Origin of the sequence: Pseudarthrobacter sp. AL07, assembly GCF_029960665.1 — a bacterium.
Classification (GTDB): Bacteria; Actinomycetota; Actinomycetes; order Actinomycetales; family Micrococcaceae; genus Arthrobacter.
The window spans coordinates 112,399-168,022 of the sequence record NZ_JASBRB010000006.1; the positions used below are offsets into that span (position 1 = coordinate 112,399).

The window sequence follows — 55,624 nt, forward strand, 5'->3', positions numbered from 1 at the left end:
CTTCCAGGTCTTCGACACCGTGGCCGTCACCACCGCCGGCGGCCCCATCAACGCCTCCCGCGTCATCCAGATGTACATCTACCAAAAGGCCTTCACCGAGTCGGACTTCGGGTACGCCTCCGCACTCTCTGTCATTCTCTTCGTCATCCTCGCCCTGGTCGCCTTCGTTCAGATGAAGTTCCTCAAGGGCAATGAATCGGATCTGGACTAAGGACCCCGCCATGACCACTTCGACTCCGTCCCGCCGCGACCCTGCCGCCCCCGCCCGCACCGCCATCATTATCAAGCCCCGCAAGCCGTTCAACTGGCGACGCGCCGGGGCCTGGACTCTGGTGACCATCGCACTGATCGTCACCATTGCCCCGTTCCTGTGGATGCTCCGCACCGCCCTCTCCAGTAACCATTCCCTCGCCGCGAACGCCGGCAACCTCCTGCCGGCCGACTTCAGCTGGGGCGCCTTCAAGCGCGTCCTGGGCCTGCAAACCCCCGAAGAAGCCATCGCCGAAGGCGGCTCCGGTGCGGCCATCAACTTCTGGTGGTACCTGCGCAGCTCCATCATCGTCTCCACCCTGGTCACCGCCGGACAGGTGTTCTTCAGCTCCATGGCCGCCTACGCCTTTTCCCGGCTGCGCTGGCCCGGCCGGGAAAAAGTCTTCGCACTGTTCCTGGCCACCATGATGGTCCCGCCGATCTTCACCGCGCTGCCCAATTTCCTGATGATCAAGAACCTCGGACTCCTGAACACCTACGCCGGCATCATCCTGCCGTTCCTGTTCATGACCCCGTTCGCGATCTTCTTCCTGCGCCAGTTCTTCATGAGCATGTCCCGGGAAGTGGAGGAAGCCGCCATGCTCGACGGCGCCAGCAAGTTCCGCATCTTCTTCAAGATCGTGTTGCCCAACGCCGGCGCCCCCATGGCCACTCTGGCGCTGCTGACCTTCATCGGCACCTGGAACGAATACTTCTGGCCACTGCTCGTAGGCCAGGACGAGTCCGTCCGGGTCCTCACCGTCGGCCTGGGCGTCTTCAAATCCCAGTCCCCCCAAGGCGCCCCCGACTGGTCCGGCCTGATGGCCGCAACCCTCATCGCCGCCCTGCCCGTCCTGATCCTCTTCATCGCCTTCGGCAAGAAAGTAGTGAACTCCATCGGCTTCTCCGGCATCAAATAACCCCTGACTTCATTCCTCCCCCGTAACACACTCGAAAGGTCCACCATGAAGAAAACCCTTGGCATCGCCGCTGCTGCTGCTGCCATCGCCCTGTCCCTGTCCGCCTGCGGCGCACCCGCCACGACCTCCACCGAGGCCAAAGGCGAGATCAACTACTGGCTCTGGGACGCCAACCAGCTCCCTGCCTACCAGCAGTGCGCCGACGACTTCACCAAGGCCAACCCGGACATCAAGGTCAAGGTCACCCAGCGCGGCTGGGACGATTACTGGACCACCCTGACCAACGGCTTCGTCGCCGGCACCGCCCCTGATGTTTTCACCGACCACCTGGCCAAATACCCCGAGTTTGCCGCCAAGAAGCAGCTCCTGGCCCTCGACGACGCCGTCAAGAACGACAACCTCGACCTGGACATCTACAACAAGGGCCTGACCGATCTGTGGGTCACCGAAGACGGCAAACGCTACGGTCTGCCCAAGGACTGGGACACCGTCGCGATGTTCTACAACAAGAAGCTCGTCGCTGATGCCGGCTACACGGAAGAGCAGCTCAAGGGCCTCGACTGGAACCCGCAGGACGGCGGCAGCTACGAAAAGGCCATCGCGCACCTGACCGTGGACAAGAACGGTGTCCGCGGCGACGAGGCCGGCTTCGATAAGAACAACGTCGCGGTCTATGGATTGGGCCTGGAAAACTCAGGCGCCGGCACCGGACAGACCCAGTGGAGCTTCCTCAGCGCCACCATGGGCTGGACCCACACCGACAAGAACCCGTGGGGCAAGGACTTCAACTACAACGACCCCAAGTTCCAGGAAACCATTGCCTGGTGGACCGGGCTTGTGGACAAGGGCTACATGCCCAAGCTCGAAACCACCGTGGGTGCCAGCGTGACTGATAACTTCGGGGCAGGCAAGGCCGCCATCAACACCAACGGCTCCTGGATGATCGGGCAGTACACCAGCTACAAGGGAGTGGAAACAGGCATCGCCCCCACACCCAAGGGACCGGACGGCAAGCGCGCGTCCATGTTCAACGGCCTGGCCGACTCCATCTGGGCCGGAACCAAGAGCCCGGCAGCCTCGATCAAATGGGTCGAATACCTCGCCTCGGCAAAATGCCAGGACGTCGTGGCGGCTAAAGCAGTCGTTTTTCCCGCCATCACTTCCTCCTCCGAGCTCGCCGCCAAGGCGTTCGCGGCCAAGGGTATTGACGTCACCGCCTTCACCACCCATGTCACGGACGACACCACGTTCCTCCTCCCGATCGCGGACAAAGCGGCCAAGGTCGAGGGCATCATGAAGCCGGCCATGGACGCAGTCCTCTCCGGCAAGAAGCCGGTCAGCTCCCTCAGCGACGCCAACGAACAGGTCAACGCCCTCTTCAAGTAGGCCAGAAGCTTGACCGGCTGTGCGCCGCGGGCATTGCGTTCCGCGGCGCACAGCCTGGTTTTTTTATCACTCCCACCCTTAGAAGGACAGTATTTATGGACCCCCTGCATCTCCGTTCCGCCGGCACCAGTCTGGTGATGAGCTTCGACAACGGGGAGGCCGAGGTCATCCATTGGGGCGCGGATCTTGGCAGCACCCTGCCGGACCTCGCCATCCTCGGCGAACCGATCCCGCACTCTGCCATCGACGCCAACGTGCCCGCCGGCCTCCTGCCGCAGGCATCGTCCAGCTGGCGCGGCCGTCCCGCCCTCCGCGGCCACCGCATCGCCGACGGCGTCTCCGGCCTTGACTTCTCATCCCGCCTCCGCGTCGTGAGCGCCGGTGCCGAGGGGACTTCCGCGGTGATCGTCCAGACTGATTCCGACGCCGGCCTCACCGTCTCGTCCGCATTGACACTGCACGACGGCGGCCTGCTGGAGCTGCGCCACACCCTCACCAACGACGGCGCCACGCCCTACCAGCTCGACGAACTGGCCACCGTCCTCCCGGTGGCGCCCGACGCCGTCGAACTCCTTGACCTGACCGGGCGCTGGTGCCGGGAACGCCACCCGCAGCGCCGCCCCATCCAGCAGGGCACCTGGGTCCGCACCGGCCGGCACGGCCGCACCGGACACGACTCCTCACTCCTCTTCGCCGCCGGCACCGCCGGATTCGGCAACCGCCACGGGAAAGTCTGGGCCACACACCTGGCCTGGAGCGGCAACCACGAACAGTTCGCCGACAGCATTGGCGACGGCCGCACCATGATCGGCGGCTCCGAACTTCTGGGCCCGGCCGAGGTCATCCTCGCACCCGGCGCCAGCTACACCACACCGGCGCTCTTCGCCGCGTACTCGGACCACGGCCTGGACGGCATCAGCGAAGCGTTCTACAGCTGGTTCCGGTCCCGCCCCCACCACGTGCTCCCCGCAGCCGCCACCGGCCTGCCCGCCGGCAAGCCGCGCCCCGTGGTGCTCAATGTCTGGGAAGCGGTCTACTTCAATCACAACCTGTCCACCCTGATCGAACTGGCCGACTCCGCCGCCGAACTCGGCGTGGAACGCTTTGTCCTCGATGACGGCTGGTTCCGCGGCCGCCGCGACGACCACGCCGGCCTGGGCGACTGGTACGTCGACGAAACCCTCTGGCCCGACGGCCTCACACCCCTGATCGACGCCGTAACCTCGCGCGGGATGGAATTCGGGCTCTGGGTGGAACCCGAAATGGTCAACCTGGACTCCGACATTGTCCGCGCACACCCCGAATGGATTGTTGGTCCGTCCGTCCAGAGCTACAAGGACGGCGGCCGGCTGCCGCTTGAATGGCGGAACCAGCATGTGATCGACCTCGTGAACCCTGACGCGTGGCAGTACATCTATGACCGCGTGGATGCACTGCTGCGGGAGAACAACATCAGCTACCTCAAGTGGGACCAGAACCGGGACCTGCTGGAGCACGGCCACGCAGGCCGCTCCTCGGTCCACGAACAGACCCTGGCCACCTACCGGCTCTTTGACAAACTCCGCAAGGCCCACCCCGGCGTCGAGATTGAGAGCTGCTCCTCCGGCGGCGCCCGGGTGGACCTGGGCATCCTGGAACGCACCGACCGCATCTGGGCCTCGGACTGCAACGACGCGCTTGAACGCCAGACCATCCAGCGCTGGACCGGGCTGGTGGTCCCGCCCGAGCTGGTAGGCGGACACATCGGACCCACCGCCTCGCACACCACGGCGCGCACGCACGACCTGTCCTTCCGCGCCATCACCGCCCTGTTCGGCCACTTCGGCATGGAATGGGATGTCCGCAGCGTCCAGGGCGCCGAGCGCCAGGAACTCAAACGCTTCATCGCCCTCTACAAGGAACACCGCGCCCTGATCCACTCAGGGCGCATGGTCCGCGCTGACCTCGCTGATGACTCGCTCATGCTCCACGGCGTGGTGGCCGACAGCGGTGCAGACCTGGGTAAAGGTTCGACGGCGGCACTGTTCGCCCTGGTCAGCACACGCACCGCCTTCGCGGAACAACCCGGACGGATCGCCATCCCCGGGCTGGACCCGGACCGGGACTACCAGGCAGAAGCCATCTTCCCGGCCCCGGCCGATGCTGACTACGCCCACACCTTCACCCAGGTCCAGCCCCCGGCCTGGCTAGCAGACGGCGCAGTGGCCAGCGGCCAATTCCTCGCCCAAGTGGGCCTGCCCATGCCCATCCTCAACCCGGAACACGCCCTCGTCCTGAGGTTCACGGCACTCTAGAGTCCCCTTGCGACGGATTCTGCACCATCATTCACCTGCCGCTGTCCATGGCCCCCGGAAATCCGGCGACGTGGGCGGGCCCGCGCCGAATGATGGTGCAGAATCCGACGGGTAGATTGGAGCCATGACTGACGTTTCCTCCCCTGACTCCGCCTCCGCTGCCGGACGCGGCACCATCCTCGTGATCAACGGCCCCAACCTCAACCTGCTGGGCACCCGTGAGCCGGAGAAGTACGGTACCTCCACCCTCGCGGACGTGGAGCAACTGGCAGCCAGCACGGCGCAGGCCCACGGTTTCACGGTGGAATGCGTCCAGTCCAACCATGAGGGTGTGCTTCTGGACGTCATCCACGCAGCCCGTGGCACCGCCGTCGGGATTGTGCTTAACGCAGGCGCCTTCACCCACACGTCCATGGCCCTGCGCGACGCCGTAGCGGCAGTGCAGCTGCCCGCAGTCGAGGTCCACATCACCAACGTGCACCAGCGTGAAGAATTCAGGCACCACTCGTTCCTGTCCCCGGTCTGCGCCGCGGTGATCGTGGGCGCCGGGGTATTCGGCTACAAGCTGGCCATCGACTACCTCGCCGAAACGCTGTAACCGGGCGCCGGCTGGCTCAGGCCGCCATGGCTATTTCTGGATGCACTGCCCGGAGGAGACGGGTGCGCTGAGGCTTGCGGCCTGGGACGCGACCGGGAACAGGTCATCCATGGTGATGGCGAATCCCATTTCGGTGCCCGAGGTTGCCTTGGCGAAAATGACGCCGGCCACCAGTCCCTCCATGGTCAGCAGCGGCCCGCCCGAGTTACCGGGCTGGACATCGCCGGCCAGCCGGTAGATCGCCGAAGGGGCAGGGTTTTCGCCGTAGATATCAGGGACCCGAACTGACGTAATGTCCTGAACCGTGGCGGGTTTGGACTGGAACGGACCGCCGTGCGGATACCCCGCGAAGGCGGCCGGGCTGCCGTTCGGAAGGTCGGACGTCAATGTGAGCGGCTCCGAAGGCAATCCCTCCACGGCCAGGACGGCGAGGTCGTGCCGGGTGTCGAAGTACACCACCCGCCCGGGCATCGCGCCGCCGTCGGGAATTTCAACCACCGGCTGCGACACGCCCGCCACAACATGGGCGTTGGTCACAACCCGGCCCGGGGATACCACAAAACCGGTGCCGGTCTGGTTCTGGCCGCATTGGTAGGCGGTACCGGCAATTTTCAGGACTGACCGCGCGGCCAGGTTCAGCGCCGGCGTATCGGTACTGGCATTGGGCACCGCTACTGGCTGCCCGTGGTCCAGGCCTTCCAGCAGCGTGGGAATTCCGTTGCCGATCACCGTGGACCTCAGCTGCGCCATGGTGGTCTTCAACGGAACAGGCGTCAGCCCATCGATGTACCGGATGACTTTGGACTCGGCCAGTTGCTGCGACACTAACGGAACGCCCAGGGCGCTGACGCTGAAGGCGAGCATGGACATCACCAGCGCCGAAACCACGACGTTGACGGCCCCGCCCACCAGCCGGTCCACCGCGCGCAGCGGCTTGATCCGCACGGCGCCGCGGATTGTGCGCCCGATCATGGTCCCGAGGCCGTGGCCCAGGGCCATGAGTACGACGGCGGCGGCCACGATGGCGGTCAGTCTCCAGCCGGAGTCATCCACGAAGCCGCTGACCAGCGGAACGGCAAAGAATGCGGCCACAGCGCCCGCGGCGAAGCCTGCGATACCGCCGAGCGTGACCAGGAAGCCGTTGCGCAGGCCATAGATCAGGTAAGACAGCAGGGCCAGGATCAGCGCCAGGTCCAGAACGGTCAAACCAAACACTGACGCTCCTCTAATACGGTTGAACCCCAATTCTAGTGGCGCAAGCTGACATTGTTCTGCGGGCGCCAGTCGCCCGCCCCTGCGGGCCGGGTTCGCCCCACGTTCGGTCGTAAACATCACACCCCCGGCGGGGCCGGACACCGGATCGTGCCCGCATTAGTCACTGTCAGCGGCGTTTCCGCTGCCAAGTACGTCACAGAAGCTTGAAAATTCTGAAACAATGGCAAAAGCGCCACAGCCGACACTTTTTATTCAGGAGATTTCATGGACATCGAGGTACTGCGCCGAGCACCCCTATTTGCCACGCTCGACGACGAAGCATTCCGCCTGCTGACCGACGAGCTGACCGAGGTGGACCTCTCCCGCGGTGCCTCGGTATTCCGCGAGGGCGACCAGGGCGACCAGCTCTACTTCATCGTCTCCGGCAAGGTGAAGCTGGGCCGCACGTCCCCCGATGGCAGGGAGTCCCTGCTCGCCATCCTGGGCCCGGGTGAATTGTTCGGCGAAATGGCCCTCTTTGACCCCAGCCCGCGCACGGCCACGGCCACGGCAGTCTCCGAAACCCGCCTCGCGGGCCTGAAGAACGAAAGCCTCAACACCCTGCTGCGGACGCGCCCCGAGGTTTCGGCGCAGCTGCTGCAGGCTCTGGCCCGCCGCCTGCGCCGCACCAACGATTCGCTCTCGGACCTGGTGTTCTCCGACGTCCCCGGCCGCGTGGCCAAGGCCCTGCTGGATCTGGCCGATCGCTTCGGCCGCCCCGCAACGGACGGCGTCCTGGTAGCCCACGAGCTCACGCAGGAAGAACTGGCCCAGCTGGTAGGCGCCTCCCGCGAGACTGTCAACAAGGCTCTGGCGGAGTTCGTCCAGCGCGGCTGGCTCCGCCTCGAAGCCCGCGCCGTAGTGATCCTGGACATGCAGCGCCTGCGCCAGCGCTCCCGCTAAATGTTCAAAAGCTCCGCATGCAGAAGGCCGGCCCGAAGAATCGGAGCCGGCCTTCTGCGTTGGTGCCCAAAGCGGATCGGAAATGGGGATCCGGCAGCGTGCGCCAGAGCGACGAAGGAGCAGCACGCAGAGGATTTCCGTTTTCGGTCCGCGGAGCTAGCGCTCGCGCTGGGGGTCTCCGGCTACGGTTTTGGCGGCCTCGACTTCGAGCATCAGGGTGCCCTCTTCGTCGACGAGCCGCGCCTGATACACGTGGGGTTTGCGCTTGTAGCTGAGGTAGGCGATGCAGCCGTTCGCAGCGGCCATCTTCTCGAGCATGATCTCCGAGCCCGGCACCAGGAGCTGGCCAAGCCTGAGACCCACAGTGTTCTCCTGGCCTACTTCATCGCCCAGTGCGTTGGTGCTGCGCGCGGCGATGGCCTGTGTGGCGCACACCCAGCGGCCCCAGACGCCTTTGCCCTGCAGCAAGCTGGGCTGCTGGTTCATGGGGACAGTGGCGGCGAAATAGCGGGTGTCGAAGCGGCGGTGCGCGAAGTCGGGGCTGCGCCAGTTGACGAGCGGCTTCAGGAGGTCGGTCCGCAGCGAGAGTCCCCGCTTGGCGAGCACCTCCGTGAAGGTCTTCTCCTGGTCGGCGACCGCCACGCGTTCACGCATCCAGTCGTGGGTTGAGGTGCCTTCAACCGTGGTGGACATGTCCGGCCCGGCGAGCAGCACGCCGGTTTCCTCAAACAGTTCTCGGATGGCGCCCACCACGTGGCGGCGCGCCAGCCCGACGTCGTTCGTCCCCATCTGCTCGGCCCAATGCTGGGGTGAGGGGCCCAGCCAGCCGACGGCGTCGTCGTCGGACGCCTCCAGGGAACCTCCGGGGAAGGCAAGTACGCCCAACGGCGAGGAGCCGGGCCGATAACCCAACCACGTCTCCAGGCCGGTGGGCGAGTCAAGCAGCAGCACCACGGAGGATGCGTAGCGGGCGGCACGCGGGGTCCGCTCGCCGTGTTCGAGCCAGCTTTGGGCAGCCCCTTCAAGATCCGGAGGAAGGGCAAACAAGCGTCGGGCGAGGTGCGGCAATTGAGTAAACCGGGTCCTTAGCTGAATTCAGCGATCAGTTCGACCTCTACGGGAGAGTCGAGCGGAAGGACCGACACGCCGACGGCGGAGCGGGCGTGCCTGCCTGCGTCACCGAAGACCTGGCCGAGGAGTTCGGACGCACCGTTGATGACGCCGGGCTGTCCGGTGAAGGCCGGATCAGAGGACACGAAGCCCACCACCTTGACGATGCGGGTGATGCGGTCCAGATCGCCGATGACGCTCTTAATGGCCGCCAGCGCGTTGATGGCGCAAACAGCGGCGTAGGCCTTGGCGTCCTCCGGGGACACGGTGGGCTCGTCGGAGTGGCCTTCCGTGCCGGTGGAAACTTTGCCGGTTGCCTCGAGTTTGCCATTGATAAACGGCAGCTGACCGGAGGTGTAAACATGGCTGCCGGTGATGACGGCCGGGACGTAGGCGGCTACGGGCGCGGCCACCTCGGGGAGGGTCAGTCCCAGCTCGGCGAGGCGCTGCTCGACGGCGGAAACCGGCGCTGATTCAGACGCGTTTTCCGGCGTGGATACAGGGCCGGACGTGGTCTCTGCGGGGGTGCTCATGGCTACTGCTTCTCCCTCTTCAGGTAGGCAACCAGGCCGTTGCCGTCAGGTCCGGTGATTACCTGGACGAGCTCCCAGCCGTCCTCTCCCCACTGATCCAGGATCTGCTTGGTGGCGTGAATAATGAGCGGAATCGTGGCGTACTCCCATTTGGTCATGAGAGAAAGACTAGTCGTTGCCGGTAAAGTGGAAAACATGGTGACTCGCAAGAACCCCATTTTCGACACGGCCACTACCCTCGGAAAGATCTTTGGCTTCCTTGGTGTGAGCGCAATTTGTGGTGTCCTGGTGGCGGGCCTGCTTGTCCCGGCCGCCGCTGTTTCTGGCAGCGCGGCAAGCGGCTCCATCGAGTTCTTCGACACCCTCCCGGCAGAGCTGCAGGTGGACCCGCCCAGCCAGTCCACCCGGATCCTCGCCTCGGACGGCAGCCTGATCGCGAACCTGTATGAGGAAAACCGGACCAAGGTTGCCCTCGACCAGATCTCGCCGTTCATGAAAAAAGCCATCATCGCTGTCGAAGACAGCCGGTTCTACGAGCATGGCGGTGTGGACACCACCGGCATCCTCCGCGCCATGGTCAGCACAGCCCGTGGCAACAAACAGGGTGCCTCCACCATCACCCAGCAATACGTGAACAACGTGCTCAACGCCAACCTCGCCGCCGAGGGAAACACCGCGGACATCAAGCTCAACGGTGTCAACAAGGGCGTCGGAGATAAGCTTCGCGAAATGAAGCTCGCGATCGCCCTGGAGAAGGAATTCTCCAAGGAGCAGATCCTCGAGGGTTACCTCAACATTGTCTTCTTCAACCGCGACGCCTACGGCATCGAGGCCGCGTCCAAATTCTTCTTCAGCACCACGGCCAAGGATCTGACCCTCCCGCAGGCAGCACTCCTTGCAGGCCTCGTAAACAGCCCGTCGGCCTTCGACCCGATCACCAACCCGGAGAACGCCAAGGAGCGTCGCGACCTGGTGCTCGGCCTGATGCTGAACCAGGGGGAGATCACCCAGGCCGATCACGACGCCGCCGTGGCCACCCCGGTTGAGCCGAAGGTCACGCCGTCGCGCCAAGGCTGCGCCTACGCCACCACGGCACCCTATTTCTGCGACTATGTGCTTCACCTGCTGCTGAACAACCCGGCCTACGGTGCGACCCCCGAGGAGCGCGTCAATAGCATCTTCCGTGGCGGCCTGACCATCACCACCACGCTGGACGTCAACGCCCAGAACGTTGCCCAGGCCGAGTCTGATGCAGCCGCCGGCGCCAACCCGGACAACTGGGGCGCGTCCATAGTCTCTGTACAGCCCAACACCGGCAAGATCCTGAACATGGCGCAGAACACCTCATTCCTGCCAACGGAGGGCAAGTTCAACCAGACGCAGAACTTCAACGTGGACAAACGGGACAAGGACGGCAACGACCTCAACGGTCTGGGCGGATTCCAGCCCGGCTCCACCATGAAGCCCTTCACGTTCGCCGAATGGCTGAACGAGGGCAAGTCCATGAACACCAACGTCAACGCCGCCACCCGCACGTACCCGCAGAACTTCCCCTGGAAGAACACCTGCCCGGAACCCACAGTGGGCTGGTACGACGCCAGGATTCCCGGCAGCTTCGACCTGCAGAACTCCGACGACGGCTACTACCGGAACATGACCGTCCTGTACGGCCTGCAGAACTCGATCAACACGGCCACCTTCGCCTCCGCGGCGCAGGTTGACCTCTGCGGCATCCAGAAGATCGTGGATGCGGTCGGAATCCACGGTGGCCTGCCGGTGGGTGACAACTTCAATCCGCCGGTCAAGATGACCACTTTGGCCAACCTGATCGGCTCAACGCAGACGGCCCCGCTGACGATGGCCTCCGCGTTTGCCACATTCGCCAACGACGGCAAGTACTGCGAGCCCATCGCCATCACCTCTGTCTCGGACCAGACCGGCGCGCAGCTACCGGCCCAGGCCACGAGCTGCCGCGATGCCGTCAAACCGGAGGTCGCCCGGGGCGTGGCATATGCCATGCAGAAGGTTCTCGATGAGGGTTCAGGATCGCTCATCAAGCCGCGGCTCTCCACCAAAACCAACTTCCCGGTGGCTGCCAAGACCGGCACCAACGACACCAACGGCTCCACCTGGGTGGTCGGTTACACCACTGGTGTGGCCACCGCAGCGTGGTTCGGTGACCCGCTGGGTGACCAGCTCCGGCCCGGCCGGAACCTGACGGTCAACGGAGAGTTCTACAAGGCGATCGACGGTTACATGATCGCCGGTCCCATGTTCTCCAAGTACATGGCCCAGGTCGCTCCGGCGTACGGCACCAATGCGTTCACGGCGCCGCCCACCAACATGGTGAACGGAACGCCTGTTCGGACCACTCCGTCACCTCAGGCCACCGTGCCCGCCACGGCCCCGGCCACGCAGCCGTCCGCCCCGCCGACACCGAACCCCGCACCGGGCAACAGCGACAAGAGCAAGGGCTAGCCACGCATGGCAGTCAGCCCAACATTGGCCAGCCGCGTCCGGAATATCGGACGCGGCTTTGCCGTCACCGCCGGCGCGGGCACCGCAGCAGGTCTCGCTGCCTTCGGATACGGGCTGTGGGAGAAAAACCAGTTTGTCCTGCGCGAGGAGACGCTACCCATCCTGCCCGCAGGCCACGAGCCCTTCCGCGTCCTGCACCTGAGCGACATCCACTTCGTCCCGGGCCAGGACACCAAGGCACGCTGGCTGGAGTCGCTGGCGTCGCTGGAGCCGGACCTGGTGGTCAACACCGGGGACAACCTCAGCCACGTCAAAGCCGTGGAACCGCTGCTCAAGGCTTTGCGCCCGCTCCTGGAATTTCCCGGTGTTTTCGTCCCCGGCTCCAATGACTACTACGGCCCGAGCTTCAAAAACCCCGCCTCCTACCTGCTGGGCCCATCCAAAGCCAAGCCCAAAGCCATCGAACTGGACTGGCCGCGGCTGCGGTCCGGCTTCGGCATGGGCGGCTGGGTGGATCTCACCAACAGGCACCAATCGGTGGTGTTGAAGCGGATCCGGTTCGATTTTTCCGGCGTGGACGATCCGCACCTGGGCCGGGAACGCTACGCGGGCTGGCCCCGCGGCACCCGGGACCAGGACCAGAACTCTCACCTCCGGGTTGCGGTCATCCATGCCCCCTACCAGCGGGTCCTGGACCATTTCACGCAGGACGGCGCTGACCTGCTGCTGGCGGGGCACACCCATGGCGGGCAGCTCTGCGTTCCCGGCTACGGCGCCCTGATAGCCAACTGTGACCTCCCCACGTGGCGGGCCAAGGGACTCAACAACTGGGAAAGCAACGGACGCGCGACGCCGGTCAACGTCTCCGGCGGCATCGGCACCTCCCGGTTCGCTCCCATCCGCATCGCCTGCAAACCCGAGGCTGTCCTGCTGACGCTGACCTCCTCCGGATAACCCCGTTGCTCTATCACTTCGAGTCGCTAACGGGCTCGAATGGCAACCGGAAGTGATAGAGCAGCCGGGGAGAGGACGTGTGAACCTGCTCACGCCATGGCATAGAGTAGTTGCTAAGGGAAACTACATTCGATTTAGAGCTTGAGAAGCGGGCATGGCCAAGCAGACCTCATTTTTCAGATCCATCAGCCGCCTTTATCCTCACGTGAGGCCGATCATCCCCCGGCTTGTGATGGGCCTCCTCTGCGCACTCCTGGCCAGCCTCGTCGCATTGACCATCCCGCAGGTGCTGCGGGTCCTCGTAAATGAGTCCCTCCAACCCGGCGGCGCGCCGGACGCCGTCTGGACTGCCGCCGTCGTCATCCTTGTCCTGGGCATCGCGGAAGCGGGACTCGTGGCCCTCCGCCGGCAGTTTGTGATTAACCCCGCCACCACTGTTGAAACCCGGATGCGGGTCTCGCTCTACGGGCACCTGCAGGACCTGACCGTGTCCTTCCACGACCGCTGGGGCTCCGGCCAACTGCTGTCACGCGCCATGACGGACCTGAACTTCCTGCGCCGCTGGATGGCGTTCGGTGCCATCATGCTGGTGGTCACCACGCTCACGGTGGTCATCGGCATTGTGGTCATGTTCTCAATGAGCTGGCAGCTGGCCCTGATCTTCCTGGCCGCGGCGGTGCCAATCATGGCCTACGGTTTCCGGTTCCGGACCCGCTTCAGCAAGGTGGCACGCCGGAGCCAGGACCAAGCCGGCGACCTCGCCACCACGGTGGAGGAATCCGTCCACGGCATCCGCGTCCTGAAGGCCTTCGGCCGCAGCCGCGAAGCCCTGGAGAACTTCAACGAACAAGCCGAGGAACTCCGCCAGACCGAGATCGTGAAGGCGAAGCACCAGGCGACGTTCACCATGGTAGTCACCCTCCTGCCGGAACTCGCGCTCGGCGCCGGGCTGGTGGTGGGCGTGATGCTCTGCGCCAGTGGCCAGCTAAGCATCGGCGCGCTGGTGGCGTTCTTCGCCACCGCCGCCGTCATCGCGACGCCCGTGGAATTCTCCGGCATGCTGCTGGCCATGGCACTCACCGCCAAATCCGCCGTCGACCGCCACTTCGAGGTCATGGATTCGGTCAACACCATCACCAGTCCCCCGGAGCCGCGCACCCCCTCGCTGCTGTTGGGCGCACTCAGCTTCAACAACGCCACGTTCGCGTTCGAGGACGCACCGGACAAACCCATCCTCACGAACATCAACCTGGACGTCCGGCCGGGCGAAACCATGGCACTGGTGGGCATCACGGGCAGCGGCAAGAGCGCTCTGATCCAGCTGGTCCCGCGCCTCTACGACGTCACCGATGGCTCCATCACCATTGACCGCGTGGACCTGCGCGAGTTCGACGTCGATGACCTCCGGCGCGTGGTGGGCGTCGCGTTCGAGGACACCACGCTGTTCTCCGGTTCCGTCCGCGACAACGTGCTCCTCGGGGCACCGGACCGCAGCGAGGAGGCCCTGGACGAAGCCCTGGATGTAGCACAGGCGCACTTCGCGTACTCGCTGCCGGAGGGCGTAGACACCCTCATCGGCGAGGAGGGTCTGAGCCTTTCCGGCGGGCAGCGGCAGCGGATTGCCCTGGCGCGGGCCATCGCGGCGCGGCCCCGGGTCCTGGTGCTGGACGACCCGCTGTCCGCCCTGGACGTGCACACCGAGGAGCTTGTGGAAACCCGGCTCCGCGCGGTCCTGAAGGACACCACCACGCTGATCGTCGCGCACCGCCCGTCCACCGTGGCGCTGGCGGACCGGGTGGCGCTGCTCAAGGACGGCCGGATTGCCGCCGTCGGAACCCACACCGAACTGCTGGCGCACAACCCCCATTACCGCTACGTCATCGCCAGCCTGGACCAGGAACCCCGGGACCTGGACTCGGAGCTGTCCGAGCTTGAGGACGAGTCAAAGGACAGCATCCGATGAGCAACGCAACCTTCGGCACCGCCAACGAGGACAACACGCACCTCAGCAACGCGGACAGCAAAACAGTACGACGGCGGTCGCTCGCCCTTTTGGCCGCACTGATCCGGCCGGTGCGGCTCAGGTTCTGGCTGACCATCGCCACCGTGGTCCTGTCCCAGGCCGCCCGCGTGGCCGGACCGGCCCTGATCGCTTTCGGCATCGACCACGCGCTCCCGGCACTGCAGGCAGGCAAGAACCTCCCGCTGGTGTTCACCGGCGTCGCCTACCTGCTCGCGGCTATCGCGACGGCGGGACTCACCGCCCTCTACATCACCTCCACCGCGCGGCTCAGCCAGGCCATGCTGCTGGACCTGCGGGTCAGGGTCTTCCGGCACACCCAGCGCCTGAGCCTGGAGTTCCACGAAAAGTACACGTCCGGCCGGATCATCGCCCGGCAGACCTCGGACCTGGAGGCACTGCGGGAACTCCTCGATTCCGGTGTCAGCTCCCTCGCCTCGGGCCTGCTGTTTATGGTCTTCACGGCGGTCACGGTATTTGCCCTGGACTGGCGCAGTGGGCTGATCGTGCTGGCCGCGGCCGTCCCCATGTACTTCCTGTCTCGCTGGTACCAGAAGCACTCCCAGATCGTGTTCCGTGAGTCCCGGGTAGTTTCCGCCCGGCTGATTGTGCACTTTGTGGAAACCATGACCGGGATCCGGGCGGTGAAGGCCTTCCGCAAGGAGACCGAGAACGCCCGGAAGTACGGCCAGTTGTCCGAGGACTACCGGCTGGTTACCGTGCGCTCCATCAACCTCAACGGCATATTCCAGCCCGGCCTGGTACTGATCGGCAACGTCTGCGTGGCCGTGGTGCTGTTGTTCGGCGGGTTCCGCGTCATTGGCGGGGACCTCGCCGTGGGCGTGCTGCTGGCGTTGATGCTTTCCACCAAGCGCTTTTTCCAGCCGGTGGACCAGATGGCCATGTTCTACAACTCGTTCCAGAGTGCCCAGGCGGCCCTGGAGAAGGTCTCCGGCCTGCTGGAAGAGGTTCCCACGGTCCGGCCGCCCAAGAACCCCGTGGCGCTCCGCGATGCCCGGGGCACCATCGACTTCAAGGGTGTGGAGTTCGGCTACGGCGACGGCCCGGTCATCATTCCCACCATGGACCTGCACATCCCCGCCGGCCAGACCGTGGCCCTGGTGGGGCAGACCGGTGCTGGAAAATCCACGCTGGCCAAGCTGATCGCCCGCTTCTACGACGTCTCCTCCGGTTCCCTGACGCTGGACGGCGTGGACCTGCGCAACCTGACCACCACGGACCTGCGCCGGAACATCGTGATGGTCACCCAGGAGGCGTTCCTGTTCAGCGGGTCCGTGGCGGACAACATTGCCCTGGGCCGGCCGGAGGCAACCCGGGCGGAAATCGAGGACGCTGCCCGGGCCGTGGGCGCCCATGACTTCATTACCGATCTCCCCGAAGGCTATGACACGGATGTCAACAAGCGCGGCGGCCGGGTGTCCTCCGGGCAGCGGCAGCTGATCAGCTTCGCCCGGGCGTTCCTGGCCCGGCCGGCGGTGCTGATCCTTGACGAGGCCACCTCGTCCTTGGACATCCCCTCCGAGCGGCTCGTCCAGAGCGGCCTGGCTCGCCTTCTGCGGGCAACGTCCGACGCCGGCACTGCGTTGGGTGCGCCCGGTTCGTCTAGTGCGGTCCCCGCAGCTGAGGGCTCTGCGGTTGCTGGATCCGCTGCTGCCGGCGGTGGCCGGACAGCACTGATCATCGCGCACCGCCTCTCCACCGTTGAAACAGCCGACCGCGTCCTGGTGGTCCACGACGGCCGCGTGGTCGAGGATGGGACGCCTGCAGACCTCATCGGCGGCGGCGGACGCTTCGCAGACCTCCACGGCGCTTGGAAGGACTCCCTGGTCTGACCCGCGCGGTCGGGCTTTTCCAGCGTCCTTTTCCAGCGTCGGGATCTCCCAGCGGCCGCCGATTTCGCATCCTGGCCTGGCGTCGGCTATCCTTGTAAAGTTGCTTTTGCAGCGGATCGGGATGTGGCGCAGCTTGGTAGCGCGCGTCGTTCGGGACGACGAGGTCGCAGGTTCAAATCCTGTCATCCCGACCAATTGAAAGAGGGTCTCCCCAAAGGGAGGCCCTCTTTTGCATCTCCCGGCTGTCACGTACCGGACAGCGAACGGTCAAGCGTCAGGACAAAGAAATAGCCCCGAGGCATGATGACCATGCCCCGGGGCATGATGACCATGCCCCGGGGCCGCGCCTCCTAAAAGGATTCCTTACATCGGGTCGGGCCAATTGCCCACGTACGTGATGTAGGTCGTGCCGGTCTTGTCCTTAACGGGCTTGGACATGGGATCGGGCCAGTTGCCAACGGCGACGGATACGCCGGTGGTGTCGGCGATGGAACCTGCCGACAGGACAGCCGGGGCCGCCGCAGAAAATGCCAAGGCCGCAGCGAGTACGCCAGCGGCCGCAATCTTCTTCAACATATAAGTTCCTCAATACGAGTCGGATTCGTTACAAAGTCAGCACTGTCCTTGTTGACATACATTGTAAAATGTTTTCCACAGGGACTGTCAAGCATTGCGTACAAAGTCTGTCCAGAATTAGGAGGAAACCCGTGGGCAACGGATTCGGGGAGAAGCTCCGAGCGGAGCGTCTCGAACGTGGGCTGACACAGGCTGAACTGGGCAAGGACCTCTATTCCCCCAGTTATATCTCCCTCCTCGAAACCGGCCGCCGTGAGCCGACGGCCGAAGTGATCGAAGAACTCGCCCGCAGGCTGGAGCTTGCGCCCAAGGCGCTGGAAGCCTGGAGCCAGCCCGTCACCGTCAGCGACGCCGAGTACGTCCTGGCCGGCCTCTACGCGCGCCAGGCCTGGGACCTCAGGGACTACCCGCTGGCGGCCACCCACGCAGCCAACGCAGCCCAGATAGCCCTGGAGGGCAGGAATACCAGCGCGTGGTGGAATATGACCTATATGCAGGCCGAGTGCCTGATTAAACAGGGCAATTGGCAGGAATGCCAAAAGATCATGCAGCACCTCCTGGAGCACCCGATGGCCACCGAGTCTGCCGGTCTGGCCGTTCGTGCCCGCCAGATGCTCGCCGCTATCTGCCAGGGACAGGGCCAGCTGAGTACCGCCGTGGAGCATGCACTGGCGGCCGTCCAACTTTGTGGCCAACTGCCCAACGGTTCCACCCTGATCATCGGCGCCTACCGTGCGCTGATCGGTGCACTGGCAGAGAGCGGCCGTCTGGACGAGGCCTGGAAGTACTGCCAGGCCATGAATGACGAGATGGACGAGCACTCAATGTCCCAGCTCGCTGGTGAGGTTGCCTGGGTGATCGGCAACGTGGCGTTTATGCGGCACGATTATCCGGAGGGCATCAAGTACCACGAGCGCGCGGCCCGGATGCTCTCGCCCGCCAATGACATCGATCTCTGGGCCCGTTTCAACAAGGCTTCTGCCGCCGTCCGGCTGTCCTCCGGAATCGTTGAACCGGAAACACTTTCCAGCATCGAACGCGCCGAGCTGGCCCTGTCCATTGTGGGCGGCAACAAGAGCGACCAGCTCGAAGTTGCGTTTATCCGCGCCCGATGGCTGTATCTCACCGGCGACATCGTAGCTGCCATCAACAAGCTCCGGGAGATCCACGCGGAATCCGGCGAGCTGGCCAAGCACACGGCGGGGGAAGTTTCACTCCTGCTGGGCAAGTCGCTGAAAGCTGCCGGCGAGTCCGACGAAGCCCTGGTCTACCTCGAAGAAGCGCAGAAGGCCTTCAGTGCCGCGGGAGCCTCGGACCGAGTCCAGCAGTCACTGGATGCGGTCCTCGAAATCAGGCTCGCCCAGCAGAGAGCCGCAGCAGCAGCGAAAGCAGTCAAAGCAAGCTAGGACGGGGCCCGGCGCGAAGCCGGGCCCGGTAAAAGTGTTCTAGGAGAACGTCCTGCCCGTGATCTTTTCGTAGGCCTCGACGTAGCGGCTGCGAGTGCGGGCAACAACGTCTGCCGGCAGGGCGGGCGGTGCCACGTCGGAGTTCTTGTCCCAGCCTGATTCGGCCGACGTCAGCCAGTCGCGCACATACTGCTTGTCGTAAGAGGGCTGCGCCTTCCCCGGCTCGTACGTGGCCGCATCCCAGAAACGCGAGGAATCCGGTGTCAGGACCTCGTCGCCCAAGGTGATGGTCCCCGACACGGCGTCGTAGCCGAACTCCACCTTGGTATCGGCCAGGATGATGCCACGTTCGCGGGCGATCTTCTCGGCGCCGGTGTAGATCTTCAGCGTCAGCTCGCTGAGGCGTGCGGCGATGTCGTCCCCCACCATGGCCACAACATCGTTGTACGAGATGTTCTCGTCATGCTCGCCCACCTCGGCCTTCGCGGACGGCGTGAAAATGGCCTGTTCCAGCCGGGATCCGTCCACCAGGCCCGGCGGCAGCGGAATCTCGCAGACCGTCCCTTTGGCCTTGTACTCCAGCAGTCCGGTGCCGGTGAGGTAGCCTCGGGCGATGCATTCCACCGGGAACATGTCCAGCTTCCGGCAGATCATCGCGCGGCCTTCCACGGCCGCCGGGACGCCGTCTTCCGCCGTGGATGCCAGCACGTGGTGGACCACGTCAAGCTGGTCGAACCACCACAGGCTCAACTGCGTGAGGATGCGGCCCTTGTCCGGGATTTCGCTGGCCAGCACGTGGTCGTAGGCGCTGATGCGGTCGCTTGCCACCACCAGGACACAATCCTGGCCCACCTGCTGGCGGATGGCTTCGTCCGCCGGTTCGTAGAGGTCACGGACCTTGCCGGAGTAAACATGCGTCCAGCCCGGCAGGTCCAGGGTTTCGGTGCTGAAGCCGCGCGGCTTCTGTGGTTCCTGGGCGGAATTCTCAGTCATGCTTATACCTTCGCCTTCGTGACGGGGAGCGCTCCGGTGGCGTTGGACGCAACCTTTATCTCGCCGCGTGCAGCCTTGCGGCCGATGTCCGTCCGGAACTGGGAGCCTTCCAGCTGAACCAGCTCCACGCCGTCGTACGCCCGTTCCCGGGCCTCCACCAAGTCGCTGCCGAGGGCAACGACGGCGAGCACCCGGCCGCCGGCCGAGATCACCTTGCCGTCGTCGTCGAGCGCAGTGCCCGCGTGGATCACGTGCACACCGTCGAGCTCATCGACCTTCTTGAGTCCGCGGATACGGTCACCGGTGCGCGGGGAGTCCGGGTAGTTTTCGGACGCGACGACGACGGCGACGGCCGTTTCCTTGGACCAGCGCAGCTCCTCTGCCTTGTCCAGTTCGCCCTTGGCGGCTGACAGCAGCAGCGCACCGAGGGGGGTTTTGAGCCGGGCCAGCACTGCCTGCGTCTCGGGGTCGCCGAAGCGGACGTTGAATTCAATGACACGGGTGCCGCGCGTGGTCAGCGCGAGGCCAACAAACAGCACACCCACGAACGGCGTGCCGCGGTTCGCCATCTCATTGACCGTGGGCTGGGCCACCCTGTCGATGACCTCCTGGACCAGTCCGGCGGGGGCCCATTCCAGCGGGGTGTATGCGCCCATGCCGCCGGTATTGGGGCCTTCATCGTTGTCGAAGATGCGCTTGAAGTCCTGGGCCGGGGACAGGGCGACTGTGTTGCGGCCGTCGCACAGGACAAAGACAGAGACCTCGGGGCCGTCAAGAAATTCCTCGATCACCACGGTGCCGGCGGCGTCGAAACAGGTCTGCGCATGGGCCAAGGCTTCGTCGCGATTGTTGGTCACCACGACGCCCTTGCCGGCTGCGAGACCGTCGTCCTTGACCACGTAGGGTGCGCCGAAGGTATCCAGGGCCGAGGCCGCTTCCCCGGCGTTGGTAGCCACCAACGCCATGGCTGTGGGCACCCCGGCTTCGGCCATGACCTCCTTGGCGAATGCCTTGGAGGCTTCCAGCTGGGCCGCGGCCTTGCTGGGGCCAAAGACCGGAATGCCGGCGTCGCGGACGGCGTCGGATACCCCAGCCGCCAGGGGTGCCTCGGGGCCCACCACCACGAGGTCCACGCCGAGCTTGGTGGCAAGCGCCGCGACGGCGTCGGGATCATTCCCGTCAATATTGTGGGTGGGGACCAGCTTGCTGATGCCGGCGTTGCCGGGAGCTGCATGGACCTCGGAAACGTTGGGGTCAGCGAGCAGGGAGCGGACAATGGCGTGTTCGCGGCCTCCAGGGCCAATGACGAGTACCTTCACAGTCTCCAAGGGTACTTTGTGCACCCTGCCCTTTCCTAAGGGGGTGTTCCTAAGCTGTGGGCCCGCCCGGCAATCCGCGAGGCCCGGCGCAACGAATGAAAGGCATGAAGAAACTTGTGAAGTGGCTCAAGGGTCCCGCCGCCATGGCCGCGCTGGCAGGCGTTGCGGCTGCCGCCGTCGTACTTTCCGTTGCGGAACTGATCGGAGCGTTCTTTACGGCCCGGGCAACCCCGGTGATCGCGCTGGGGTCCACTTTCATCGACTTCACACCACCATGGATGAAGGATTTTGCCATTGCCACGTTCGGCACGAACGACAAGGCCGCGCTTTTCGTGGGGATGGGCCTGACCATATTCCTGTTGGCCTGCGTGCTGGGTGTTGTGGCCTACCGCAAATGGGCGCTGGGCGTTGCCGGTGTACTGCTGTTGGGCGCGGTGATCGTGGCCAGTGTGGTCACGCGGGCCAGCGTGAAGCCGCTGGACGCCATCCCCACCGTGCTGGGCACGGTAGCCGGGCTGATAGTGTTGCGGTTGCTGATCGCCCCCCTCTGGCGCCTGAAGTCCTGGCCTGAGGCACCTGCCGACACGGGCGCCGAGGAGCCTGACCGTCCTGCCACCAGCCGCCGCCGTTTCTTCGCCGCAGCAGGGATCACCGTGGTCGGCGCCGGCATCGCGGCCACAGGCGGACGCCTGCTCAGTGCCGCCCGCAGCAACATCTCCAAAGCCCGCGAGGCCCTGCAGCTGCCCACCCCGGCAAAGGCCGCCGCGGCTGTGCCCGCCGGAGTCCAGTCCCCCGCTGCCGGCGTGACACCCTGGGTCACACCCAACGGGGACTTCTACCGGATCGACACCGCCCTCAGTGTCCCCGAAATCAACGCTGATGACTGGGAGCTGCGCGTGCATGGGCTGGTGGAACAAGAGGTCCGCCTCACGTTCCAGGACCTGCTCGACGCCGACCTTATCGAATCGCACGTGACACTCACCTGCGTTTCCAACCCGGTGGGTGGAAACCTCGCCGGGAACGCACGCTGGCTCGGCCTTCCCATCCGCGAGGTCCTCAAACGGGCCCGGCCCAAGGACGGCGCGGACATGGTGCTGTCGACCTCGATCGATGGCTTCAGCGCCTCCACGCCGCTGGAAGTTCTGCAGGATGACCGCGACGCCATGCTGGCGATCGGCATGAACGGCGAGCCCCTGCCGCTGGAGCACGGCTACCCGGTGCGCATGGTGGTCCCCGGGCTGTACGGCTTCGTCTCCGCCACGAAGTGGGTGGTGGACCTGGAAGTGACGCGGTTCGCGGACAGCAAGGCCTACTGGACCCAGCGCGGCTGGGCCGAGCGCGGCCCCATCAAGACCATGGCCCGGGTGGAAGTCCCGAAGTCCTTCGCCAAGGTGCCAGCCGGCCGCGTGGCGATTGGCGGCACGGCCTGGGCGCAGACCCGCGGCATCACCAAGGTGGAAGTACAGATCGACAATGCCCCCTGGGCCGAGGCCGTCCTGTCCACCGAAGCATCCCTCATCACGTGGCGCCAGTGGTCCTTCGACTGGGAGGCCACACCCGGACCGCACTACATCAAGGTCCGCGCCACCGACGGAACGGGCGAGGTCCAGACCGATCAGCGCGCCGATCCGGTACCCGACGGCGCCTCCGGCTGGCAGTCGGTCATGGTCACCGTGGAATAGCCCGGCATTCAACGAATCCGCCCCTAGACTGACAATATGCCGCACAACCCGCATGCCACGTTCACCGTGGACTCCGCCGTCGAACTCGCTGTTGTTGAACGAAGTGGTTTTGTGGAGTCCCGGCACATTGGCTCCGCCGTCGTACTGTCCGCCGACGGGTCTGTTGTCACCGAACTCGGCGACATCAGCACCCCCATGTACGCACGGTCCGCACTCAAACCGCTGCAGGCCCTGGCGTCCATGCAGTCCGGCGTTCCCCTGCGCGGCGCGCAGGTGGCGCTGGCCTGCGGCAGCCACACGGGCTCCCTGGACCATATGGATGTAGTGGAGGGCATGCTCAAGGCCGCCGGCGTCCGGGAGGACCAACTCCAGTGCCCCGCCGCCTGGCCGCAGGACGAGACGGCCCGCAACTGGCTGATCCGTTCCGAAAAGGGCAAGTCCAAGCTCGCCTTCAACTGCTCCGGAAAGCACGCCGCCTTCCTGTGGGCCTGCACGGAAAACGGCTGGGACACCCACAGCTACCTCGAGCCGAACCATCCCCTGCAGCAACGGGTCCGCAGCGTGATCGAGGAATACAGCGGCGAGCGCATCGCCCATCTGGGCATTGACGGGTGCGGCGCCCCTGTTGCCGCTATTTCGCTGACCGGGCTGGCCCGCGCATTCTCGATGCTGGCCAAGGCGCCTGGCGACAAGCACTCCAACGCCCGGGCCGCCACCATCGCCACGTCCATGCTCGACTACCCGTGGGCCGTCCAGGGCCGCGGCCAGGCCAACACCATCGTGATGGACGAACTCGGCATCATTGCCAAGATCGGCGCAGAGGGCGTCCTGGCCATGGCCACACCCCAGGGCGTGTCCGTGGCCATCAAGATGCTGGACGGGAATCTGCGCGCCACCTCGCTGGTGGGCCTGACACTTCTTGCCGCGGTTGGCGCCGTGGACGTCCCCGGAGTCTCCAGCGTTCTCGAAAAAGTGGTTGCCCCGGTGATGGGCGGCAGCCACGAGGTGGGCAAGATCCGGCTGGGTCCGGCCGTGTCAGCTCTTCTGGACTGACATGGCCGTAGCACGCCGTCGGATCGGCATTGAAGAAGGTACTGCGGCACTGGCCGCGTGGCAGGAAGCCGCCGCATCGCCGTCGGACGTTCCGCTCCCCCGCAACCTCACCGCCACGGCGGTGCGGTACACGCTGGAGGAGGTGACCGCGCGGGCGCCGGGGAATTCGGTGGAGGTGCGGGTGCCGCCGTTCGGAGTCACCCAGTGCGTCGAGGGGCCGAGGCACACCCGCGGAACCCCGCCCAACGTGATCGAGTGCGACGCCGCCACTTGGCTGGGCATGGTGACCGGCCGGTTGAGCTGGGCGGACGCTGTCGCGGCCAGCAGGGTGTCCGCCTCCGGTCTGCGCGCGGACCTCTCAGCGCTGCTACCCCTTTAACCCTCGAGTCTATCTGACCAAAAACTCGGCGGGCGGGTTAGTCAGCCCGACAGCGTCAGCAGCCTGCCAATGGCGCTTGCCTGCAGGTTGTCCAGGATGTCGCGGGGCCCGGCGTAGACCTCGGCCGCACCTGCCGCCCGCAACTCGGCGGCGCTGGTCCCCCCGCAGGTGACGCCGATGGCGGGGATACCCAACGCTGCGGCGGCTTGCATGTCCCAGACCGCGTCACCCACGTAGACAGCGTCGGCCGCGGCCACACCAACAGCTTGCAGCGCTGCCACAAGGATGTCGGGCGCCGGCTTGCTTGCCTTCGCATCGTCGGCACTGGTGGCAGCATGGATGAACGAGTCCGCACCGAGGGCTTTGCGGTTGGCCGCCAGATCCTGTGTGCGGGCCGATGATGCCAGGGCGAGGGCGAGTCCCCCGGCGTGACACTGGGCCAGCAACCCCTTGGCGCCGTCCAATGGACGCAGCGACGGCCAGCTCTGCGCGAACACTGCCGCATGGCTGGCCAGGATGTCCTCATCTGCCTCCCGGTCCCGGCCAGCAGGAAGGAGGGTGTCCACCAGTCGCGCTCCGCCCATCCCGACACAGCGGTGGATGGCAGCCATGGGGACATCATGCTGGTGCTGGCGGAAGGCCTGCCACCATGCAAGCGTGTGGATATACGCTGAGTCCACCAAGGTCCCGTCCACGTCAAAAAGGACACCCCGCTCTCTGCCGCGGACCAGGGCATGGCTCTGGGTGATCATCACCCAGCCACAGCGCGAGCGGACCCGGACAGCTTCCTGCCGCGGGCAGCGCTATCCTTCGACGTTGACGCAGCGCCAGTCCGGACCCGGATGACTGCTCCGGCACCGTTGCCGCTGCGGTCCCTGATCAGGCCTGTGCCGGCAATCTCGCGGGCCATTCCAATGCCGGCCACCGCGGCTTTCTTGGTGGGAAAGGTCACGGAGATTGCCATGAGGTTCCCGGAACCGTCCAGCATCCGTACCCTGTAGCCGCCGTCGGGCGCATCCACCAGCTCAAAATGTCCGGCCATTACAACCACCCCTCGTTCAGTCGCGGCGCTGTGCCTTTTGGGAGCGCTCCGCGAGTCTAGTAAGTATACTTACCTTCCTTCCGGAGGTGAAGACCGGGCCGGCCCTCAGGCCGTTATTGCCCTACCCTTTCGGTCTCCGGGGGAATAGGTGTGTCACTTCGGCGAACTGTATCCTGATGAAGCTCAAGAGCGCTTGTCACAAGCGCGAAGTGGCTGAAAGCCTGAGGCGTATTGCCCAACTGCCGCCCCGCCCTGACGCCCCACTCCTCACTGAGCAGACCCACATCGTTGCGCAGTTCCAGCAACCGTTCGAAAAGTTCGGTGGACTCCTCGGTGCGCCCAGCGCCCAGCAGGGCCTCCACCATCCAGAAGGAGCAGGCCACGAACACCCCTTCGTCCCCCGGGAGGCCGTCGTCGCTGTCGGCGGGACGGTAACGCAACACAAAACCGTCTTCGGTCAGCTCCCGCTGGATGGCGTCAATTGTCCCCAGCACGCGGGGATCATCCGGCGCCAGGAAGCCCACCCGGGGGATCAGCAGGAGGCTGGCGTCAAGTTCAGGCCTCCCGTACGACTGCACGAAAGTGTTGCGGGCAGGGTCGAAGCCGTTGTCCATGACGTCCCGGTGGATGTCGCCGCGCAGTGCCTCCCAGCGTTCCACGGGGCCGGGCAGACCGAAATCACGGACGCCCTTGACCATCCGGTCCGCGGCCACCCAGGCCATCACCTTCGAATGCGTGAAATGGCGCCGCGGCCCGCGCATCTCCCAGAGTCCGTTGTCCGGCTGGTCCCAGATGGTCTCCAGATGCTGCATCAGGGCGACCTGAACGTCCCAGGATTCATCCGTGTGTTTGAGCAGGGAGGTCCTGGTCAGCGCAAGGCAATCGAGCACCTCCCCCCAGACGTCCAGCTGAAGCTGCTCCGCGGCGCCGTTCCCGGTCCGTACCGGTTTCGAATTCTCGTACCCGGCAAGCCACGGCAGTTCCATCTCCGGAAGCCTGCGTTCGCCGTGGATGCCGTACATGATCTGCAGGTCGGCCGGATCGCCTGCCACAGCGCGGAGCAGCCAATCGCGCCAGGCGGCGGCCTCGGCGGTGTAGCCGGCGGCCAGCAGGGCCTGCAGTGTCATAGCGGCGTCCCGCAGCCAGCAATAGCGGTAATCCCAGTTGCGGGGACCGCCGAGCTGTTCCGGCAGGGACGTGGTGACGGCGGCCACGATGCCTCCGGTGGGGGCGTAAGTCAGCGCTTTCAGTGTCACCAGCGAACGGACCACGGCATCCCGGTACTTGCCCTGCACTGTGCATTGGGACGCCCAGCCGCGCCAGAAGGCGAGCGTGGTGCCCAGCACCACCTCGGCATCCACAGTGTGCGGGCGGGAAAGGTGGCTGGGCGCCCACGTCAGGACAAATGGAACTCGCTCCCCCGCCTCGACCGTAAAGTCGCTGACGGAGTGCATATTCTCGCCGTGAAGGGGCGCGTTGGTGACAAAGTAGACGGAGTCGGGCCCGGCGACAGCATGCAGGCCGTGCTTGTCGCGGCGCACCCAGGGAATGATATGCCCGTAATCGAACCTCAGCGCCAGTTCGCCATGCATTCTCACGCTTCCGCTTACGCCCTCCACGATCCGCACGATGTCCGCCACCGAGTCACGCGGCGGCATGAAGTCTATGACCCGGACAGTCCCCTCCGGGGTGTCCCATTCGGTTTCCAGGATCAAGGTCCCCTCCCGGTAACTTCTCCTGGTGCACGTGCCGCCACTAGCAGGTGCGAGCAGCCAGCGACCGGCCTCCGGGGTGTCCAGAAGGGCGTTGAAACATGCCGGCGAGTCGAAGCGCGGCAGGCACAGCCAGTCGATGGAGCCCTCGGTGCTGACCAGGGCGCCGGTGTGGAGGTCGCCAACAACTGCATAGTCTTCGATGCGCGCCATTCCCATACACTGCCACACGGATTGCTGACAGGGCTGGGTGGGCACTCCGCGTTCCTGATTAAGGGATGACGTCACGCACGACGGCGGGACCTCCGGACGTGCCGGCGCGCGGTTGCGCTGTGGCAGAGTGGAGGCATGGACAGGGCTCCTCAGAATTCACCGCAGAACACTCCGCATCCCGCACCACAGTCCGGTACCCGGACTCTCCGCCTGGCACACCGGATTTCCGACGTCGTCAACGGCGTCCGCATCCAGCTGGCCAAGCGCTGGAATTTCACGTCACAGACCATTGCGTACCAGGGTTACGGTTCAACCGGCTGGGTACGCGTGCTTGGCCGCGTCCTGTTGACCAAGAATCCTGCCCCGGGCAGCTGGGCCGAGCACGCAGCCCGCAACGGCAATCAAAACGTCCGCGGCTGGCGGGCCTTCACCAGCGTTCCGATGCAGTTCGTCGAGGTCGAAATCACCATCGACGGCGTCACCACCCGGGTCCGGGCAGACCGGGGCGGGCTCATCGACACCGTGGTGGACGTGGAGCTCCCGCCCGGCTGGCACACCGCCGTCCTGCGGGCTGACGGGACCGAGCCCGTGGAAACGCTGATCCAGGTGATCGACGCGGATGCGAAGTTCGGCATCGTGTCCGACATCGACGACACCGTGATGGTCACCGCCCTGCCGAGGCCGTTCCTGGCCCTGTGGAACACGTTTGTCCTCAGCGAACGGGCCCGGATGGCGACTCCGGGGATGGCGGTCCTGCTGGAACGGCTCACCATTGAACACCCGGACGCGCCGGTCATCTATCTGTCCACGGGTCCGTGGAACGCCGCCCCCACACTGGCGAGGTTCCTGAGCCGGAACATGTATCCCGCGGGGGCCCTCCTCCTCACCGACTGGGGCCTGACCCAGGACCGCTGGTTCCGCAGCGGGCGGGAGCACAAGCACCGCAACCTGGAGCGCCTCGCCAAGGAATTCCCGGACATGCGGTGGCTCCTGATCGGCGACAACGGCCAGCACGACGAGCAGATCTATTCAGGCTTCGCGCAGGAAAACGCCGACAGGGTGGCCGCCATCGCCATCCGGCAGCTCTCCGTCAGCGAGTCCGTCTTCGCCGGCGGGCACTCCGAGGACGGCGACCACACCACCTCTGTGGTGCCTTGGATCTATTCGCCCGACGGCGCCGGGATGGCCAAACAGCTCAAGCTCCTGGACCTCCTCTAGATTCCGGGGGTCCGCAACACTTTCAGGCGGATAGGCGACACGAATGAGCGACACCGACGGCGATGCACGGCGACGGGAACTTGGCGACAATCCGGGCCCGGTTGAAGAGGAGGTTGAGGAATCCTTCGACCGCACGGTTGAGGAAGGCGCGCAGCGGCTGAACCGCAACTTTCGGGACGTGCTCATCACCGGCTTGTTCGGCGGGTTTGAAATAGGCGTTGGCATCATGGCCTATCTTGGCGTTCTCTATGAGACCGGGAACCACCTTCTTGCGGGACTGGCGTTCAGTGCAGGGCTCATCGCCCTCCTGCTGGCCAAGAGCGAACTGTTCACTGAAGGCTTCCTGGTGCCCATTGCCGCAGTCGTCGCACGGGAGGCAAGCTACGTGCAGCTCGGGAAGCTCTGGGGCGGCACACTCATTGCCAACCTGGTGGGCGGTTGGCTTTTCATGGCATTGATCATGACAGCGTTCCCGCAGTGGAACGGGACCATCACGAAGGAAGCCACCTACTTTCTCGACGCCGGGTTTAGCTGGAAAACCGTGTGTCTTGCCGTGTTGGCGGGGAGCACCATCACGTTGATGACCCGCATGCAGCACGGGACGGACAGCGTCACCGGCAAGATCGCGGCCGCCGTCGTTGGCGCTTTCCTGCTCTACGGTCTGCAGCTCTTCCACTCGATCCTGGACTCGCTGCTGATCTTCGGTGCCATCCACGCGGGCGCCGACATCGACTACCTTCAATGGCTCGGCTGGTTTTCCTATGTCGTGGTCTTTAACATGCTTGGCGGGATCCTGCTGGTGACCGCGCTACGGCTGGTGAGCGCCCGTAAGCTACTGAAGGAACGGCGCGATGGCTCCCCCGAAGACCCGGAAGACGCGCACCACGCCGGCTAGGTTTTAGGGGTGGCACCCGAGGTGGTCACGCCGTCGTCGGGCGCTTCCGTTGCGTCAGGTTCCATGGCCTGCGCGACGGCGGCACCCGCCGCCGCGGCAAGGTTCCGCTCCTCGATGAGCTCCTGAAGCCAGAAGTAGGACGCCTTCGGCGTGCGCTCCAGGGTCTCAAAATCAACATGCAGCAGGCCGAACGGCTGTTTGTAGCCTGCCGACCATTCAAAATTGTCCATGAGTGACCACACGTAGTAGCCGCGGAGGTCTATGCCCTCCGCTTCGCCGCCGGGAGCCGTGGCCTTCAGCGCTGACTCGATGTGGTCCGACAGGTATTTCAGCCGCCGCTCGTCCGGAATGAAGGTGGTGTTGGTGGACTTGTCGCGGACGATGATGTCCTCGAAACTGGCGCCGCCCTCGGTGATGATCACCGGCGGAAGATGCGGGTACCGTTCCGCCATTTCCTTCAGTGCCACCCCCATATACTCGGGCTTCACCGGCCAGCCGTAAGCGGTGATGTCTGCTTCGGGCCAGGCCTCCACGTGGAATGGCGTGGAGCCGTTGCCGGCTGAACTCAGGTCGCTGCCCATGGCCTCCGCCATGGTGGCCGGCACCGCCCCGTCGCCGGGACCGACGGCTACCTTGGTGGGCATGTAGTAGTTGAGTCCGTAGAAATCCAGCGGCTGCGAGATAATCTCCATGTCCTCGTCCGGATGGTCGAAGGAGCCGAAGAACTTCGCGGCGCGGATGATATCCGGATATTGGCCCGTGAGGACTGGGTCCGCGTACAGCCGGTTCTGTGCAATGTCCATCAGGCCAGCGCTGATCCGGTCCAGGGGGTTGATGGAGTTCGGGACCATGGGCGAGTACACGTTGGTCATCCCGATCTCGCCCGGGACCCCCGCCGACCGCAATGCCTGCAGCGCGAGCCCATGGCCCAGAAGCTGGTGGTGCACGGTGGGCAACGCCTTGAGCATAAGGGCTTCGCCCGGCGAGTGCAGGCCCATGGTGTAGCCGTTGGTGCTGACTGTGGCGGGCTCGTTGATGGTGACCCATCGGGCAACACGGTCACCGTACGCAGCAGCGGCAATCGCGGCGAACTCCCCGAGTCGATGGGCGGTATTGCGATTCATCCAGCCGCCGGCGTCGTCCAATGCCAGCGGAGTGTCCCAGTGATAGAGGGTGACCATGGGCGAAATACCGTTGGCCAGGAGCTCGTCCAGGAGCCTGTCGTAAAAGTCCAGCCCGGCAGGATTCACCGGGCCGCTGCCGTTGGGCTGGATCCGCGGCCAGGACAGCGAGAACCGGTACGAGTCGACGCCCAGCTGCTTCATGAGGGCAACATCGCCGGGCATGCGGTGATAGTGGTCGCAGGCCACAGCCGGGCTGTGGTCGTCCACGATGGTGCCTTCCTTGGCCGAAAACACGTCCCAGCCCGCCGGGCCCCTCCCATCCTCGGTGAGCGCGCCCTCGATCTGGAAGGCTGCGGTTGCCACTCCCAGCGTGAAGTCCGCCGGGATGATGGCGGCCAGGTCCTTGGCGGAAATGTGCATGGAGTCAGCCCTTATGCAAGAGAAAGCGTGGAACGGGTACGTCCCAGAATGACATACGGCCGGGCTGCTGACGAGCGTCACTGCTAGGGTCTGTGCATGGATGACAAACTGGGGAAGTTCATCGACGATTTTTCCGCGCTGGGTCAGCTGGCGCAGGCCGGAAGCCACCGGCGGCAGGCGGGCAAACAGCTACCGGAAGCGCTGACCGAACACCTGGCGCTCGCAGCCTGCTGGGCAGCGGCACGGACGCTGCCGGCTCATTGTGAGCCGAACAGGAACTCCTTGGCGTGCGCCACGGCCTTCCGGAAGGCATCATTCCGGAGCGTGACGAGCTGCTCCGCGTCGCCATCTGCCGGCTCCAGATAGCCGGTGTATCCGGGCCGCAGCACCCAGACGTCGTCGGCGGGCGGAAGATAGAACACCCCATACGACCGCTGCTGCTCGTCCTCTTTAGTCCATACGGGAACCACTGCCAGGGCCGCGCCGGTGGCAGGGTTGATCCATTGGGCCCGGGGCACCGGTTCTTCGTGGGCTTCCGGGTCCAGGAACGGCGCAGAGCCCTTGCCCCAGCGCCGTTCGAAGCGTTCGTGGAAGGCAGGAATCAGGTGGGAGTCGTAGCGGCGCCAGTCGCTCATTGTTTTGTCCGCCTCCTCGCGGTGATGGCTGTCGTCTTAGGTTTTATGCCCACGGCCCGCTTTCCCAGCGCACCGGCGTGATCCTGATGGTGTTGCCGGCCGGGACGTACCGGTTGCTGACGTTCCGGATCGGGATGACGTTGGTGGTGCCATCCGGCGCGCTCTTTCTGTTGCGGCTCCGGCCGTAGACCGCGCGCCGCGCCGGGTCTCCGAGCACAGCGTAGGCCTGCATGATCCGCAGCAGCTCTCCATCATCGACGTCGCGCTCACCCGCTGGGCTGCCGTCGATGTCAGGGTGGTGGGTGCGCATCAGCGCCCGGTAGGAACGGGAAATCTCCTGCTGGCTGGCATCGGGTTTCACCCTCAGGGCGGCGTAGTAGTCCGGCTGGCTGGTCATAGCGGTACTTTCCGGGGAATCATACGGCGACGGCGACGGGGCACCGGCTGCAACCGGTGCCCCGGCGGTCCGGGCCTACTTGCCGATCTCGTGCAGGGACCCCTGCTTGTTTTCGATCTCGATCCTGCGCGGCTTGGCCTGCTCCGACACCGGGATGCGCAGCGTTAGCACGCCTTGGTCGTAGCTGGCCGTGATGTTGTCCGCATCAAGGGTGTCACCCAGGATCAGCTGGCGACTGAACACACCGCGCGGCCGCTCTGAAGCCACCAGTTCCACATTGGGCTGCGTGGGATCCTGGCGCTCCGCCCGGACAGTCAGTACGTTGCGTTCAACGTTGAGGTCCACCGAATCGGTCTTGACGCCCGGGAGGTCGAACGCGACCACGAACACGCCGTCTTCCTGCCAGGCGTCCATAGGCATGGCCGCCGGCCGGGCGGCGGTTCCGAAGACCTGCTGGGCGAGCCGGTCCAGCTCACGGAACGGGTCCGTACGCATCAACATCATTTCTCACTCCTTCAGTTTGAGATGTTGAATTCAGTTCATCTACCCACCATCGGTTATCTGTGTTGGTGGATATAGATTTTTTATAGCACCCGTGCGAGACTGATGCAACATCATGGGAGGGAATTTTCGAGTGAATGCGGTCGGTGGAACACCAGGACGGAAACCGGGTCCTCGGGCCGGGCAGGCACTGTATGCCATCTCTGTGGCGGCAAAGCTGGCAGGGACCGGGCAGCAGAACATCAGACTCTACGAGACCAAAGGCCTGATCCTGCCGGAGCGAACGGCCGGAGGCACGCGTCAGTACAGTGATGCGGATGTAGCACTGCTCCTGCACATCGGAGAACTCCTGGATCAGGGGATAAATCTTGCCGGCATCGCCAAAGTATTGGAGCTCGAGGTAGCGAACGCCGAACTACGCCTCGCCCTCAGACGGGTCAGGCCACGACAGGAGGCGTAGAGGCTACGGTCCCAGCGTCGCTCAGGCTCTGCTCCCGCCCGCCAGCCGGTAGGACTCCGCCAGCAGTTCGCCGAGTTCCTCGGTGCCGATACGGGCCAGCCGGACCAGCACCAGCTTCTGCGCTCGGTGACACTTGGCAGTGCCAGGGACATGCTCAGCACATCATCCTCGGTTGCCATCGCGGCTAATCTCCCGGTGTGTCCGCTTTCGAGAGCTCGCCCGTGATCCGTTCGCCGGGGATTCGGGCGGTCCGCCACGTATCCAGGGCGATGACGGCACCGAGGATCAGGAGCGAGAGCGTAATCGAGGCAAGCGCGTCGCTGAACCAGTGGTAGCCGAGGTACAGGCGGCTCACAGCGGCGAGAACTATGCCGATGCCCGCACCAACGAAGCCGAAGACTGCCGACGTCGGGTTTTTCCGCCGCGAGAAGACGAGGAACGTGGTCACCAGCAGGAAGTCGCAGGCACCGAGGACGTGGCCGGACGGGAACGAGAAGGTGTGGTCGGCGCCGAACAGCATCAGGTCCACGGGGGGCCGCGAGCGCTGGACGATCGCCAGGATGATCTGCGATATCACGACGCCGGTGAGCATGGCGGCGGCGAGCAGAATGGGCCGCCAGGCGTGCTTGGCCGCGAACCCCCAGACCACCGTCACCACCAGCACGATGACGGGCAGTGCGACGGGGCCGAAGACAACGGCGAGGAAGATCATCACGGCCGTGAGGGTCTCGGACCGGAGCGAGATCAGCCAGTTGCGGATGGATTCGTCGGGACCCCACGGGCCAGTGTTGCTCTGCAGGACGCCCACGAGCGTAATGACGAACAGCAGGGCCCCCACGGCCATAAGGACCACCGCCGTGCGGTACAGAGCCGTGCGCGCGGCCGGTTCCATAAAGCGTTCCTCCACCACGAACTTGTCATGGAAGGTTCGCCAAAGACTGTTCTTACGTGTCTGCTCTGCCACTGTGCTTCCGTCCGTGCGCCGTTGAGGAGTCCTACGGTGAAGATTATCCCTTCTGCCCGTCGTTGGGCGCACTTGGACGGGTTGAGCCTTCGCGGCCGTACGGATGCGGTCAGCAGGGCGCTGCTGGGGGACGTGCGGGAACTTCCAGCTCCGGGATATCCGACGGCGGCGCGCACCTTCCGCGCTGCCCTTTCCGGCGCCGGTTTCTCGGGGTGGAGCACGAGCATGTCCGGCAGCTGGCCAGCGAGGGACACGGCCGTGCCTCCCCTGGGCGGTGCGGGTACCCGCCTTCGTCCTTCATCCGGAGGCGTCCCTCCCGATTCTGGACGCCCTGTACCGGGACCCTCCGGAGTACGTGCGGCGCTCGGTGGCGAACCACCTCAACGATGTGGCGCGGCACGCGCTGGCCCTGGTAGTTAGCGCCTGCGGTCGCAGGCGGCCGGCAACGTCCTCACCGTCGAGCAGGGCAGAGAGGTAGCCGGCGGTGAACGCGTCCCCCGCGCCCACGGTATCGATGCTGGTCACTGCTATGGCGGGAGCCTCGAACCGCAGGCCGCCCGGCTAGCGGCCGGACGGGCGTCCCGGGACGCCGGCAGCGATCTGGTCTCCCTGGCAGCGCGGCGACAGCGACGATTTCCTCCGGCTGGACGTGGAATTCCGTGCCGCCATGAGCGGGATCGTGGAACAGTTCGCCGAAGAAGTTGGCCATATCTGGTTCGAGCACCACCAGGGCGAGGCGCCGGACGTGCCCCGGCAGCGAACAACCCCTCAGCACACAACAGAGGCCGACGGCACCCCCCAATTGCCGCCGTCGGCCTCCCCTTCCCTCGCGGACAGCTAGATCGAACCCGTGGTGAACTGCCATGTCCGGGTGGCTAGCTGATTGCCTGCGAGGTCGCGGATGGACGCCCCGCCACCGGTGACTGTCACCGTGTATTTCGTTTTGGCCGTCAGGGCGTTCTGCGGGTCCAGAATCCATTGGTTGCTGGTTCCGTTGCGGTAGACGGCGGCCGGGACCATGGCCCCTGTGGCGGCATTCTTCACCGTGAATGTGGCTGTGCTGACACCTTGGACCGGCTCGCTGAAGGTCACCGAAAGGTTGTTGTTCCGCCTGACCAGGATGGAATTGCTGCCCGGCGTGAAACCCGTGACCGTGGGCGCCGGGCCGGTGGTGAACGTCCAGCTCGTGGTGGCCAACGGCGTGCCAGCGGTGTCCCGGATGGCGGTGGTGCCGCCCACCAGCGTGGCCGTGTAGGTGACATCCGCGGCCAGGTTCGCGGACGGATCAAGGGTGGCCGTTGTGGTTGTGGCGTTATAGCTCACCGTTGCGGGGATGGCCGTGCCGGCGGCGTTCCGGAGCACAAAGGTTCCTGCACCGACCCCTTGGACCGTCTTGTTGAAGGTGGCCGTCACGTTGCTGGCCACGGGCACCGCCGTCGACTGTGCTGCGGGTGATTTTGCCGTGACAGTGGGGGCGGGAAGCACCGGGGCGGGCGCAGGTGCGGGTGCCGCAGCGGCCCCAACATACAGCAGGCGGTTCGGCGTGCCGGTTCCGGCACCCGTGATGGCGCCGGCAGTGGCGTTCGACGTCAATGCCGAAGCGACCTGGGCGGGCGTGAGCGCCGGGTTCTGGGACAGCAGCACCGCCGCCGCGCCGGCCGCATGAGGTGCCGCCATGGACGTGCCGGACATTGAGGCGGTTGCCGTAGTGGAAGTGTACGACGCTGAGACAATGCCGACGCCGGGTGCATACAGGTCCACGCAGGAACCGAAGTTGGAGAAGGAAGCCTGGCGGTCGGCCGAATCGCTGGCTGCCACCGTGACCGCAGCCGGGAGCCGCGCTGGCGAGCCCCCGCAGGCGTCCACGGCGGAGTTTCCGGCGGCAACAACTGCAGTGACGCCGTCGGTAATGACACCCTGGAGCGCGGAATCCACGGCCGCGCTGGCCGCCCCGCCCAGGCTCATGTTCACCACGGCGGGCGTTCCTGCCGAGTGGTTGGCGGCGATCCAGTCCAGGCCAGCCACGACGTCGGAGTTGAAGCCGGATCCTGTGCAGTCCAGGACCCTGACGGGGACGATCGTCGCGGCCTTGGCCACGCCGTAGGTGGTTCCGGCCACCGTCCCGGCCACATGCGTGCCGTGGCCGTTGCAGTCGCTGGTGCCGCGGCCATCGGCCACGGCCGTCCAGCCTGTTGCCACCCGGCCGGCAAACTCCGTGTGGGCGGCGAGCACGCCCGTGTCCACCACATATGCGCTGACTCCGGCGCCGGCTGAGGTCCAGGAGTAGGAACCCGAGAGCGGCAGTGCCCGCTGGTCCACCCGGTCCAACCCCCATGGCGCGGGCTGCTGCGTCGCAGAAACGGTGATGGGCGCGTCAACTTCCACTGAAGCGACGCGCGCCGAGCGGGCTAACGCCGCGGCTTGGGCCGGCGTCGCGGTAATAACGGCGCCTCGCAGGGCGTGCGAAAAGGAGCGCCCGACGCCGATGCCCTGCGTTTTCAGGCGTGCCACCTCCGCGGGGACGTCCGTTTCCGCGGCGTAGCGGACCAGGTAGCGGACGCTTGCGGCGGTGCCGGCGGGGGCAGGGGCCGGCTCAACGGCCCCGGCGGGAAGGCCCGAGGCAGGCAGTGCTACGGCAGAAATCAGCAGGGCGGCAGCCGGCAGCACAAAACGGCGGGTGAGCATGGTGGGGTCCTAGCGTGGCGGTCTGAATTGATGCTGGCGGCAACAAATCGCCGCTTATCACCAGATTAGGAGCCCGGCACACACCGATGCGGCGAACTGGGCCGATCCTGCGCCAACCCTTCGGCGCCTGCGGATTTCTTGAGGAACCGTCTTCTTCAGTGGCGTGATTTTCAGTCTTCGCCGCTTCAGTCCTCCGTGGGCGTGGTCCTGTTGGAATGGTAGGTCCGCCACGTATGTTCAGGCTCGAAGCCCAGCAGCCGCCGGGCCTTCTCGATCGAGAGCATGGTCTCGTGTTCGCCCAACTCCTTGGTCACCGTCACGTTGGGAAACACCTCCGCGGCAAGGCTGGCGCTGGAACGAGTCATCACGGTATCCGCGTTCGCGACGATGAAAGCCTCGAATCCGGGCTGGCCGTTTTCCAGCGCACGCGCCACAGCCTGCGCGCCGTCGCGCCCGTCAATGTAGCCCCAGAGGTTCCACTTGCGCAGCGCGGCGTCGGCATCGAACGACGGAAACAGTTCATAGTCCTCAGGATCCATCACGTTCGAGAATCGCAGGCCCGTGATACTCAGCTCCGGATCCCAGCGCGTCAACTGGATCGCCATCTGCTCCTCAAGGTGCTTCACCAACGAGTACGTGCTTTCGGGCCGGGCCGGGTACTCCTCATCCACCGGGATGTAGGGCGGATCGACGTCGAACGGCAGTCCCAGCACCGTCTCACTGGAGGCGTAAACCACCTTCTTGATCCCGGCCCGCCGGGCCGCCTGGAACACGTTGTAGGTGGAGAGCATGTTGTTCTCGAACGTGGCGGCATCCGGAATGATGCCGGGCGCCGGAACGGCACCGAGATGGACGACCGCGTCAAACCCGGAGTGCCGGTCGTCAAGACCCAGGAACACGTCAAGGACCTGGCCGTAATTGCGCAGGTCCACGAGTGCCAACCCGTGGTGCCGCTCCCCCGCACGGTCCAGGTTCAGCACCTGATGGCCGTCGTCGGTCAGCCTGCGCACCACATGCCGCCCCAATTTTCCGCTTCCGCCGGTCACTGCAATTCTCATGGGGACACCCGGTCGGCCAGGAACTTTTCGACGGCGGCAATGGCACGAGTGGTGATGTCGCCGGGGTCACCGCTGCCGTCCACCGAAACCACCATGCCTCGGCCGGCGTAGACCGCCACGACCTCGTGGGTTTCGCGATTGTAGAGGTCCAGCCGGTGCCGGAACACCTCTATGGTGTCGTCCTTCCGGCCCTGCTCCTTGGCCCGCTGCAGCATCCGTTGCTCGAGTTCGGAATCCGGTGCGCGGAGTTCCACCACGGCGTCGAGGCGGTGGCCCTGGGAAGCCAGTATGTTGTCCAGCTCCATGAGCTGGGGAGCTGTCCGGGGGTATCCGTCCAGCAGGAAACCGGGTTGCAGATCGGCGTCGAGAAGCCGGTCCTTGACCAGGGCGTTGGTGAGCTGGTCCGGGACAAAAGCACCGTCGTCGAGATATTTGGCGGCCTCCACACCCAGCTGCGTCTCCTGGCTGACGTTGGTCCGGAAAATCTCGCCCGTGGATACCGTCGGGATGCTGAAGTGCCTGGCGATGTGCTCCGCCTGCGTGCCTTTGCCCGAGCCGGGCGGCCCGATGATGAGCATTCTGGTCATGTTCTTGTCCCTCCGTGGCGTCCTTGCCGGCTGGTCTGGGGTCCACCGTCGGCAGCGCCAACGTGAGCTTCATTCTGCCCACAAGTCGCAGCACAACGCCAGCCTCCGGGAAGGGATCCAGCGTGATCGAGAGAGTTTAGTGGCCAGCCATATGGCGCTCCCCAAGGCTCTGACCTGTATATACTTCTGGTTATCGGTTTAGCAGCAGGCCGTTGGACAGTTCGTCGATCCAGCGACCGTCGACACCTTTTGCCACGACGGCAGGGGTTGTGCGGGGAGTTGCCGGCTCGTTATGACCTGAGCGAATGGCACTAAGAACCGTGGCCAGCGAGTCAACAGCAAAATCAGCTACATCAATCACCGAGCACCTGCACGAAGAACTCCTCAAGAGCTCCGACGTAGAGGAGTTCCTGGATGAGCTCGCCCGGGTGTCGGCCCGCAACCTTTCGGAAGCCGGCGACGAAGTGCTGTGCGGAATCACTCTTCTGCGCCCGCGCAAGTCGGCCACCATCGCCAGCAGCGGGACGGCTGCCCGCGCTTTGAGTCAGATTGAATACCAGTCCGAGCAAGGCCCGGGCATGGCTGCCTCGCTGGAGCAGGTGACGGTCCATGTTCCTGATGTGAAGGACGAATCACGCTGGCCCGAATACTGCGAGGCCGTCCTGGCCCAAGGCATCCATTCAGTCCTCGCCATCCCGTTCCAGCTGGAGGGGGAAACGAAAGCCACGCTCCTCCTCTACTCCCACCGGACCTCCCGCTTCGAAGCCCGCGTGCTGACGGCTGCGGATGGCTTCGTCCGCCAGACGTCGCTGGCCCTGCGGCTTGCGGTGCGTTTCGCGCATTACAGCGAGACCGCGGCGCACCTGCGTGCCACCCTCGAATCACGCACAGTGATCGACATGGCGGTAGGCATCATCATGGCCCAGAACCGGTGCAGCCAGCAGGAGGCTTTTGAACTGCTCAAAGCGGCGTCCAGCACCCGCAATTCCAAGCTGCATATCGTCGCGGCGGCCGTGGTGAATGCACTTGGCCAAGAGCCGGTCCAGACGCACTACGACGGCTGAGTTCGGCCCCGCAACCGGCGGCCCGAGGCGTTACCGCTGAGACGACCTGAGGACGAGACCGTGGGATTGCAGTCTTATCGGGGCCCACTAGCCGTGGGCAAGTGAGTGGCGGTCCTTCGCGCGGGGATCACGAATCCAATGAAGATGAACAGAAGCGATCATCCAGCCTTGTATTTGCGTTGATACGTAATTAGGCTGGGGCGCAAATGGACGAATTGAGTACGATCTTCATTGCGTTGGCGGATCCCACCCGCCGTGCTCTGCTGGCGCAATTGCAGCAGGGCGAGGCGACGGTGACCGAACTAGCCGCCCCGCACTCAATTAGCGTTCCATCTGTATCACGTCATCTGAAAGTGCTCGAGCAGGCCGGGCTGATCACTAAGTCCAGGTCTGCGCAGTGGAGGAACTGCCGCCTCCAACCTGCACCGCTACAGAAGGTTGAGGATTGGATGGGCCCGTACCGCGATTTCTTGGGCACGCGGTTGGATCGCCTTGATGCTCAGCTCGCCATAACGCCCGATCGGCCCGATGAGCTCACAGAACCGGAGGATAGATGATGACCCACTACCCGACACAGGATCGAAGCTTCACCCTTACCCGTATTTTGGCTGCATCGCGGCATGCCGTGTTCACGGCGTGGACTGACCCTGAGCACCTGGCTTGGTTCTACAACCCCGACATGCCCACACCGACCACACCCATTGAGGTGGACCTCCGCGTTGGGGGAACGTGGAAGCAGCAGATGATCGTCAATGACGACCTTAGCTACCCCACCGGGGGGATCTACCTGGAGATTGTTCCCGACGAACGACTCGTTTTCCGCTGGGGAGCAGTTGGAGGCTGGCCCGAACTCCACGGCGAGAACGAACGAGAAGCCCCTGTGGTCACGGTGCAGCTGAACGACTTAGGCACGGAAACGGAGCTCGTCCTCACAGTTCAGTTCTCTGAGCATCTCGACATCGAAGAGGTGCAAAAGCTCATGCTGGGAGGCACTCAGGAGGGCTGGGGTGCCACCATCGACCGGGTCAAGGACAGCACCGCCATGACCACAGTGACCAATGGGCGCATGGCCGGGCCCCAGATCTATGTCTTTTTCCCGGGAACGGCACGGGAAGCATTGAACTTCTACGCGGATGTTTTCGGCGGTGAGCTTTCCCTATACACGTACGAGGACTTCGGCAGGAGCGACGGCCCACCAAAAGCCGTAGCTCATGGAGTGCTCAACGGCGTCGTTGCTCTGGCAGGATCGGACGCAGCCGAAGGCCAAACAACGGTCCGGCTCGAAGGCATCATGCTCTCGCTGCTGGGAACCGCCGAACCGACAGTCCTCCATAAGTGGTTCGACAAACTCTCCGTTGACGGGTCGGTGCTCGACCCACTCTCGCCAAAGCCTTGGGGCGCGTCCGATGGCCAAGTCATTGATCGTCATGGACTTCATTGGCTTGTCGGATATGAGCCCGCGACATGAGCGACGCCCAATTGCTTGCTCAGCTGGAGAGTGAGCGAGGACATGTTCTTCGAACAGTCGACGGCCTCGAGAACGATGAGATGCGTCGAACTTTAGTCCCGTCAGGCGCAGCACCGATGGCCAATGGGCGTGAGATCCTGTTTCGCGTGCTCGCTGAGACTTCCGTCCACGCGGGCCACCTCGACATCGTCCGGGAGCTGATCGATGGACATCAGAATCTCGTAGTGGAATAGTTCCGACTTCAGGCCGCAGCCCGATTGGAGAACACCGGCATGTCGTCGCGTTCTTAACGCTTTAGCTAGCCGCTTGCTGGGCCACCGTATGGGCGAGCCGGTAGGAGTCTGTGCCCGTTTCGATGATGGTCCCTTTGAAGGTCAGCCGGTCCACAATCGCGGCGCACAGACGTGGGTCTGTGAAGGGTTTGGTCCAGCCCGAGAAGGATTCGTTGGTGGCGATGGCCACTGCTGCTTTTTCTTCGCGCTCAGTGAGCGCCTGGAAGAGAAGTTCGGCGCCGCGTTTGTCCAGTTCCATGTAGCCGAGTTCGTCGATCTATGCGGACATCCGCATAGATTGACCTATGCCGAGCCCGCAACTATGCCGAGGCCACCGCCCAATCTGGCCAGTCAGCAGGGCCGCGGCTCGGCATAGTTACAGGCTTTCGAGGAACGCGAGGATCTTGTCTGATGGGTGGTAACGGCCGGGGCGCGCGGATGCTGGCGTGGTGAGAGCCAGGGCTTTCTCCTTAATGGTCATGTCGGCATGGACGTACGCGTCGGTGGACCGGACTCCGGCATGGCCGAGCCAGAGGGCGATCACCGACGTGTCGACCCCGGCTTGAAGCAAGGTCATGGCGCAACTGTGACGAAACACGTGCGGGTGGATCTTCTTGCCCGATAGCGATGGGCATGTTCGGGCAGCGGTCGCTGCATGGGTGCTGACCCGCAGCGCGACAGCGTCGCGGGAGAGCCGCCGCCCGGTCCGGGTCGGGAACACTGGCTCGTGAGGTTGTCCGGCTCGTTCTGCCAGCCAGGAACGCAGCAGTCTCTCGACAGGAGTGGTGAGTGGAACGGCGCGTTGCTTGCGTCCCTTTCCTTCGCAGCGGACGTTCGCGCCAGCGCCCAGGGTGACATCGGCGCAGTTCAGGCCCGTGAGCTCGGAAACCCGCAGACCCGTCTGGATGGCCACGAGCATCATGGCCCTGTCGCGCCGGCCCTCCCACCTGGACTGATCAGGGGCCGCGACGAGGGCGTCGATCTCGGGCGGGGTCAGGAACGTCACGATGCGCTTGTCGAACCGCTTCGGCGGGATGGCGAGAACACGCTGGATCAACAGCGCATGCTCCGGATGACGCAACGCGGCGTAGGCGAACAACGAGCGGATCGCTGTCAGGCGGACATTGCGGGTCCGGACGCTGTTGCCTCTCATGGTCTCCAGATGGGTGAGAAATCCTGAGATCATGGTCGCGTCCAGGTCGTCCCAGTCCAGTTGGGAAGGCAACTTGCCGGTCCGTGCGTAGATGAACTCCAGCAGCAGCTTCAGGGCGTCCCGGTAGGCGGCGATGGTCCGTGGACTGGCTTGGCGCTGTTGGGCCAGCCGGTCGGTGAAGAACATCTGCAGGGTCGGTGCGATCAGCGTCATGAGCGCACCGCCGTCCAGCGGGTGTTCTGGCGTGCTGCTGCCAGGGAGAGCAATTCCGGTGCCGCCGAGAGATACCAGTAGGTGGATGCCGGTTCACGGTGGCCCAGGTAGGTTGATAGCGATGGAAGTTTCGCCTGGACGTCCTCGCCGGTCCGATACCAGCTGAGCAGGCTGCGGACCGCGAAAGTGTGCCGCAGATCGTGAAGCCTCGGAGCCGAGGGCGCCCCATCCCCGACCCCGGCGTCATTGACCAATTGCCGGAAGGTTTGGCAGACGGCCGCGTAGCAGAGGCGTTTGTGGGTCTGGGATACGAAGAAGCTTGGCTCTTCCGGTCGTGGTTCGAGCTCATTGCGGAGCTTCGCGTATACGCTCAGTGCCTGCATGGCAGTGCTGTGAAGTGGAACCAGCCGGGATTTACCGAACTTCGACTCACGGATCAGCAACAGGCTCCCGGACCAATCGACATCACTGCGGTCAAGCTTGATTGCCTCACCGATCCGCAGACCACCCGCAGCGAGCAGGCCAACCAGAGTCTCGTAAGTGGCCGCCCGCAGCGGTTGGCGGATCGAGATGCGTGCCTGGTGCATCAGCGCGTCGATGTCGGCGATGGAATAGATGAACGGTGGGCGCCACCGCTGCCGGTGCGGCATCAGACCCAACGGCGGGATCTCCGTGCCGGGGTAAATACCTGCCAGGTAGCGGGCGAACCCCCGTGCTGCCGTCATCCGCCGCGGACCCACGGTCGTCGGCTGGCCCGTGGGTGATTGCTGCGCCCAGTCCAGAGCCGCTTCGATGGTCACCGTGGATGATCCGTGGGCATCCAAATAAGCCACGAATCTTGGCAGCAGCCATCGGGCCTCGGCCATTTCGTGTCCCAGCGATCGACGCAGTTGCAGGTAGTCTGCGAGATGCTGCTCCAGCGCACTCACCGCACGACCCCCGGCCACGGCTGGGCAACCTGGCGCAGCGCGACGAGGTCCACCTTGGCATAGAGGGCGGTCGTGGCCAGATCCTGATGGCGCAAGACCTGGCTGATCGCCACCAGACCGGCGCCCTTGCGGAGCAGTTCACCGGCCAGGGAGCGCCGCAGCCCATGTGCTCCGACGTTGGGCAGACCCGCACGTTTACAGGCCCGCTGAACAACATCGCCGACCAAGTCGGCGCGGATCGGCCCGCGGGGCGCCCGGCAGGTCAGAAACACGTGAACGGCATCTGCAGGATTCCGGCCAGAGGAGAGGTAGGCGACCAACGCTTCTCCGACCTCTGACGGTAGCGGCAATCGGTCTTGCCGACGAGCCTTACCCCGGATCAAGAGCTCGCCGGACCGCCAGTCCACGTCACGCAATTCCATGCGTGCGACTTCGATGGACCGCAGCCCCAGCCGCGACACCAGCATCACTATCGCGAAGTCCCTGACTCCCAGCAACGTGCTGCGGTCAAAGCTGTCGAGCAAAAGCTGCACATCTGACGCGGACAACCCAGGAGGGGGCAGAGTCGCGAAACGCCATCCACCCACTGCAGGAACCGAGGCACCCAGACTCAACCCGGTGATGCCCCGCAGATAGAGGAAACGCAGGACCGAACGCAGCTCGGCCACCCGGCCCTTTGCCGATCCGGCCGACACCCGGGCGAATTCCCGCAGCAGGAACGCGTTGATGTCCGCCCCGTTCAGAGCCTCAGGCGCGAACATGCCACCGGACGAGGACTCCTGAAGGAACCGGCGTGCGGTGTTTTCGTAACGCAACACAGTGGTGAGCGCCAAACCACGCTCCTCGATCATCCACGACCGGTAAGACGTCACGAGCTCACCCAACGGCGTGACCAAGGCCGCTCTCTCAGGGGCGGCGCCAACTTCGCGCAGATAGCTCAACAGCGGCATCATCGCGCGGGGACCCGGGATCCTCCTCCGTCCCGCGTCTCTTCGGGCGGACAGGAACGCCGCAACGCATTCCTCGTTCAGATCCTCTCTCCTGAGCCCTTCGGCAGACAGCCAGAGACCGAGCTGACCCAAGTCCTTCAGCATGTTCCGAACCGTGCCCGGAGTGTAACCCCGCTGCGTCAACCACCCTCGGTAACCCTCGACGTCCGGCCACAGTAAACCAGCTTCCCTCTTCGGTCCTGACACTGCACTTCGCCTCCTTCATGGGAGCACAATTACTCCAATGAACAGGCTCCTCCCTGGGAAACTATGCCGATACGGCGGAGTTCACGTCTTCGAGGAAACCAAGCGCCACCGGGCCGCATTCACAGGCAGCACAATTGGCCTCGGCATAGTTGCGGGCTCGGCATAGGTCGATGCAGAGCAGGTCGACGCGTCCGTAGCGGGCGATGGACTTCGCCAGTGCCTTGTCGTTCTCTGCCTCGACGAGTTCGTTCACCAGCCGGGTTGCGAGAGTGTATTTGACTCGAAAGCCCTTCTCGGCCGCAGCAGTCCCGAGCCCGATGAGCAGGTGGGATTTCCCGGTCCCGGAATCCCCGATCAGACACAGCGGTGCCCCTTTCCGGATCCAGTCTCCGTTAGCGAGGGTGTGGATGGTTGCGGAGTTGATGTTCGGGTTCGCTTCAAAGTCGAAGTCCCCGAGCCATTTATCCCGGGGGAAGCCAGCTGATTTGACTCGGCGGATCGAGGAGCGCCGGTCCCTGTCATCACACTCTGCCAGCAGCAGTTCGGCAAGGAAGCCCTGTTACGAGAGCTGTTCCTTACCTGCGACGGCCAGGGCTTCATCGAGGACGGCACGGATGGTGGGCAGACGCAGCCGCCGGCAGGCCTGATCCACGGCGGCGACGGCGGCCTGTTCGGTCAGCCCTCGGCCGCGGCGCAGGGTCTGGGAAACAACAACGGGTGGGGCGGGGTTCTCGAGATCTGCTCCTTGCTCGGCAACGCTGGCTCGGGATCGGTGACGTGGATGGCACGTCTCTTCAGCAGCTGGTCATAGCCGGCCACCGTCGGCTGCGGGCGTTTGTCCGGCGGCATGCCGGCTATCACGGCTGCCGGGTCCGCAAGCCGGCGCTGGGTGAGACTGACAACGCGGTGCTCGACGATTTCGTCTTTCGCAACGGGATAGCAATCTGGCCGGACCCACCCCGGGGTGTTCCGCTCCGCGGCCACGCGCCGTGCTTCGACCGCAACGACATCTGCACTGACCGCCCCGACGTGCAGGGCTGCGGTAATCCCGGCGATGACGTCGCCAGCCTCCATGACCCGGTGGAGTAGCAACACGTCGATCAGTTCACGGTCGCCGCAGTATCGCCGTCAGTTTTACGAGCAGCGGCCCAGAAGGCGTCATGGGCCGGGGTGAACACCCCTGATTCCCGTGCCTGCGCCAATGCCGTGGAGACCGGCTTTCGCACCAGGCTTGATTTTCAAGACCTCAAGATAATGGTCAAGTTGCACGCATTGCCCGCCCCGGGCCACAGTCCGGGGGTGGACGGCGATCAGGGTGCGGCCATCGAATATCCGCACCTGTGTGGCCTGCAGAGACACCCGGACTTTTCGGTTGATGAACCGCACCGGCACCGAATACTTCGTAGAACGGACTGTGACCAGCGAGGACCGGTCCACCCTCGGGGTCAGAACCAGTCCGGGATCAAAATTCTCTGCCGGCAACGGCGCTTCGACGGCGAAGTCCTGCCCTATCGTGCGCAGCCGCTGGGAAATCCTCCGCCCGTTCTCTTCTTCGTCCCACACCTTGAGGCGATCATTGAGCTCCGCCAAGGATTCCACCACCGGAACCGGGGTCAAGAAGTTACGCCGAAACCTGCCCACTTCCCCCTCGATCCCGCCCTTTTCATGGACGCCCTTGAGCCCTGGCTCGCAATAGAAGGCATCGAATCCGAAGTGGGATTTGAAGAGCACCCAGCGCTCGTTCTCCACTCGCTGCCGGCCGGCCCCATAAACGACCTTGGTCACTGCAGAGGTGAGATTGTCATAGCGGATATGTTTGGTCGGCACACCTCCTATGGCGTTGAACGCTTCGATGTGGCCTTCTAGGAATGCTTCCTGCGCACAGGTCGGGTACACGCGATGGACAGATTTCCCCGAATGGGAAAGCCGGAACGCGAACATGTAACAGCGGGTTCTGACACCGGCCAAGTCGACCCACAGGTCCCCGAAATCGACCTCCGCCTCAGCGCCGGGAGCATGCTCCTGCGGGACGAACACCTCCACGGGAGCCTTGCCGGATTCGATGGCGATGACGGCACGACGGGCTTTCACGTACTGCCGTACTGAGGAATACGAGATCACTGCCTTGTGCTCATCCACCAGACGGTCAAAGATCCTTTGCGTATGGCGTTGCTTCCGCGGAGCGTCCAGATCAGCCAAAAGCATCACGTCAATGACCCCCTTGAGCGGGTCCAACTTCGGTGACCCACGGGCCGGAACCCTTCGAGCCGGCGGTTCCGCGGAAGCCAGCGCCTGCCGCACCGTCCGGCGGGAAACTCGATGCTCGCGGGCAAGGGACCGAATCGATAAGCCCCTGACCCTGGCATCACGGCGGATTCTTGCGAATAGCTCCACTCTCGACTCCATCACTGCCTTCCACTGTTGGGAAAAACATCTCGATGGACTCAACCGTGGGGTGGGCTCAACTGAATCTGCGATTCATCAACCGGCGAGCCGCGAAAGTGGGCCCCAATCAAACTGCAAAACCGGTCCCCACTCAAACTGCCATAATCACTGAGGACGGTTGCGGAATACGTCACTTTGACGGTTTACCAACTCACCAGCACGTAAACTGGTGGAAATGCGGCAGAGGGGCTTTCATGGAAAAAACGCATCTGTCTTGTCATCGAGGACAACGATGACATCCGCGGTCTGATCACGGTGGTCATGACCCGCGCAGGCTTTTCCGTACGTTCGGTCGCCAACGGCGCCGAAGGAATTGCCGCAGCCGCTGAACCATCGGTCGCTCTGATCACCCTTGACCTTGGCCTGCCGGACATGGACGGGCACGTCGTAGCCGGGGCAATCCGGGCCTTGAGCACCGCTCCCATGCTGTTCCTCACGGCGCGGTCCGAGGAAGGCGACATACTGGCCGGAATGGCCTCCGGCGCTGCCGCCTACCTAACCAAGCCGTTCCACCCCGCAGAACTGAAGGAGCTCGCGCTGCGGCTCTGCCCGGCAAAAGCCCCCGCCCGCCCGGAAACCACGCCACAACGGCAGCTTTAGGCGGCACTTTCTCGCCAGCCCACCCGTTCACAGGCGCAGCACATATCCGGCAAATCGAAGCGATAGCTTCGTTGCCCACAAATGAGGAATGACTCCTCTCAAGAACAAACCACGCAAGGGCAACCGGGTCCGGCGTGCCGTCGTCGCCGGGGCCGTGGCCCTGACGCTTTTGGCGGGAGGCGCCACAGCCTGGGCGCTGGACCGCTTTGTTGTCCAGCACGTGGAAATCTCGGACGTCTCCGCATACCAGGCCAGTCAAACAGGCACCGACGAAAGCACGACGGCGGACACCACCACTGATTCCACCGCCGTCACCACAGACACGTCCTACGTGTCGGAGAGCTCGAACATCAACATCTCCACGGTGAGCACCGGCAGCGGCGACAGCACTGTCACCTACTACGTTGCCGCCGTCGTGCTTAACGATGCCACCACGCTCCAATCGGCCTTCGCCAACAACGGCGACTACTACGGCTTCCGTGACACCGGCATTGTGATCCGCAACGGAGTGGTGTTCCGCGATGACGGCGCCCGCCAAGGCCTTGCCTTCTACCGCGACAGCACGGTCAAGGTCTACGACGAAAGCGCCACAGCCGCCGAACAGCTCCTCGCCGACGGCGTCTGGAGCACCCTTTGCTTCGGCCCGTCCCTGCTGGACGACGGCGGGGTTGCCGAGGGCATTGAGGACGTCGAAGTGGACACCAACTTCGGCAACCACTCCATCGGCCAGGGGCGCAGCACGGGAGGCTGAGAATAAGTCTCTGGATCTGGGGCGCGGCCACCACCTGCGGACGTTACGCGGGTAGTCGAGGTCTTATCCTGTGGTGCCCGTCTTCTCGGCGTAGAAGGTGGCCTGGTCGCGCACCTGGTCCACGTAGGAGTCGGACTGGTTGTAGGAGTAGATGGCCTCAGTCCATCCGTTCGCGGCGGTGAGGTCACGGCCATGGGCGCATAAGTAACCGGCCGCGCTGAGGGCGGCATCGTCGATGTTGAAAGGATCCGCTTCGCCGTCACCGTTCCCGTCCCGTCCCGCCAGGTCCCAGGTGGAGGGGATGAACTGCATGGGTCCGACGGCGCGGTCCCAGCGAGCGTCGCCATCCAGGACGCCGGCGTCGGTATCAGCAATGGCCGCAAATCCGTTGCCGTCCAGGCTCGGGCCGACAATTGGCCCGCTCGCCTGCCCTGCGGCATTCAGGTTTCCGCCGCCGTACGCTCCGTGGTGGGATTCGACGAATCCCACTGCCGCCACCGTATTCCACCCGATCCCGCACGTCGGAGCGGAATGATTGGCCGCGCTGGCCGCACCCACGTAAGCCCGAAGCGCACGGGCGGGAATTCCCGTTTGTGCGGCAGCCAGGATGAGCCACTCGGCGTCCGCGTTCCGGGTGATATTGACGGCAGTGGTAAGGCCGGCGGAGGACGTTTCGAGTTTCGCCTCAGCCCGTGGCGGAGGAAGAGCCCCGCTGGCGGGCGCGCCGGACTGCCCGAGCGCCCAGAATGACACCGCGGTGATGACGCAGATCGCGAACACGCAGAAAACCGCCAGGCGTTTAAGTCGGAGCACGGACTTGATCCTATCGACCGAAGTCCGCCAGCAGGAACGGCGGCTGCATGACGCATGGGAAACAGCAGCCGGGCGCCTTCCCTGCCTCACGCCGTAGTTCCAGCCGCTCCAGTCGCTGCACCCGTAGTGACGCCGTAGGACTCCGTGTACTTCGACACTGCACGGCTGGACAGCTACCTCCTCGCCGCATATGGCCGCCGGAGCCGGTACAAGGTCCGCAGCAGAACGTATGTGGACAGCGCCATCAGCTTCCTGGAGGTCAAAACCGAAGGCGCCCGCGAAGCCACCGCCAAGGAACGCATCCCCTACCAGCTCACGGACCGCTCCCGGCTGACGGTCGAAGGCCTTGACTACGTTCAGGAAACCCTGGCCGCTTCGGTGGGCGCAGCGCCCGCCGGAACCCTCGGTCCGGTCCTCGAAACCCGCTACCACCGAACCACGCTCCACCTGCCGGACTCCGGCGTCCGCACCGCCCTGTCCGTCACTGCCCTCGCCCTCGCCGTCGGGCTGGCCGGCTGCTCTGCCGCTGGCACTTCCACGGGGACGCCATCACCGGGACCACGTCCGTATCCACCGGCAGCACTTCCAACTCGTCTATAACCTCCGTCACGGCACAGGCCGCGGTTTCCCTGGATACCCTCGCGGGCAGATCTCACCATCGCCGGCACCGGCTCGCTGGCCGTGAACGGCAACTTCAACGACGGCATCTCCTCCAAGGGCGGCCTCGTGCTGGCCTCCGGCAACGTCACCGTCAACGCCACCGACGACGGCGTGAACGCCTCGGGCGCGGCCTCAGCCTCGACCCAGGGCGGGATGGGCGGCACGGTGGTGCAGATCGCTGATTCCGCGGGCAACGTGGTGAGTGCCTTCGTGACCACCAAGACCACCGCATTTCTTGTGTTCTCCTCCGCCGCGATCACCGAAGGCGAGGAATACAGGGTCTACACCGGCGGCACGGACACGGTCGGTGCCTGACCGGGCGATGGCTCCTTGGATGGCGCCGATCAGGTGGGCACCGTGACGGCCGGCGAGTGCACCTCGGCCCAGGGCCTGGGCGGTGGCGGCTTCGGCGCCCGTCCCTGACCCCTGCCAAAAGGCCCGTCACCAACAAAAAGGTAACGGTCGTCTTGGGTCCTGTGAGCATTCCGGATATCGGCGCATACTTAAACGCACAAGCAGCCACGGCCTTGGGAGGACACCATGAAGTTTCTCGGAGCACTGATTCTCATCTGGCTGATCATCGGAGGAATCGCCGCCTGGCAGCGCGGCTACTTCGGCGGGGCTCCCGGGTCCTGTGCCCAGGCTGGAACGGTGGCCGTGACCATCGTCGCCGGGCCTTTGAACTATATGGGCGTCAACCCGCAGATCGCCTGCGAGCTGCCCCAACCTTCCCAGTAACCACATCCTTGGTGCAGCGGCGGCCGGTCCCTAGAGTAGGGAATGCCCGGCGTCGGCTTTTGCTTGCGCCCGAAACTGATTCCGAAGCTTCGAAAGGACCGCCGAGATGGCATTCGTCACCGTTGGAACCGAGAACAGCACCGACATTGAGCTCTACTACGAAGACCACGGGAGCGGCCAGCCCGTGGTCCTGATCCACGGCTACCCGCTGGACGGATCCTCCTGGGAAAAGCAGACCAAGGCCCTCCTGGAGGCCGGCTACCGCGTGATCACCTACGACCGCCGCGGCTTCGGCAAGTCCAGCAAGACCACCAGCGGCTACGACTATGACACGTTCGCCGCCGACCTCAGTACGCTCCTGAACCGGCTGGAAGTCAACAACGCCGTGCTGGTGGGATTCTCCATGGGCACAGGTGAAGTTGCCCGCTACCTGAGCACGTACGGTTCGGCCCGGGTGGCCCGCGCAGCATTCCTTGGATCGCTGGAGCCGTTCCTCCTAAAAACAGACGACAACCCTGACGGCGTTCCCCAGGAAGTCTTCGACGGACTCACCGAAGCGGTCACATCGGACCGGTATGCGTTCTTCACGGAATTCTTCAAAAACTTCTACAACACCGACACGTTCCTGGGCACCCCGCGACTCAGCCAGGAAGTCCTTGACGCCAGCTGGAGAATCGCCGCCGATGCAGGCGCCACCGCATCAGTGGCCGCGCAGCCCCCATGGCTGACCGACTTCCGCGGGGACATCCCCCGGATTGATGTCCCCGCGCTGATTGTCCACGGCACGGCGGACAACATCCTGCCCATCGATGCCACCGGCCGCCGGTTTGCCAAGTCCCTGCCCAGCGCCCAGTACGTGGAGATCGACGGCGCCCCGCACGGCCTGCTGTGGACGCACGCCGCGGAAGTCAACGAAGCCCTGCTCGCCTTCCTCAAAAAGCAGGCCGGATAACAAAAAGAGCGGAGGGGCCAGGCGATTCGCCTGGCCCCTCCACTCTTTTAAGGCTTAGTCAGCTCAAGCCCTGGCAGCCTTGCCCGGCAGCGCCAGCTTGAAGACCTTCGCCCAGGACGATCCCACCTGCTTCAGCAGCGGACCTGTAGTGTACTTCAGGCCGTAGCGCTGGCAGATCTCGCGTACCCGCGGAGCGACCTCGGCGTACCGGTTGGACGGCAAGTCCGGGAACAGGTGGTGCTCGATCTGGTGCGACAGATTGCCTGTCATCAGGTGCATGAACTTGGAACCGGAGATGTTGGCGGAACCGATCATCTGCCGGACGTACCAGTCACCGCGGGTTTCGCCTTCCACCATTTCCTCTGTAAAGGTGTCAGTGCCTTCCGGGAAGTGACCGCAGAAGATCACGGCGTGCGCCCAGACGTTGCGGACGGCGTTGGCGGTCAGGGTGCCGTAGAGCGCCTGCTTGCCGGAACCGGTGAGCATGGCGACGGCAGGAGTGGCGGCGTAGTCCTTGGTGAACTGGGTGACCACCTTGCGGCCCAGGGCCTTGAGGTCCTTGACGAGCGCTTCCTTGGACTTCTTGCCTGCCTGGTACTCAGCAAGCTCGAGGTCATAGATGGCGATGCCCCATTCGAACAGCGGGGAAAGGATGGCGTTGTACAGCGGGTTGCCCAGGTTGTGGGGCTGCCACGGCTGGTCCTCGTCCATGCGCAGAAGGTTGTACCCGACGTCGTTGTCCTTGCCAACCACGTTGGTCCAGCGGTGGTGGAGGTCATTGTGCGTGTGCTGCCAGGCGCGTGAGGGGGTGACGAAGTCCCACTCCCATGTGGTGGAGTGGATGTCCGGGTCCCGCATCCAGTCCCACTGCCCGTGCAGGATATTGTGGCCGAGTTCCATGTTTTCCAGGATCTTGGCCAAACTCAGCAGCGTGGTGCCGGTGACCCAGGCTGCCTTGTTCTTGCTGACCAGCAAAGCCGCGCGGCCGGAGATCTCCAGCCCGCGCTGGATCTTGATCATGCGACGGATGTAGGCGGCGTCGGAGGCGCCGCGCTTGGCCAGGATTTCGTCGCGGATCGCGTCGAGTTCGCGGCCCAGCTCAGCTACCTGTTCATCCGACAGGTGCGCTGCGGCAGGAGGACGGACCAGCGGGCTGCCGGACTCGGCCAGCGCCCCGGGACGCGTCTTTGCCGCTCCGGTGGGGGCGGTCTTGCCTTCGGAAACTTTCTTGCTTTCTGAAACTACTGACATGCGGTATTGCTCCTCAGAGTTCGAGGTTGACGGGTCCGGCGGCTGCCGAGACACACGTTTGGATTAGTTGGCCGGGTTCGCCGTGGACCTCGTTGGTGCGAAGGTCACGGACCTGTCCGGCCAGGAGCGGGGTCAGGCAACTGTGGCAGATTCCCATTCGGCAGCCGCTGGGCATGAGCACCCCGGCGTCCTCGCCGACGTCGAGCAGCGGAGTATCGCCGTCGGCGTCAACTTCCCGGTCCGACGCCTCAAAGGTGACCAGGCCGCCGTCGTGCCCCACACCCCCTGCGAAGGTGGTGTTGAACCGTTCAATCATCAGGTTGCCGGGATCGCCGGCGATGGCAACATCGGATCCAGGGGCGCCGGCGGTGAGGGACGCCTGCTTCCACAGGGCCTCGGCGTCGTCCAGGAAACTGTCCGGACCGCACGCGTACGCGGCCCGTTCCTTCCAGTCCGGGCAGATCTCATCGAGCTCGGCCGTGTTGGTCAGGTCCATCCGGCCCTGTTCGCCGGTGTACCAGTGGGCCAGCCGGAAGTTGGGGAACTGGTCAGCCAGTTCGGCGAGTTCCTCGCGGAAGAGGCTGTCGCCGGGCGTGCGGGCCGAGTGCACCAGCACGACGTCGGCATCCGGGCGGCGCGGAACAAGGGTGCGGATCATGGACATCACCGGAGTGATGCCGCTGCCGGCGGTGACCATAAGGAGCGGCCTGGGGTGCTCGGGAAGCACGAAGTCGCCCTGCGGGGGTGCCAGGAAAAGGACGTCACCAGGTTTGGTGGTCCGAACCAGGGTTCCGGAAACTGCGCCGACGTCGGTGACGGTGATGGCGGGGTCCTTGCCGGCGGGGGCGCTCAGCGAATAGGAGCGCCAGTGGCGGACGCCGTCGAGCTCAACGCCGATGCGCGCCCACTGGCCGGCCAGGTGCGAATGCCAGCCGCGGCCGGGACGAAAGAAAATGGTGGCCGACTGCGCCGTTTCCTGGACCACGCGGGTCACCACTCCGCGGAGTTGGCGCGCAGAGAAGACAGGGTTGAAGAGCGCCAGAATATCTTCCGGTGCCAATGGCGTGGTCAGTACGGAAGCCGCCTGTGCCAGCTGACGTAGCCGGATCATGCAGTAAAACCTAATGCGGCGCGAGCCATATTTCTCTCTCCTGACCGTTACCGCAGTCATGCAGTAAAAATGGGGCACTTAGCCCCCTAAGCCCCCTACAAGCCTAACGGCTGTGGCTTATGGATGGTTCCTTGAGTAATATTACTAAGGATACTGACTAGTATCCACTGCAGGTCACGCGAATAGCCAGACCGACGGCGGGGACGGTTGTCAGCGGCTGTCCCGGTCCTCGAACTCCTCGTCGAGGTCATGGTGCCTGAACTCCGTCTCCGGATTCGGTTCGCCCTCGGCCACGTACTCATAGTCCAATTGACGCTGAACCTGGCTGTCCAGAACCTGTAGCTCCCGGTCCGGAACGGTGGAAAGATCTTCCGGGAACTCGTCTTCCGGCGTCAGGTGTAGTTTTTCGGACATGGTGAGCCTCTCTGGGCCGTGAGGAATAACCGGGCCTCAATGGCCCGCACCTTCTCAGGATATTACGTTCCGGGCGGATCACCCAGCGGAATCAGCCCTGGATCAGGAACGGGCCGGGGTTCAGCCGACGGCGGCCGCAATGTGCCGGGCGATGTTGCCCAGCAATTTGGCATTGAAGTCAACGCCCAACTGGTCCCGCCTGTCCCGCAGCGCGCTGCCCGCAAAATACCTGTTGTCCTCATCGTCAACGCTCGGCAGGATGCTCCGGCTGACGGAGACACGCGGCTGATGGCTGTGTCCTGTCGCGGCCCAGGCGTCCCGGAAGAGTTGGATTTGCTCTACCTGCAACTGGTCGAAGGGGATACCGGTGTCCTCGGTGAGCAGGGTGGAGCTCATCAGGTTCATGCCAAGCCCGGCCGCCCACACGGCGGTGTTGCGGCTTCCCGCCCCCACCAGATCCGCTCCGCGAGACCCGGCGACTGCGGCTGGATCGGCAACAGGCCGGCGGCACCGCCGGCGTAGCGCGGGTCCGCCTCGGCCACTCCGGCGCCGCTGTTGGCGTGCCGCAACTGGGCTGTGTGCCGGCGGGCCATGTCTGCGTCGGTTTCATTTTCTGCTGGCTGCCAGCAGCGGGAACGGGGACGCCTGCTGACGGGCGAAGTGGTGCACGCGGAAGAACGCGCCGTCGATTCCGAGTTCCTCGGCGGCCACCGCCAGCTCAATGCCCTGACGCAGGGCCTCGCCGGCGGTGCTGGTGCGGGAGCCCTGGCCGGGGCCCCAATGGCCGAACGAAAGGAATCCAATGCGTCGCATGTATGGCCCAACCTCCCTGCGGCGGGCCGCATTCCCGGTTGGCCGTGAGTCTGCCGGTGTCCAGCCCCTGAACGTCAAAACATCGGCAGCAGAAAGCCGGCGACAAGCGCCACGGCACCGATCCCGGCGAGCACCCGGCCAAGCACGACGGCGGTCCGCCCCACCGGTTCGGGCGCTGCGGTCTGCCACTGCGTGGGGCGCTTGGGGTGGTAGTAGATCGGCAGGGTGTCGCCCACGGCCAGGTCCTTGATGTCGTGGGGTGACATCGGGGCGTGGTGGACCTGGTACTTGCGGTCAAACCAGCGGAAGCCCGTTCCGGTAGCGTCCGCGTAGACCACTGCTTCCGCAATGTTCCAAGGGTGCACAAACCGCCGGAGGATGCCCGAGTAGAACAACAGGGCAAGCCCCGGCGGAAGGCACAGCCAGGTCATCATTTCCAGAATGGGACCTGCCATTTCAAGCGCAGTGGGCATAGCAATGATGCTACCGGGAGTTCCGACCCCCAGCATGAGCCTGCCCGGCGGAATCAGCCGATGGGCTCGGCCATCTGCTCCACCACGTACTGGGCATCCACGGTGGATCCGGTCACGGGGTCTGTCATCTCCACTTTCCAGCTGCGGGCGTACTGGTTCACGCCGCTGGTCATGGCCACCGTGCCGGAATTGAGGACCGTCCTTTTTGTCCACATAATGCACCCAAAACGCCTTTTACCTCGAGTTATGTGGACAAAAACTCTCCATCAGGCGCGGAGCAGGATATCCCGGGTGACGGCCAAGTGATGATCAATAGCCTCCTGCGCCTTAGCGGCATCGCCGGACACCAGGGCATCGAGGATGTCCTGGTGTTCGGCGCACACCTTTCCGCGCCGGTCACCGGTGCGGAACAGGGCAGCGACGCCCACCAGGATCTG

Annotated in this window: 56 protein-coding genes, 1 tRNA gene and 6 pseudogenes (2 of these 63 running past the window's edge); 30 read left to right on the forward strand and 33 right to left on the reverse strand. The window is 64.7% G+C overall.

The window, feature by feature from the left end:
* The 5 genes from QK290_RS08065 to aroQ form a co-directional block, all read left to right on the forward strand.
* Positions 1-211: the 3' end of a sugar ABC transporter permease gene (locus QK290_RS08065; RefSeq protein ID WP_282330167.1), read on the forward strand. 755 nt of this gene lie to the left of the window's left edge; only the last 211 of its 966 coding nucleotides appear in the window; the start codon falls outside the window, past its left edge; its stop codon occupies positions 209-211.
* Positions 212-221: 10 nt separating this feature from the next.
* Positions 222-1,169, forward strand: coding sequence for a carbohydrate ABC transporter permease (locus QK290_RS08070; RefSeq protein ID WP_282330168.1), 948 nt, complete (start codon positions 222-224; stop codon positions 1,167-1,169).
* Between the two features lie 45 nt (positions 1,170-1,214).
* Positions 1,215-2,555: a sugar ABC transporter substrate-binding protein gene (locus QK290_RS08075; protein ID WP_282330169.1), complete on the forward strand. Its 1,341-nt coding sequence runs from the start codon at positions 1,215-1,217 to the stop codon at positions 2,553-2,555.
* A gap of 95 nt (positions 2,556-2,650) precedes the next feature.
* Positions 2,651-4,849 (forward strand): alpha-galactosidase, encoded by a 2,199-nt coding sequence (locus QK290_RS08080; RefSeq protein WP_282330170.1) that lies wholly within the window; start codon positions 2,651-2,653, stop codon positions 4,847-4,849.
* Between the two features lie 124 nt (positions 4,850-4,973).
* Positions 4,974-5,447 carry a type II 3-dehydroquinate dehydratase gene (gene aroQ, locus QK290_RS08085; protein ID WP_282330171.1) on the forward strand — a complete coding sequence of 158 codons (474 nt, stop codon included), beginning with the start codon at positions 4,974-4,976 and terminating at the stop codon, positions 5,445-5,447.
* Between the two features lie 30 nt (positions 5,448-5,477).
* On the opposite strand, the gene QK290_RS08090 is transcribed toward aroQ, so the two are convergent.
* A complete protein-coding gene (locus tag QK290_RS08090; protein WP_282330172.1) occupies positions 5,478-6,662 on the reverse strand; it encodes a MarP family serine protease in 1,185 nt (394 codons plus the stop codon).
* A gap of 264 nt (positions 6,663-6,926) precedes the next feature.
* Here QK290_RS08090 and QK290_RS08095 point away from each other — a divergent pair, with 264 nt between their 5' ends.
* Positions 6,927-7,604, forward strand: coding sequence for a Crp/Fnr family transcriptional regulator (locus QK290_RS08095; RefSeq protein WP_131135058.1), 678 nt, complete (start codon positions 6,927-6,929; stop codon positions 7,602-7,604).
* A 156-nt stretch (positions 7,605-7,760) separates the two neighbouring features.
* Here the strand turns inward: QK290_RS08095 and QK290_RS08100 are convergent, their stop codons facing one another.
* From QK290_RS08100 to QK290_RS08110, 3 genes are read right to left on the reverse strand one after another with little or no spacing between them, the layout of a single operon-like run.
* On the reverse strand, positions 7,761-8,672 hold the full coding sequence (locus tag QK290_RS08100) for an NUDIX hydrolase (protein ID WP_282330173.1): 912 nt from the start codon (positions 8,670-8,672) through the stop codon (positions 7,761-7,763).
* Positions 8,673-8,689: 17 nt separating this feature from the next.
* A complete protein-coding gene (locus tag QK290_RS08105) occupies positions 8,690-9,247 on the reverse strand; it encodes a RidA family protein (RefSeq protein ID WP_282330174.1) in 558 nt (185 codons plus the stop codon).
* A 2-nt stretch (positions 9,248-9,249) separates the two neighbouring features.
* Positions 9,250-9,405 (reverse strand): DUF4177 domain-containing protein, encoded by a 156-nt coding sequence (locus tag QK290_RS08110; protein WP_099093395.1) that lies wholly within the window; start codon positions 9,403-9,405, stop codon positions 9,250-9,252.
* Between the two features lie 37 nt (positions 9,406-9,442).
* On the opposite strand from QK290_RS08110, the gene QK290_RS08115 reads away from it, so the two are divergent.
* The 5 genes from QK290_RS08115 (at position 9,443) to QK290_RS08135 (ending at position 16,746) form a co-directional block, all read left to right on the forward strand.
* Entirely contained in the window at positions 9,443-11,725 is a 2,283-nt protein-coding gene (locus QK290_RS08115) for a transglycosylase domain-containing protein (RefSeq protein WP_282330175.1), read from the forward strand.
* Between the two features lie 6 nt (positions 11,726-11,731).
* Positions 11,732-12,679, forward strand: a complete 948-nt coding sequence (locus QK290_RS08120; protein ID WP_282330176.1) for a metallophosphoesterase — start codon at positions 11,732-11,734, stop codon at positions 12,677-12,679.
* Positions 12,680-12,833: 154 nt separating this feature from the next.
* Complete coding sequence (locus QK290_RS08125; RefSeq protein WP_282330177.1) at positions 12,834-14,642, forward strand: ABC transporter ATP-binding protein; 1,809 nt, start codon at positions 12,834-12,836, stop codon at positions 14,640-14,642.
* Positions 14,639-16,552, forward strand: a complete 1,914-nt coding sequence (locus QK290_RS08130) for an ABC transporter ATP-binding protein (RefSeq protein ID WP_282330178.1) — start codon at positions 14,639-14,641, stop codon at positions 16,550-16,552. Before QK290_RS08125 ends, QK290_RS08130 begins: the two co-directional genes overlap by 4 nt.
* A 117-nt stretch (positions 16,553-16,669) precedes the next feature.
* Positions 16,670-16,746: transfer RNA gene (locus QK290_RS08135), tRNA-Pro, on the forward strand.
* A 169-nt stretch (positions 16,747-16,915) separates the two neighbouring features.
* On the opposite strand, the gene QK290_RS08140 is transcribed toward QK290_RS08135, so the two are convergent.
* Positions 16,916-17,128 carry a hypothetical protein gene (locus QK290_RS08140; protein WP_282330179.1) on the reverse strand — a complete coding sequence of 71 codons (213 nt, stop codon included), beginning with the start codon at positions 17,126-17,128 and terminating at the stop codon, positions 16,916-16,918.
* Positions 17,129-17,259: 131 nt separating this feature from the next.
* Here QK290_RS08140 and QK290_RS08145 point away from each other — a divergent pair, with 131 nt between their 5' ends.
* Positions 17,260-18,534: a helix-turn-helix transcriptional regulator gene (locus tag QK290_RS08145; RefSeq protein WP_282330180.1), complete on the forward strand. Its 1,275-nt coding sequence runs from the start codon at positions 17,260-17,262 to the stop codon at positions 18,532-18,534.
* A 39-nt stretch (positions 18,535-18,573) separates the two neighbouring features.
* Here QK290_RS08145 and QK290_RS08150 read toward each other — a convergent pair whose 3' ends face one another.
* Together QK290_RS08150 and purD are read right to left on the reverse strand one after the other, a co-directional pair.
* Positions 18,574-19,527: a phosphoribosylaminoimidazolesuccinocarboxamide synthase gene (locus QK290_RS08150; protein WP_282330181.1), complete on the reverse strand. Its 954-nt coding sequence runs from the start codon at positions 19,525-19,527 to the stop codon at positions 18,574-18,576.
* A 2-nt stretch (positions 19,528-19,529) separates the two neighbouring features.
* Positions 19,530-20,846: a phosphoribosylamine--glycine ligase gene (gene purD, locus QK290_RS08155; protein WP_282330232.1), complete on the reverse strand. Its 1,317-nt coding sequence runs from the start codon at positions 20,844-20,846 to the stop codon at positions 19,530-19,532.
* A 104-nt stretch (positions 20,847-20,950) separates the two neighbouring features.
* Between purD and QK290_RS08160 the strand changes: the two genes are divergently transcribed.
* From QK290_RS08160 to QK290_RS08170, 3 genes are read left to right on the forward strand one after another with little or no spacing between them, the layout of a single operon-like run.
* On the forward strand, positions 20,951-22,528 hold the full coding sequence (locus tag QK290_RS08160) for a molybdopterin-dependent oxidoreductase (protein ID WP_282330182.1): 1,578 nt from the start codon (positions 20,951-20,953) through the stop codon (positions 22,526-22,528).
* Between the two features lie 36 nt (positions 22,529-22,564).
* Complete coding sequence (locus QK290_RS08165; protein WP_282330183.1) at positions 22,565-23,581, forward strand: asparaginase; 1,017 nt, start codon at positions 22,565-22,567, stop codon at positions 23,579-23,581.
* Position 23,582: 1 nt separating this feature from the next.
* Positions 23,583-23,960 (forward strand): sterol carrier family protein, encoded by a 378-nt coding sequence (locus QK290_RS08170; RefSeq protein ID WP_282330184.1) that lies wholly within the window; start codon positions 23,583-23,585, stop codon positions 23,958-23,960.
* A 41-nt stretch (positions 23,961-24,001) separates the two neighbouring features.
* Here the strand turns inward: QK290_RS08170 and QK290_RS08175 are convergent, their stop codons facing one another.
* The 3 genes from QK290_RS08175 to QK290_RS08185 all read right to left on the reverse strand — a co-directional run bounded on the left by QK290_RS08175 (position 24,002) and on the right by QK290_RS08185 (position 26,927).
* Positions 24,002-24,712, reverse strand: a complete 711-nt coding sequence (locus QK290_RS08175; protein ID WP_282330185.1) for an HAD family hydrolase — start codon at positions 24,710-24,712, stop codon at positions 24,002-24,004.
* Positions 24,712-25,002 (reverse strand): hypothetical protein, encoded by a 291-nt coding sequence (locus QK290_RS08180; protein ID WP_282330186.1) that lies wholly within the window; start codon positions 25,000-25,002, stop codon positions 24,712-24,714. Before QK290_RS08180 ends, QK290_RS08175 begins: the two co-directional genes overlap by 1 nt.
* A 113-nt stretch (positions 25,003-25,115) precedes the next feature.
* Positions 25,116-26,927, reverse strand: coding sequence for a glycoside hydrolase family 15 protein (locus tag QK290_RS08185; RefSeq protein ID WP_282330187.1), 1,812 nt, complete (start codon positions 26,925-26,927; stop codon positions 25,116-25,118).
* A gap of 135 nt (positions 26,928-27,062) precedes the next feature.
* On the opposite strand from QK290_RS08185, the gene QK290_RS08190 reads away from it, so the two are divergent.
* Complete coding sequence (locus tag QK290_RS08190) at positions 27,063-28,145, forward strand: phosphatase domain-containing protein (protein WP_282330188.1); 1,083 nt, start codon at positions 27,063-27,065, stop codon at positions 28,143-28,145.
* Between the two features lie 43 nt (positions 28,146-28,188).
* Positions 28,189-29,040: a formate/nitrite transporter family protein gene (locus tag QK290_RS08195; protein WP_282330189.1), complete on the forward strand. Its 852-nt coding sequence runs from the start codon at positions 28,189-28,191 to the stop codon at positions 29,038-29,040.
* Here QK290_RS08195 and QK290_RS08200 read toward each other — a convergent pair.
* The 4 genes from QK290_RS08200 to QK290_RS08215 all read right to left on the reverse strand — a co-directional run bounded on the left by QK290_RS08200 (position 29,037) and on the right by QK290_RS08215 (position 32,117).
* Positions 29,037-30,584 carry a GH1 family beta-glucosidase gene (locus QK290_RS08200; RefSeq protein ID WP_282330190.1) on the reverse strand — a complete coding sequence of 516 codons (1,548 nt, stop codon included), beginning with the start codon at positions 30,582-30,584 and terminating at the stop codon, positions 29,037-29,039. The two genes, QK290_RS08195 and QK290_RS08200, sit on opposite strands and share 4 nt — an antisense overlap.
* A 257-nt stretch (positions 30,585-30,841) precedes the next feature.
* On the reverse strand, positions 30,842-31,219 hold the full coding sequence (locus QK290_RS08205; protein ID WP_282330191.1) for a hypothetical protein: 378 nt from the start codon (positions 31,217-31,219) through the stop codon (positions 30,842-30,844).
* Between the two features lie 43 nt (positions 31,220-31,262).
* Positions 31,263-31,616 (reverse strand): DnaJ domain-containing protein, encoded by a 354-nt coding sequence (locus tag QK290_RS08210; RefSeq protein ID WP_282330193.1) that lies wholly within the window; start codon positions 31,614-31,616, stop codon positions 31,263-31,265.
* Positions 31,617-31,691: 75 nt separating this feature from the next.
* Complete coding sequence (locus tag QK290_RS08215; RefSeq protein WP_282330233.1) at positions 31,692-32,117, reverse strand: Hsp20 family protein; 426 nt, start codon at positions 32,115-32,117, stop codon at positions 31,692-31,694.
* A gap of 205 nt (positions 32,118-32,322) precedes the next feature.
* Here QK290_RS08215 and QK290_RS08220 point away from each other — a divergent pair, with 205 nt between their 5' ends.
* Positions 32,323-32,577, forward strand: coding sequence for a MerR family transcriptional regulator (locus QK290_RS08220; protein ID WP_282330194.1), 255 nt, complete (start codon positions 32,323-32,325; stop codon positions 32,575-32,577).
* Between the two features lie 184 nt (positions 32,578-32,761).
* Here the strand turns inward: QK290_RS08220 and QK290_RS08225 are convergent, their stop codons facing one another.
* The gene (locus QK290_RS08225) at positions 32,762-33,541 is read right to left on the reverse strand and encodes a phosphatase PAP2 family protein (RefSeq protein WP_282330195.1); all 780 of its coding nucleotides are present in this window, start codon (positions 33,539-33,541) and stop codon (positions 32,762-32,764) included.
* Between the two features lie 297 nt (positions 33,542-33,838).
* Positions 33,839-34,066: a PfkB family carbohydrate kinase gene (locus tag QK290_RS18640; protein ID WP_348994450.1), complete on the reverse strand. Its 228-nt coding sequence runs from the start codon at positions 34,064-34,066 to the stop codon at positions 33,839-33,841.
* Between the two features lie 142 nt (positions 34,067-34,208).
* Between QK290_RS18640 and QK290_RS08235 the strand changes: the two genes are divergently transcribed.
* Entirely contained in the window at positions 34,209-34,382 is a 174-nt protein-coding gene (locus tag QK290_RS08235) for a hypothetical protein (protein ID WP_282330196.1), read from the forward strand.
* Here the strand turns inward: QK290_RS08235 and QK290_RS08240 are convergent.
* From QK290_RS08240 to QK290_RS08250, 3 genes are all read right to left on the reverse strand, one after another.
* Positions 34,379-36,226, reverse strand: a complete 1,848-nt coding sequence (locus QK290_RS08240) for a S8 family serine peptidase (RefSeq protein WP_282330197.1) — start codon at positions 36,224-36,226, stop codon at positions 34,379-34,381. The genes QK290_RS08235 and QK290_RS08240 overlap by 4 nt on opposite strands.
* Before the next feature lie 185 nt (positions 36,227-36,411).
* Positions 36,412-37,284 carry an NAD(P)-dependent oxidoreductase gene (locus QK290_RS08245; protein ID WP_282330198.1) on the reverse strand — a complete coding sequence of 291 codons (873 nt, stop codon included), beginning with the start codon at positions 37,282-37,284 and terminating at the stop codon, positions 36,412-36,414.
* Positions 37,281-37,871, reverse strand: coding sequence for an adenylate kinase (locus tag QK290_RS08250; protein WP_282330199.1), 591 nt, complete (start codon positions 37,869-37,871; stop codon positions 37,281-37,283). The genes QK290_RS08245 and QK290_RS08250 overlap by 4 nt, the downstream gene beginning before the upstream one ends.
* 320 nt (positions 37,872-38,191) lie before the next feature.
* Here QK290_RS08250 and QK290_RS08255 point away from each other — a divergent pair, with 320 nt between their 5' ends.
* The 5 genes and pseudogenes from QK290_RS08255 (at position 38,192) to QK290_RS08275 (ending at position 40,636) form a co-directional block, all read left to right on the forward strand.
* Complete coding sequence (locus tag QK290_RS08255; protein WP_282330234.1) at positions 38,192-38,935, forward strand: GAF and ANTAR domain-containing protein; 744 nt, start codon at positions 38,192-38,194, stop codon at positions 38,933-38,935.
* 206 nt (positions 38,936-39,141) lie between these two features.
* The gene (locus tag QK290_RS08260; RefSeq protein WP_282330200.1) at positions 39,142-39,492 is read left to right on the forward strand and encodes a metalloregulator ArsR/SmtB family transcription factor; all 351 of its coding nucleotides are present in this window, start codon (positions 39,142-39,144) and stop codon (positions 39,490-39,492) included.
* Positions 39,492-39,953 (forward strand): annotated as a pseudogene (locus tag QK290_RS08265) (SRPBCC domain-containing protein); the annotation flags it as partial. The gene QK290_RS08260 and the pseudogene QK290_RS08265, both read left to right, overlap by 1 nt.
* Positions 39,954-40,001: 48 nt before the next feature.
* The gene (locus tag QK290_RS08270; RefSeq protein WP_282330235.1) at positions 40,002-40,403 is read left to right on the forward strand and encodes a VOC family protein; all 402 of its coding nucleotides are present in this window, start codon (positions 40,002-40,004) and stop codon (positions 40,401-40,403) included.
* Positions 40,404-40,519: 116 nt separating this feature from the next.
* Positions 40,520-40,636, forward strand: a complete 117-nt coding sequence (locus tag QK290_RS08275; RefSeq protein WP_282330236.1) for a DUF664 domain-containing protein — start codon at positions 40,520-40,522, stop codon at positions 40,634-40,636.
* Between the two features lie 61 nt (positions 40,637-40,697).
* Here QK290_RS08275 and QK290_RS08280 read toward each other — a convergent pair.
* The 6 genes and pseudogenes from QK290_RS08280 to istA all read right to left on the reverse strand — a co-directional run.
* Positions 40,698-40,952, reverse strand: a pseudogene (locus tag QK290_RS08280) (ATP-binding protein); the annotation flags it as partial.
* Positions 40,953-41,051: 99 nt separating this feature from the next.
* Positions 41,052-42,041: a tyrosine-type recombinase/integrase gene (locus QK290_RS08285; RefSeq protein ID WP_282330201.1), complete on the reverse strand. Its 990-nt coding sequence runs from the start codon at positions 42,039-42,041 to the stop codon at positions 41,052-41,054.
* Positions 42,038-42,970: a tyrosine-type recombinase/integrase gene (locus QK290_RS08290; protein WP_282330202.1), complete on the reverse strand. Its 933-nt coding sequence runs from the start codon at positions 42,968-42,970 to the stop codon at positions 42,038-42,040. Before QK290_RS08290 ends, QK290_RS08285 begins: the two co-directional genes overlap by 4 nt.
* Positions 42,967-44,064, reverse strand: coding sequence for a tyrosine-type recombinase/integrase (locus tag QK290_RS08295; RefSeq protein ID WP_282330203.1), 1,098 nt, complete (start codon positions 44,062-44,064; stop codon positions 42,967-42,969). The genes QK290_RS08290 and QK290_RS08295 overlap by 4 nt, the downstream gene beginning before the upstream one ends.
* Positions 44,065-44,332: 268 nt before the next feature.
* Positions 44,333-44,845, reverse strand: a pseudogene (locus QK290_RS08300) (ATP-binding protein); the annotation flags it as partial.
* A pseudogene (istA, locus tag QK290_RS08305) lies at positions 44,842-46,572 on the reverse strand (IS21 family transposase). The pseudogenes istA and QK290_RS08300, both read right to left, overlap by 4 nt.
* Positions 46,573-46,830: 258 nt before the next feature.
* Here istA and QK290_RS08310 point away from each other — a divergent pair.
* Positions 46,831-47,211, forward strand: a complete 381-nt coding sequence (locus tag QK290_RS08310; protein WP_282330237.1) for a response regulator — start codon at positions 46,831-46,833, stop codon at positions 47,209-47,211.
* 88 nt (positions 47,212-47,299) lie between these two features.
* Positions 47,300-47,935 (forward strand): annotated as a pseudogene (locus QK290_RS08315) (phosphodiester glycosidase family protein); the annotation flags it as partial.
* Between the two features lie 90 nt (positions 47,936-48,025).
* Here QK290_RS08315 and QK290_RS08320 read toward each other — a convergent pair.
* Positions 48,026-48,775: a lytic transglycosylase domain-containing protein gene (locus tag QK290_RS08320; protein ID WP_282330204.1), complete on the reverse strand. Its 750-nt coding sequence runs from the start codon at positions 48,773-48,775 to the stop codon at positions 48,026-48,028.
* Positions 48,776-48,919: 144 nt separating this feature from the next.
* On the opposite strand from QK290_RS08320, the gene QK290_RS08325 reads away from it, so the two are divergent.
* The 4 genes from QK290_RS08325 (at position 48,920) to QK290_RS08340 (ending at position 51,125) form a co-directional block, all read left to right on the forward strand.
* A complete protein-coding gene (locus tag QK290_RS08325) occupies positions 48,920-49,375 on the forward strand; it encodes a VTC domain-containing protein (RefSeq protein WP_282330206.1) in 456 nt (151 codons plus the stop codon).
* Positions 49,376-49,408: 33 nt separating this feature from the next.
* Positions 49,409-49,750 (forward strand): carbohydrate-binding domain-containing protein, encoded by a 342-nt coding sequence (locus QK290_RS08330; RefSeq protein ID WP_282330238.1) that lies wholly within the window; start codon positions 49,409-49,411, stop codon positions 49,748-49,750.
* 225 nt (positions 49,751-49,975) lie between these two features.
* On the forward strand, positions 49,976-50,173 hold the full coding sequence (locus tag QK290_RS08335; protein WP_282330207.1) for a hypothetical protein: 198 nt from the start codon (positions 49,976-49,978) through the stop codon (positions 50,171-50,173).
* A gap of 106 nt (positions 50,174-50,279) precedes the next feature.
* On the forward strand, positions 50,280-51,125 hold the full coding sequence (locus QK290_RS08340) for an alpha/beta hydrolase (RefSeq protein ID WP_282330208.1): 846 nt from the start codon (positions 50,280-50,282) through the stop codon (positions 51,123-51,125).
* A gap of 63 nt (positions 51,126-51,188) precedes the next feature.
* On the opposite strand, the gene QK290_RS08345 is transcribed toward QK290_RS08340, so the two are convergent.
* The 7 genes and pseudogenes from QK290_RS08345 to QK290_RS08375 all read right to left on the reverse strand — a co-directional run.
* Entirely contained in the window at positions 51,189-52,376 is a 1,188-nt protein-coding gene (locus QK290_RS08345) for an acyl-CoA desaturase (RefSeq protein WP_282330209.1), read from the reverse strand.
* Between the two features lie 13 nt (positions 52,377-52,389).
* A complete protein-coding gene (locus tag QK290_RS08350) occupies positions 52,390-53,487 on the reverse strand; it encodes a ferredoxin reductase (RefSeq protein WP_282330210.1) in 1,098 nt (365 codons plus the stop codon).
* Positions 53,488-53,697: 210 nt separating this feature from the next.
* The gene (locus QK290_RS08355) at positions 53,698-53,901 is read right to left on the reverse strand and encodes a hypothetical protein (RefSeq protein WP_141141640.1); all 204 of its coding nucleotides are present in this window, start codon (positions 53,899-53,901) and stop codon (positions 53,698-53,700) included.
* 120 nt (positions 53,902-54,021) lie between these two features.
* Positions 54,022-54,714: pseudogene (locus tag QK290_RS08360) on the reverse strand (hypothetical protein).
* Positions 54,715-54,788: 74 nt separating this feature from the next.
* Complete coding sequence (locus QK290_RS08365; RefSeq protein WP_282330211.1) at positions 54,789-55,187, reverse strand: hypothetical protein; 399 nt, start codon at positions 55,185-55,187, stop codon at positions 54,789-54,791.
* A gap of 53 nt (positions 55,188-55,240) precedes the next feature.
* Positions 55,241-55,402, reverse strand: coding sequence for a DUF2848 family protein (locus QK290_RS08370; protein ID WP_282330212.1), 162 nt, complete (start codon positions 55,400-55,402; stop codon positions 55,241-55,243).
* 51 nt (positions 55,403-55,453) lie between these two features.
* Positions 55,454-55,624: the 3' end of a GntR family transcriptional regulator gene (locus QK290_RS08375; protein WP_282330213.1), read on the reverse strand. It continues 486 nt past the right edge of the window; 171 of the gene's 657 nt are visible here — the last part of the coding sequence; the start codon falls outside the window, past its right edge; it ends in the stop codon at positions 55,454-55,456.

Excerpts from the sequence above, each read along its gene's own strand:
- QK290_RS08195 (WP_282330189.1), top strand. The coding sequence starts at position 28,189 with ATGAGCGACACCGACGGCGATGCACGGCGACGGGAACTTGGCGACAAT.
- QK290_RS08115 (WP_282330175.1), top strand. The coding sequence starts at position 9,443 with ATGGTGACTCGCAAGAACCCCATTTTCGACACGGCCACTACCCTCGGA.
- QK290_RS08130 (WP_282330178.1), top strand. The coding sequence starts at position 14,639 with ATGAGCAACGCAACCTTCGGCACCGCCAACGAGGACAACACGCACCTC.
- QK290_RS08250 (WP_282330199.1), bottom strand. The coding sequence starts at position 37,871 with ATGACCAGAATGCTCATCATCGGGCCGCCCGGCTCGGGCAAAGGCACG.
- QK290_RS08200 (WP_282330190.1), bottom strand. The coding sequence starts at position 30,584 with ATGCACATTTCCGCCAAGGACCTGGCCGCCATCATCCCGGCGGACTTC.
- QK290_RS08260 (WP_282330200.1), top strand. The coding sequence starts at position 39,142 with ATGGACGAATTGAGTACGATCTTCATTGCGTTGGCGGATCCCACCCGC.
- QK290_RS08170 (WP_282330184.1), top strand. The coding sequence starts at position 23,583 with ATGGCCGTAGCACGCCGTCGGATCGGCATTGAAGAAGGTACTGCGGCA.
- QK290_RS08175 (WP_282330185.1), bottom strand. The coding sequence starts at position 24,712 with ATGATCACCCAGAGCCATGCCCTGGTCCGCGGCAGAGAGCGGGGTGTC.
- QK290_RS08070 (WP_282330168.1), top strand. The coding sequence starts at position 222 with ATGACCACTTCGACTCCGTCCCGCCGCGACCCTGCCGCCCCCGCCCGC.
- QK290_RS08120 (WP_282330176.1), top strand. The coding sequence starts at position 11,732 with ATGGCAGTCAGCCCAACATTGGCCAGCCGCGTCCGGAATATCGGACGC.
- QK290_RS08370 (WP_282330212.1), bottom strand. The coding sequence starts at position 55,402 with ATGTGGACAAAAAGGACGGTCCTCAATTCCGGCACGGTGGCCATGACC.
- QK290_RS08340 (WP_282330208.1), top strand. The coding sequence starts at position 50,280 with ATGGCATTCGTCACCGTTGGAACCGAGAACAGCACCGACATTGAGCTC.
- QK290_RS08125 (WP_282330177.1), top strand. The coding sequence starts at position 12,834 with ATGGCCAAGCAGACCTCATTTTTCAGATCCATCAGCCGCCTTTATCCT.
- QK290_RS08080 (WP_282330170.1), top strand. The coding sequence starts at position 2,651 with ATGGACCCCCTGCATCTCCGTTCCGCCGGCACCAGTCTGGTGATGAGC.
- QK290_RS08075 (WP_282330169.1), top strand. The coding sequence starts at position 1,215 with ATGAAGAAAACCCTTGGCATCGCCGCTGCTGCTGCTGCCATCGCCCTG.
- QK290_RS08275 (WP_282330236.1), top strand. The coding sequence starts at position 40,520 with ATGGCCAATGGGCGTGAGATCCTGTTTCGCGTGCTCGCTGAGACTTCC.
- QK290_RS08285 (WP_282330201.1), bottom strand. The coding sequence starts at position 42,041 with ATGACGCTGATCGCACCGACCCTGCAGATGTTCTTCACCGACCGGCTG.
- QK290_RS08345 (WP_282330209.1), bottom strand. The coding sequence starts at position 52,376 with ATGTCAGTAGTTTCAGAAAGCAAGAAAGTTTCCGAAGGCAAGACCGCC.
- QK290_RS08350 (WP_282330210.1), bottom strand. The coding sequence starts at position 53,487 with ATGATCCGGCTACGTCAGCTGGCACAGGCGGCTTCCGTACTGACCACG.
- QK290_RS08335 (WP_282330207.1), top strand. The coding sequence starts at position 49,976 with ATGAAGTTTCTCGGAGCACTGATTCTCATCTGGCTGATCATCGGAGGA.
- QK290_RS08240 (WP_282330197.1), bottom strand. The coding sequence starts at position 36,226 with ATGCTCACCCGCCGTTTTGTGCTGCCGGCTGCCGCCCTGCTGATTTCT.
- QK290_RS08270 (WP_282330235.1), top strand. The coding sequence starts at position 40,002 with ATGGCCGGGCCCCAGATCTATGTCTTTTTCCCGGGAACGGCACGGGAA.
- QK290_RS08160 (WP_282330182.1), top strand. The coding sequence starts at position 20,951 with ATGAAGAAACTTGTGAAGTGGCTCAAGGGTCCCGCCGCCATGGCCGCG.
- QK290_RS08185 (WP_282330187.1), bottom strand. The coding sequence starts at position 26,927 with ATGGCGCGCATCGAAGACTATGCAGTTGTTGGCGACCTCCACACCGGC.
- aroQ (WP_282330171.1), top strand. The coding sequence starts at position 4,974 with ATGACTGACGTTTCCTCCCCTGACTCCGCCTCCGCTGCCGGACGCGGC.
- QK290_RS08180 (WP_282330186.1), bottom strand. The coding sequence starts at position 25,002 with ATGGCCGGACATTTTGAGCTGGTGGATGCGCCCGACGGCGGCTACAGG.
- QK290_RS08205 (WP_282330191.1), bottom strand. The coding sequence starts at position 31,219 with ATGAGCGACTGGCGCCGCTACGACTCCCACCTGATTCCTGCCTTCCAC.
- QK290_RS08235 (WP_282330196.1), top strand. The coding sequence starts at position 34,209 with ATGAGCGGGATCGTGGAACAGTTCGCCGAAGAAGTTGGCCATATCTGG.
- QK290_RS08140 (WP_282330179.1), bottom strand. The coding sequence starts at position 17,128 with ATGTTGAAGAAGATTGCGGCCGCTGGCGTACTCGCTGCGGCCTTGGCA.
- QK290_RS08150 (WP_282330181.1), bottom strand. The coding sequence starts at position 19,527 with ATGACTGAGAATTCCGCCCAGGAACCACAGAAGCCGCGCGGCTTCAGC.
- QK290_RS08105 (WP_282330174.1), bottom strand. The coding sequence starts at position 9,247 with ATGAGCACCCCCGCAGAGACCACGTCCGGCCCTGTATCCACGCCGGAA.
- QK290_RS08165 (WP_282330183.1), top strand. The coding sequence starts at position 22,565 with ATGCCGCACAACCCGCATGCCACGTTCACCGTGGACTCCGCCGTCGAA.
- QK290_RS08295 (WP_282330203.1), bottom strand. The coding sequence starts at position 44,064 with ATGCTGAAGGACTTGGGTCAGCTCGGTCTCTGGCTGTCTGCCGAAGGG.
- QK290_RS08190 (WP_282330188.1), top strand. The coding sequence starts at position 27,063 with ATGGACAGGGCTCCTCAGAATTCACCGCAGAACACTCCGCATCCCGCA.
- QK290_RS08215 (WP_282330233.1), bottom strand. The coding sequence starts at position 32,117 with ATGTTGATGCGTACGGACCCGTTCCGTGAGCTGGACCGGCTCGCCCAG.
- QK290_RS08210 (WP_282330193.1), bottom strand. The coding sequence starts at position 31,616 with ATGACCAGCCAGCCGGACTACTACGCCGCCCTGAGGGTGAAACCCGAT.
- QK290_RS08365 (WP_282330211.1), bottom strand. The coding sequence starts at position 55,187 with ATGCCCACTGCGCTTGAAATGGCAGGTCCCATTCTGGAAATGATGACC.
- QK290_RS08245 (WP_282330198.1), bottom strand. The coding sequence starts at position 37,284 with ATGAGAATTGCAGTGACCGGCGGAAGCGGAAAATTGGGGCGGCATGTG.
- QK290_RS08355 (WP_141141640.1), bottom strand. The coding sequence starts at position 53,901 with ATGTCCGAAAAACTACACCTGACGCCGGAAGACGAGTTCCCGGAAGAT.
- QK290_RS08095 (WP_131135058.1), top strand. The coding sequence starts at position 6,927 with ATGGACATCGAGGTACTGCGCCGAGCACCCCTATTTGCCACGCTCGAC.
- QK290_RS08110 (WP_099093395.1), bottom strand. The coding sequence starts at position 9,405 with ATGACCAAATGGGAGTACGCCACGATTCCGCTCATTATTCACGCCACC.